Source organism: Maribacter aquimarinus (assembly GCF_047345505.1).
Lineage (GTDB): Bacteria > Bacteroidota > Bacteroidia > Flavobacteriales > Flavobacteriaceae > Maribacter.
In genome coordinates, this window is record NZ_JBLFEO010000019.1 from 57,672 (window position 1) to 99,038 (window position 41,367).

The 41,367-nt window shown below is 52.7% G+C and carries 34 protein-coding genes (1 of these 34 cut by a window edge); 25 read left to right on the forward strand and 9 right to left on the reverse strand.

Annotated elements, in window-relative coordinates; genetic code table 11:
• From ACKWCC_RS13580 to ACKWCC_RS13590, 3 genes are all read left to right on the forward strand, one after another.
• A protein-coding gene (locus ACKWCC_RS13580) for an O-acetylhomoserine aminocarboxypropyltransferase/cysteine synthase family protein (protein WP_413996490.1) crosses the window boundary here: on the forward strand, positions 1-881 show its 3' portion. It extends 412 nt beyond the left edge of the window; the window shows 881 of its 1,293 coding nt (coding positions 413-1,293); its start codon lies off the left edge, out of view; the stop codon is at positions 879-881.
• A gap of 82 nt (positions 882-963) precedes the next feature.
• Complete coding sequence (gene thrA, locus ACKWCC_RS13585; protein WP_413996491.1) at positions 964-4,350, forward strand: bifunctional aspartate kinase/homoserine dehydrogenase I; 3,387 nt, start codon at positions 964-966, stop codon at positions 4,348-4,350.
• A gap of 94 nt (positions 4,351-4,444) precedes the next feature.
• Positions 4,445-5,608 (forward strand): trans-sulfuration enzyme family protein, encoded by a 1,164-nt coding sequence (locus ACKWCC_RS13590; RefSeq protein WP_413996492.1) that lies wholly within the window; start codon positions 4,445-4,447, stop codon positions 5,606-5,608.
• A 63-nt stretch (positions 5,609-5,671) separates the two neighbouring features.
• Here ACKWCC_RS13590 and ACKWCC_RS13595 read toward each other — a convergent pair whose 3' ends face one another.
• Positions 5,672-5,797, reverse strand: a complete 126-nt coding sequence (locus ACKWCC_RS13595; protein WP_413996493.1) for a hypothetical protein — start codon at positions 5,795-5,797, stop codon at positions 5,672-5,674.
• A gap of 288 nt (positions 5,798-6,085) precedes the next feature.
• Here ACKWCC_RS13595 and ACKWCC_RS13600 point away from each other — a divergent pair, with 288 nt between their 5' ends.
• The 10 genes from ACKWCC_RS13600 to ACKWCC_RS13645 all read left to right on the forward strand — a co-directional run bounded on the left by ACKWCC_RS13600 (position 6,086) and on the right by ACKWCC_RS13645 (position 17,778).
• Positions 6,086-7,726 (forward strand): TldD/PmbA family protein, encoded by a 1,641-nt coding sequence (locus ACKWCC_RS13600; RefSeq protein WP_413996494.1) that lies wholly within the window; start codon positions 6,086-6,088, stop codon positions 7,724-7,726.
• Between the two features lie 24 nt (positions 7,727-7,750).
• Positions 7,751-9,067 (forward strand): TldD/PmbA family protein, encoded by a 1,317-nt coding sequence (locus ACKWCC_RS13605; RefSeq protein WP_413996495.1) that lies wholly within the window; start codon positions 7,751-7,753, stop codon positions 9,065-9,067.
• A gap of 89 nt (positions 9,068-9,156) precedes the next feature.
• Complete coding sequence (locus tag ACKWCC_RS13610; RefSeq protein WP_413996496.1) at positions 9,157-9,783, forward strand: DUF4159 domain-containing protein; 627 nt, start codon at positions 9,157-9,159, stop codon at positions 9,781-9,783.
• 10 nt (positions 9,784-9,793) lie between these two features.
• The gene (locus ACKWCC_RS13615; protein WP_413996497.1) at positions 9,794-10,795 is read left to right on the forward strand and encodes an AAA family ATPase; all 1,002 of its coding nucleotides are present in this window, start codon (positions 9,794-9,796) and stop codon (positions 10,793-10,795) included.
• 41 nt (positions 10,796-10,836) lie between these two features.
• Positions 10,837-11,697: a DUF58 domain-containing protein gene (locus ACKWCC_RS13620; protein WP_413996498.1), complete on the forward strand. Its 861-nt coding sequence runs from the start codon at positions 10,837-10,839 to the stop codon at positions 11,695-11,697.
• Between the two features lies 1 nt (position 11,698).
• A complete protein-coding gene (locus ACKWCC_RS13625; protein WP_413996499.1) occupies positions 11,699-13,000 on the forward strand; it encodes a BatA domain-containing protein in 1,302 nt (433 codons plus the stop codon).
• A complete protein-coding gene (locus ACKWCC_RS13630; protein ID WP_413996500.1) occupies positions 13,000-15,261 on the forward strand; it encodes an NfeD family protein in 2,262 nt (753 codons plus the stop codon). Before ACKWCC_RS13625 ends, ACKWCC_RS13630 begins: the two co-directional genes overlap by 1 nt.
• Positions 15,254-16,987: a hypothetical protein gene (locus ACKWCC_RS13635; protein ID WP_413996501.1), complete on the forward strand. Its 1,734-nt coding sequence runs from the start codon at positions 15,254-15,256 to the stop codon at positions 16,985-16,987. Before ACKWCC_RS13630 ends, ACKWCC_RS13635 begins: the two co-directional genes overlap by 8 nt.
• A 258-nt stretch (positions 16,988-17,245) precedes the next feature.
• Positions 17,246-17,542 (forward strand): Bor family protein, encoded by a 297-nt coding sequence (locus ACKWCC_RS13640; RefSeq protein ID WP_413996502.1) that lies wholly within the window; start codon positions 17,246-17,248, stop codon positions 17,540-17,542.
• 47 nt (positions 17,543-17,589) lie between these two features.
• The gene (locus tag ACKWCC_RS13645) at positions 17,590-17,778 is read left to right on the forward strand and encodes a hypothetical protein (RefSeq protein WP_413996503.1); all 189 of its coding nucleotides are present in this window, start codon (positions 17,590-17,592) and stop codon (positions 17,776-17,778) included.
• Between the two features lie 158 nt (positions 17,779-17,936).
• On the opposite strand, the gene ACKWCC_RS13650 is transcribed toward ACKWCC_RS13645, so the two are convergent.
• From ACKWCC_RS13650 to ACKWCC_RS13670, 5 genes are all read right to left on the reverse strand, one after another.
• Positions 17,937-18,392 (reverse strand): ferritin-like domain-containing protein, encoded by a 456-nt coding sequence (locus ACKWCC_RS13650; protein ID WP_413996504.1) that lies wholly within the window; start codon positions 18,390-18,392, stop codon positions 17,937-17,939.
• Between the two features lie 255 nt (positions 18,393-18,647).
• Positions 18,648-20,849, reverse strand: coding sequence for a xanthine dehydrogenase family protein molybdopterin-binding subunit (locus ACKWCC_RS13655; RefSeq protein WP_413996505.1), 2,202 nt, complete (start codon positions 20,847-20,849; stop codon positions 18,648-18,650).
• Between the two features lie 50 nt (positions 20,850-20,899).
• Positions 20,900-21,364 carry a (2Fe-2S)-binding protein gene (locus tag ACKWCC_RS13660; protein WP_413996506.1) on the reverse strand — a complete coding sequence of 155 codons (465 nt, stop codon included), beginning with the start codon at positions 21,362-21,364 and terminating at the stop codon, positions 20,900-20,902.
• A 71-nt stretch (positions 21,365-21,435) separates the two neighbouring features.
• Positions 21,436-22,743: a prolyl oligopeptidase family serine peptidase gene (locus ACKWCC_RS13665; protein ID WP_413996522.1), complete on the reverse strand. Its 1,308-nt coding sequence runs from the start codon at positions 22,741-22,743 to the stop codon at positions 21,436-21,438.
• 1 nt (position 22,744) lies between these two features.
• Positions 22,745-23,620 carry a sugar phosphate isomerase/epimerase family protein gene (locus tag ACKWCC_RS13670; RefSeq protein WP_413996507.1) on the reverse strand — a complete coding sequence of 292 codons (876 nt, stop codon included), beginning with the start codon at positions 23,618-23,620 and terminating at the stop codon, positions 22,745-22,747.
• A 588-nt stretch (positions 23,621-24,208) separates the two neighbouring features.
• On the opposite strand from ACKWCC_RS13670, the gene ACKWCC_RS13675 reads away from it, so the two are divergent.
• From ACKWCC_RS13675 to ACKWCC_RS13685, 3 genes are all read left to right on the forward strand, one after another.
• Positions 24,209-25,093, forward strand: a complete 885-nt coding sequence (locus ACKWCC_RS13675) for a dienelactone hydrolase family protein (RefSeq protein WP_413996508.1) — start codon at positions 24,209-24,211, stop codon at positions 25,091-25,093.
• A 112-nt stretch (positions 25,094-25,205) separates the two neighbouring features.
• The gene (locus ACKWCC_RS13680) at positions 25,206-26,801 is read left to right on the forward strand and encodes a sulfatase family protein (protein ID WP_413996509.1); all 1,596 of its coding nucleotides are present in this window, start codon (positions 25,206-25,208) and stop codon (positions 26,799-26,801) included.
• A gap of 41 nt (positions 26,802-26,842) precedes the next feature.
• Positions 26,843-28,936, forward strand: coding sequence for an alpha-L-fucosidase (locus ACKWCC_RS13685; RefSeq protein WP_413996510.1), 2,094 nt, complete (start codon positions 26,843-26,845; stop codon positions 28,934-28,936).
• Positions 28,937-29,054: 118 nt separating this feature from the next.
• Here ACKWCC_RS13685 and ACKWCC_RS13690 read toward each other — a convergent pair whose 3' ends face one another.
• A complete protein-coding gene (locus tag ACKWCC_RS13690) occupies positions 29,055-29,582 on the reverse strand; it encodes a hypothetical protein (protein ID WP_413996511.1) in 528 nt (175 codons plus the stop codon).
• 88 nt (positions 29,583-29,670) lie between these two features.
• Between ACKWCC_RS13690 and ACKWCC_RS13695 the strand changes: the two genes are divergently transcribed.
• The 9 genes from ACKWCC_RS13695 (at position 29,671) to ACKWCC_RS13735 (ending at position 39,747) form a co-directional block, all read left to right on the forward strand.
• Positions 29,671-30,081: an RrF2 family transcriptional regulator gene (locus ACKWCC_RS13695; RefSeq protein WP_413996512.1), complete on the forward strand. Its 411-nt coding sequence runs from the start codon at positions 29,671-29,673 to the stop codon at positions 30,079-30,081.
• Between the two features lie 348 nt (positions 30,082-30,429).
• Positions 30,430-30,696 carry a DUF2061 domain-containing protein gene (locus ACKWCC_RS13700; protein WP_413996513.1) on the forward strand — a complete coding sequence of 89 codons (267 nt, stop codon included), beginning with the start codon at positions 30,430-30,432 and terminating at the stop codon, positions 30,694-30,696.
• A 5-nt stretch (positions 30,697-30,701) separates the two neighbouring features.
• Positions 30,702-31,325 (forward strand): phosphoadenosine phosphosulfate reductase domain-containing protein, encoded by a 624-nt coding sequence (locus tag ACKWCC_RS13705; RefSeq protein WP_413996514.1) that lies wholly within the window; start codon positions 30,702-30,704, stop codon positions 31,323-31,325.
• A 71-nt stretch (positions 31,326-31,396) separates the two neighbouring features.
• Positions 31,397-32,341, forward strand: a complete 945-nt coding sequence (gene cysD, locus ACKWCC_RS13710; protein WP_413996515.1) for a sulfate adenylyltransferase subunit CysD — start codon at positions 31,397-31,399, stop codon at positions 32,339-32,341.
• Positions 32,342-32,469: 128 nt separating this feature from the next.
• The gene (locus tag ACKWCC_RS13715; RefSeq protein ID WP_413996523.1) at positions 32,470-33,717 is read left to right on the forward strand and encodes a sulfate adenylyltransferase subunit 1; all 1,248 of its coding nucleotides are present in this window, start codon (positions 32,470-32,472) and stop codon (positions 33,715-33,717) included.
• Positions 33,718-34,051: 334 nt separating this feature from the next.
• Positions 34,052-36,157 (forward strand): nitrite reductase, encoded by a 2,106-nt coding sequence (locus tag ACKWCC_RS13720; protein ID WP_413996516.1) that lies wholly within the window; start codon positions 34,052-34,054, stop codon positions 36,155-36,157.
• A 116-nt stretch (positions 36,158-36,273) separates the two neighbouring features.
• Complete coding sequence (gene cobA, locus ACKWCC_RS13725) at positions 36,274-37,110, forward strand: uroporphyrinogen-III C-methyltransferase (protein ID WP_413996524.1); 837 nt, start codon at positions 36,274-36,276, stop codon at positions 37,108-37,110.
• 177 nt (positions 37,111-37,287) lie between these two features.
• Positions 37,288-37,905: a precorrin-2 dehydrogenase/sirohydrochlorin ferrochelatase family protein gene (locus ACKWCC_RS13730; protein WP_413996517.1), complete on the forward strand. Its 618-nt coding sequence runs from the start codon at positions 37,288-37,290 to the stop codon at positions 37,903-37,905.
• A gap of 780 nt (positions 37,906-38,685) precedes the next feature.
• Entirely contained in the window at positions 38,686-39,747 is a 1,062-nt protein-coding gene (locus tag ACKWCC_RS13735) for an NAD(P)/FAD-dependent oxidoreductase (RefSeq protein WP_413996518.1), read from the forward strand.
• A gap of 389 nt (positions 39,748-40,136) precedes the next feature.
• Here the strand turns inward: ACKWCC_RS13735 and ACKWCC_RS13740 are convergent, their stop codons facing one another.
• Both ACKWCC_RS13740 and ACKWCC_RS13745 read right to left on the reverse strand, forming a co-directional pair.
• Positions 40,137-40,700 carry a PIN domain-containing protein gene (locus tag ACKWCC_RS13740; RefSeq protein ID WP_413996519.1) on the reverse strand — a complete coding sequence of 188 codons (564 nt, stop codon included), beginning with the start codon at positions 40,698-40,700 and terminating at the stop codon, positions 40,137-40,139.
• Entirely contained in the window at positions 40,690-41,145 is a 456-nt protein-coding gene (locus ACKWCC_RS13745) for a helix-turn-helix domain-containing protein (RefSeq protein WP_413996520.1), read from the reverse strand. The genes ACKWCC_RS13740 and ACKWCC_RS13745 overlap by 11 nt, the downstream gene beginning before the upstream one ends.
• Positions 41,146-41,367 lie beyond the last annotated feature (222 nt).

Here is a 41,367-nt window from a genome sequence, read left to right on the forward strand (position 1 = left end):
ATTTTGGCAAGGCGGTACAAGAAAACACCCGTGCCATTTTTGTGGAGTCCTTGGGCAACCCCAAATTGGACGTTTTGGACCTCAAGGCCATTTCCGAGCAGGCCAAGGCGGCCAAGGTACCCTTTATCGTGGACAATACAGTGGCCACCCCAGCGCTGCTGAACCCCATAGAGCACGGGGCCAATTTGGTGATCCATTCCTTGACCAAGTACATTGGCGGACAGGGCAATTCCTTGGGAGGGGCCATCATAGACGCCGGTACCTTTGACTGGGCCAACGGGAAGTTCCCGGAGTTCACGGAACCCTCCGCCGGCTACCATGGCCTGGTGTACAGCGAGGCCCTCGGGGCCGCTGCCTTTACCTTTAAACTGATTTTGGAAGGGCTGCGCGACTTTGGCGGTGCCCTGAGCCCCTACAACGCCTTCCAGATCATCCAGGGGCTGGAAACCTTGAACGTGCGCATCAAACAGCACAGCGAGAACGCCCTTGCCCTGGCCACTTGGCTGTCCGAACGCGAGGAGGTGGCCTGGGTAAACTATCCCGGCCTAAAGGGCAATACCTATTATGAACTGGCCCAAGCGTACTTGCCAAAAGGACAGAGCGGTTTGGTCACCTTTGGGGTAAAAGGTGGTTTTGAGGCCGCCAAGAATTTGACGGACGCCACCAAGGTTTTTTCCTTATTGGCCAATATTGGCGATACCAAGTCCCTCATTATCCATCCTGCAAGCACCACCCACCAACAGTTGAGTGTGGAGCAGCAGGAAAGTGCCGGGGTGGGGCAGGACCTCATTAGGCTATCCGTGGGGCTGGAAGACCTGGAAGACCTCAAGGCGGATCTGGAGCAGGCCTTTGCTGCCATTGATGCACCGGCGCACGTATAATTGATCTCCATTCACAAAAGGTCTTTTGGCGCAGGGTACAAGCTGTGGCCAAGAGGCCTTTACCTTATTTTTCAAGCGGCTTATGTTACATCGGTTAACCATTGAGAACTACACCACCTTTAGTGGGGTGTCCCAAAACATTGAACTGTCCTATCAACTTTTCGGCAGGGAACTGCACAGCGCCCCCATAGTATTGGTGAATCATGCCCTTACGGGCAATAGCAACGTAACCGGGGAAGACGGTTGGTGGTCTGCCCTGATCGGTGATGGCAAATGTATTGACACCGAACGCTACACCATCCTGTCCTTTAACATTCCGGGCAACGGACATGACCAATTTGTCATTGAAAACTACAAGGATTTTGTGGCTGCGGACATGGCCAGGATCTTTCTCTTGGGATTGGAACGCTTGGCCGTAAAGCGCCTTTTTGCCATTATAGGTGGATCGTTGGGCGGGGGCATCGCCTGGGAAATGGCGGCCCTTGACACCGATATCACCGAGCATTTGATCCCGGTGGCCTCGGACTGGAAATCTACCGACTGGCTCATTGCCAATTGCCAGATCCAGGAGCAATTTTTGGTAAATTCCAAACAGCCGGTACACGATGCCCGAATGCACGCGATGCTCTGCTACCGCACGCCGGAGTCCTTCAAACAACGCTTCAAGCGCAGTACCAATGAAGCCCTGAACGTCTTTAACGTAGAGAGTTGGTTAATGCACCACGGCACCAAGTTGCAGGAGCGTTTTCAACTATCGGCCTATAAGCTCATGAACCAATTGCTAAAGACCATTGATGTGACCCGTGATGGGGAGGAGCGTTTTGTGGCCCTGCAGAACAGCGATACCAAGATCCACATCATTGGGGTGGATTCTGACCTGTTCTTTACCGCCAAGGAGAACAAGGACACTTTTAAGCGCTTGGCCCAGGCACAGGGGAACGTTACCTACGGGGAGGTTACCTCAGTGCACGGGCACGATGCCTTTCTCATAGAGTTTGGGCAGATGGAGACCTTGCTCGGGGAAATCTTTGGCCGGGACGGCAAAAACGGCAAGTACACCATTCTAAAATTTGGGGGCAAGTCCCTGAGCAATGGAGAGGGCCTGGAGCGGGTACTTTCCGTGATCCAGGACAAAGCGCACCAAAAACATCCCATAGCCGTGGTGCTGTCTGCCAGGGAGAAGGGAACGGACCAGTTGGAGGAGCTATTGGCACTGGCCGCTTCCGGAAAAGGGTATGCGAAGCCGTTTGAACAATTTAAGGCGTACCAAAAAAGCCCCCTGCCCCAACTGGACCTGCAGGCAGAGTTCCAGGCGCTGGAGCAATTGTTGGAAGGGGTGGCCCTATTGTCAGATTACAGCCCTAAGGTCAAGGATGAGGTTCTGGCCCACGGAGAGCTCATTTCGGGGAAAATGGTGGCGGCCCTTTTGCGGGAGCGCGGTGTCTCCGCACAGTTCATGGACGCCAGGGAACTGATCAAGACAGACAACGCCTTTGGTGATGCCCATGTGCTGGAAACGGTGTCGCGGGAAAATGTACTGCGCGCCTTCTCCAAACTTTCCAAGGACATTGTGCCCATCATTACCGGGTTCATCTCCTCTACCGAAAAAGGGGAGACCACCACTTTGGGCCGCAACGGCAGCAACTATACCGCGGCGTTAATGGCCAATTTCCTGGATGCCGCAGAGCTGCAGAACTACACCCATGTGGATGGCATCTACACCGCCAATCCCGATCATGTCTCAGGGGCCAGGCGCATTGCCCAACTCTCTTACGAGGAGGCCAATGAGCTGGCAAACTTTGGGGCCACCATCTTGCACGCAAAGACCATAATCCCCCTGATCGAGCGCAACATTCCCCTGCGTATCCTCAATACCTACAATGCGGGTAACGAGGGCACCCTGATCAGCGCCAAGAGCAGTGCCGAGGGTATAAAGTCCCTGTCCGTTATAGAGGATGTGGCCTTGATCAACCTGGAGGGCAGGGGACTGTTGGGCAAAGTGGGCATTGATGCCCGTATCTTCAAGACCTTGGAGGCGCACAACATCAGCGTGAGCATTGTTTCCCAGGGCTCTTCGGAACGGGGCATTGGCCTGGTGGTGAAACGCAACAAGGCCCAAAAGGCCAAGCGCGCCCTGGAAGACGAGTTCACCGGCGATCTTCGTTCAAGGGACATCAACACCATATCGGTGGCCGCCGAGGTGGCCGTCATATCCATTGTGGGCCAGGACCTGAGTACCTTTCACAAACCCTACAATGCCTTGATCAAGAACCAGATCACCCCGCTGTTGTTCAACAACACGGTTTCAGGGAAAAATGTGAGCCTTGTGGTGCGAAAGGCAGACATGATCAAGGCCCTGAACGTCATGCACGGGCAAATTTTCAATGTGGACAAAAAGGTGCACTTGGCCATTTTTGGGCACGGCACCGTGGGGGGCACCCTGGTACAGCAGCTCTTGCGCTCTGCCAAGAAAATCCAAAAGCGCAAGAACATAGACCTGCGCATCTTTGCCCTGGCCAATTCCAAGAAGGTGTTGCTCAATGCAGCCGGCATCGGAAAAAATTGGAAGGAACAGTTGGACCGGGAAGGGGTGCCATCTTCCCTGGACACGGTTTTGGAGTATGCCAGGACACATCATCTGGAAAACCTCATTGCAGTGGACAATACCGCAAGCAAGGACTTTGTGCGGCATTATGTGCCCTTGGTGCAGAACGGCTTCGATCTGGTATCATCCAACAAGATAGCCAATACCTTGGGGTATGGGGATTACCAATTGCTCCGTGAAGAACTGCGCCGCCATCAGAAACAGTATTTGTACGAGACCAATGTGGGGGCCGGCCTGCCGCTCTTGGACACCATTAAGTTGTTGCACCTTTCCGGGGAGAACATAACGCGCATAAGAGGGGTGTTTTCTGGATCCCTGAGCTACATTTTCAATAGATTTTCTGAGGTCGATGTTCCCTTTTCGGTTGTTCTGTCCGAGGCCATGGCCCAGGGATTCACCGAGCCGGACCCCCGCGAGGACCTCTCCGGAAACGATGTGGGCCGCAAGCTCCTCATCTTGGCCAGGGAGCTGGACCTTGAAAATGAGTTCCATGACATCCAGATTCAAAACCTCATTCCGGAATCCTTGCGCGATGGGGATGCGGAAGCCTTTTTGTCCCGATCTGAAGTTTTGGACACTATCTTTGCCAGCATCAAGGCAGAACAGCAACCGGGACATGTGCTGCGGTATGTGGGCGACCTTCACGGAAACCTGCAAAAGGAAAAGGGCCAACTCGATGTAAAATTGGTCTCCGTGCCCAAGGAAACCGCCCTGGGACAGGTAAAGGGATCGGACAGCATCATTGAGATCTACACGGATTCCTACGGAGAACACCCCTTGGTGATCCAAGGGGCCGGCGCAGGTGCCGCGGTAACGGCCCGTGGTGTCTTCGGGGACATCCTGAGGATCGCGGAAAAGGGATAGGGAACGGCACAAATACCAACACCCTTTTCCAGTACCTACTCCGGTTTTTAAAGGACCATGTGCTGCGCACGGCCGGACCTTATAAAAAGAAGCAATGAAAAAGAAGTTTGAGACCAATGCCATAAGAAACCAAATGGGGCGTACGGAACATTTGGAGCATTCCGCACCGTTGTTCCTCACCTCCAGTTTTGTTTTTGAGAATGCGGAAGACATGCGGGCCTCCTTTGCCGAGGAGAAAGAGCGCAACATCTATTCCCGCTACTCCAACCCCAACTGCACGGAATTGATCGACAAGGTCTGCCAGATGGAGGGAGCGGAAAGCGGTTTTGCCTTTGCCAGTGGCATGGCGGCGGTTTTTTCCACCATGGCCGCTCTTTTGAACAGTGGGGACCACATGGTGGCGGCCCAGAGCATCTTTGGGTCCACCCATTCCTTGATCACCAATTTTTTCCCGAAATGGAGCATTGGCCACACCTTCTTTCCCATTCACGATCTGGCGGCCGCGGAACGCGCCATTGGTCCCAACACCAAATTGATGTATGTGGAATCTCCCACCAATCCCGGGGTGGACGTGCTGGACCTGGAGGCCCTTGGGAAACTGGCCAAAAAGCACAATCTGATCTTTGTGGTGGACAATTGTTTTGCGTCGCCCTATTTGCAACGGCCCATTGAGTTTGGGGCCGATCTGGTGATCCATTCCGGCACCAAGCTCATGGACGGTCAAGGTAGGGTGTTGGCCGGCATCACCGTGGGCCGCGCGGACCTTATGGACAAGGTCTATCGGTTCTCGCGCATCACCGGGCCGGCCCTTTCGCCTTTTAATGCCTGGGTGCTCTCCAAGAGCTTGGAGACCTTGGCCATTCGGGTCGATCGCCATTGTGACAATGCCCTTGCCTTGGCCAAACATTTGGAAACGCACCCGCGGGTGGCTTGGGTAAAGTATCCCTTTCTAAAGTCCCATCCGCAGTACGCCCTGGCCAAAAAGCAGATGAAGGCCGGAGGCTGTGTGGTGGCCTTCGAGGTCAAGGGCGGTCTGGAGGCCGGGAAGCGCTTTTTTGATGCCATTGCCCTGCTGTCCCTTTCCGCAAACTTGGGAGATTCCCGCAGTATCGTGACCCATCCGGCATCCACCACCCATAGCAAGTTGCTGCCGGAAGAGCGCGCGGCCGCCGGCATCACGGACGGTATGGTACGCATTTCAGTGGGCCTGGAGCACCTATCGGACATCATCGCGGATATTGATCAGGCCTTGGGATAAGCCGTACCCAAAAGGGCCCTTTGTCCTTTGGGGGCATGGAAAGGACCGATCTACCTTAACCCCTTACTTGTCCATCGCCCTGCCCTTGCCCAACAACGCCCCTTGCAACCTGCCTTTGGGAAGCCGGACTTCCCGATCGGGGCCACTGCGCAACATACCCTGCTTGCCAAAATGGAGCATTTGGGCCATGGACCGTTTTCGGGTTTCATATGGGTTCAAGATGAAGATGGAACCCAAGTTTAAGAGGGCCGCGGGGCCTTAACGGGCTTTTTAAGTTTAACTTAACAGTATGGCTCGCAGAGTCTCTCTATTTTTATTGGCCATCCAAGGAAAAGTGGGAGTAGTTTCTTAAGCGGGCACCTATGTTCCTTTAGGTCATTTCCGCTGCCCTTGGAACCCCGCTTTCGGTAATATCCCGTACAAGGCGATGGATGGGCCCAACGAACAGAGACCAATAACAAACATAAACGAGAACAGATGAAAAGAAGAGACTTTGTACAATACGCAGGTCTGGGTGCCGGTGCCATGCTGATGCCCTCCATGCTATTGGGCAACAACATTCCCACCGAGGCGCTCTTGCAGCCCGGGATGGATGTCACGCTCAAAAAGAGAATGGCCAATGTGGCCCTGAACACCGCCAAGTCCATGGGGGCCACCTACGCGGACGCACGCATAGGCCGCTACCTGAACCAATATGTCTTTACCCGGGAAGACAAGGTGCAGAACGTTGTCAATACAGAGTCCTTTGGCATTGGCATCCGCGTCATCGCCAATGGTACCTGGGGTTTTTCCTCTACCAATACGGTCACGGAAGATGGGATCAAGAAAGCCACGGAGCAGGCCGTGGCCATTGCCAAGGCCAATTCCAAGATACAAAAGGAGCCCGTGAGGCTGGCGCCCGTGAGCGCTTACGGGGACATCAGTTGGAAAACGCCCATTAAAAAAGATTTTAAAGAGGTACCTGTTTCAGAAAAGGTGGATCTGCTTCTCAGTGCCAATGCCGCCGCCCTGGAAAATGGGGCCAATTTTGTCAATTCTGCCCTGTTTATGGTAAACGAGCAGAAATACTTTGCCTCAACCGATGGGTCTTACATTGACCAGGATGTTCACCGTATCTGGCCCACTTTTACCGTGACCGCCGTGGACCGTGCGGCCGGGAAATTCAAGACACGGGCCGCGATGAGCGCCCCCATGGGTCTGGGTTACGAATATATGGACGGCCTGGATTCCGAAAAATTGAACGGACCCGCGGGCATTAAACTGTACCGCAACAGCTACGATATGGTGGAAGATGCCACCATGGCCGCACAGCAGGCCAAGGAAAAGCTAACGGCCAAGTCCGTGGATGCGGGCAAGTACGATCTTGTTCTGGAACCCAACCACTTGGGATTGACCATCCATGAGTCCGTTGGGCATCCGTTGGAACTGGACCGTGTCTTGGGCTACGAGGCCAATTATGCCGGCACCAGTTTTGCCACCTTGGACAAGTGGAAGGCGGGTGATTTTAAATACGGGAGCGATATTGTGAACCTGGTGGCAGACAAGACCCAGGTGGGTTCCCTGGGGGCCGTGGGCTACGATGATGAAGGCGTTAAGACCAAAAAATGGGACCTGGTGCGCAATGGCATCCTCAAGAACTATCAAGCCATTAGGGACCAGGTGCATACGATAGATCAAACCGAATCGCACGGCTGCTGTTACGCCCAGAGCTGGAACGACGTGCAATTTCAGCGCATGCCCAATGTCTCCCTGGAACCGGGCACCGAAAAATACAGTGTGCAGGACATGATCAAGGACGTGGAAAAAGGCATTTACATTGCCGGGCGGGGCTCTTATTCCATAGACCAGCAGCGGTATAATTTCCAGTTTGGCGGTACGCTGTTCTATGAGATCAGGGATGGCAAAATCGTGGGCATGCTGGATGATGTGGCCTACCAGAGCAACACCCAGGAGTTCTGGAACTCCTGTGTGAAGATTTGCGACCAGGACGATTACAGGATGTTCGGCTCCTTTTTTGACGGGAAGGGCCAACCGTCCCAGGTGAGCGCGGTCTCCCACGGAAGCTCCACCACCCGTTTCAAGGATGTGAACGTCATCAATACGGGCAGAAACATTTAATCAACCCAATCTAAAAAGACAACAATGGCTATTTATACAAAAGAAGAAGCAAGGACCATTTTGGAAAAGGCCTTGGGGTTCTCCAAGGCAGATACCTGCGAAATTAACCTAAGCGGCAGTGAGAGCGGTAACATTCGCTATGCCCGCAACACCGTCTCCACCTCTGGCCACAGCAGCAACCAGACCCTTGCCGTGCAGTCCAGTTACGGAAAACGGTCTGGCAGTGCCACCATAGACGAGTTTGATGATGCCTCCCTGGAAAAAGTGGTGCGCCGCAGCGAGGAACTTGCCCGCCTATCTCCCGAAAATCCCGAGTTCATGGAGCCCTTGGGGCCACAGGAGTACGACGAATCCATCAGCTATGACGAAAAAACGGCCAATGTGTCGCCCGAATATCGGGCTGAGGTGGCCAGTGGCAGCATTGCCCCGGCCGCGGCCCAAGACGTAACCGCTGCCGGCTATTTTGTGGACAGCGCCGGCTTCAGTGCCATGATCAATTCCAAGGGGCTGTTTGCCTATAATAAGTCCACCAACGTGGACTTTACCGTGACCATGCGCACCAATGACGGCACCGGGTCCGGATGGGTTACCAGGGACTTCAACGATATTTCCAAGTTCAATGGTGCCGAGGCCTCCAAGGTGGCCATAGACAAGGCGGTGATGTCCAGGGAGGCCAAGGCGATCGAGCCGGGCAAGTACACGGTTATCCTGGAACCTGCGGCAGCTTCGGACCTGCTGCGCAACATGATACGCTCTTTCAACGCCCGTAGCGCGGATGAGGGGCGCAGCTTTATGTCGGCCCCCGATGGCGGAAACAAAATAGGCCAAAAAATTGTGGACGAGCGCGTAAACCTGTGGAGCGATCCTTTGCACCCAGACGTGCCCACGGCCACTTGGAACAGCTCGGGACAGCCCATTAAAAAGACGCAATGGATCAAGGACGGTGTGGTGCAGAACCTGGCCTATGACCGTTTTTGGGCCGCTGAGAAGGGCGTGGAGCCCGTGCCCTTTCCCGCCAACGGCATTATGGCCGGGGGCGATGCCAGTCTGGAAGACCTCATTAAAAGCACCCGTCGCGGAATTTTGGTCACCCGTCTGTGGTACATACGCAGTGTGGACCCGCAGACGCTCCTCTACACGGGACTCACCCGGGACGGAACGTTCTATATTGAAAACGGAAAAATTAAGCACCCGGTAAAGAATTTCAGGTTCAACGAGAGCCCGATCATCATGCTCAATAACCTGGAGACCCTGGGCCAGCAGGTACGGGTGGACGGGAACTTGATTCCCTACATGAAGATCAGGGACTTTACCTTCACCAGCCTGTCCGATGCGGTATAGGCGGGGAGACGCAACTAAAAACTGGTTGCCACCAAAGAGTGGGCGGCCAGTTTTCTTGGTTAAGGGCACGGGTTGAAAAAAAAGACAAGATGGCGTTTAACAATGCATTTTTCTTTACAAGGCTGCAGTACGAGTCGGGCAACTGGGACGTGGACCAACGCATGCCCAGCAACCTGCTCCACTCCCTGGTGGAATACACCACTTTGGAGATAGATCCACAGGAAAATATTGTCCCGCTTTCCAGTGAGGCCATTTTCAACTGTCCGTTCTGTTACATCTCCGGACACAAACTGGTGCAGTTTACCCAGGCGGAACGTGCCAATTTTGAAAAGTATGTGCGCAATGGCGGTTTTGTCTTTGCCGATGACTGCAACCACGACATAGACGGCCTCTTCGCCAAATCCTTTGAACAACAGATGGAGGATATTTTTGGGATGGGCGCCCTAAAGAAAATCCCGAACGACCACGACATCTACAGGGCCTTCTTTTCCTTTGATGACGGTCCGCCCACCACGGCACAGGAGCTTAACGGCTGGGGAGACGATCTGGTGCATGACTACCTCAAGGCCATTGAGGTCAACGGACGCATCGGGGTGCTGTACAGCAACAAGGACTATGGCTGTGAATGGGACTATGACTTTAGGAACAAAAGGTGGTACAAGGTGGACAATACCCGCTTTGGGGTGAACATTGTCATGTACGCACTAACATCGTAACACATTTGTCATGAATAAAGATTTGGAGGAACTGGCCCGGGAAGTGGAGCATTTGTCCGATAGGCTGGATGCCCTGAAGGCAGAAATTGCCAAGGTCATCATTGGTCAGGAGAAAACGGTCTCCCAACTGCTCATCACTTTTTTGGCCGGGGGCCATGCCTTGCTGGAGGGCGTTCCCGGTTTGGCAAAGACCTTGATGATACGGACCTTGGCCAGTGCGGTGGACCTGAAATTCAAGCGCATTCAGTTTACTCCGGACCTGATGCCCTCGGACATCATAGGCACCGAAATATTGGAGGAGGATAAGGCAACGGGCAAAAAATTCTTCAAGTTCAACAAAGGACCCATCTTTTCAAACATCATCCTGGCCGATGAAATAAACCGTACCCCACCAAAGACACAGGCCGCGCTTTTGGAGGCCATGCAAGAATTTGAGGTCACCTATGGGGAAACCACCTATGCCCTGGACCGCCCTTTTTTCATTCTGGCCACCCAAAACCCCATAGAGCAGTCGGGTACTTTTGTCCTTCCCGAAGCCCAACAAGACCGTTTTCTGCTTTACATCAAGGTGGGGTATCCCAGTGCCACGGAAGAAAATAGTATTCTCAAGGCAACCACCGGTGTTAAAAAAGTGAGCCTGAAAAAGGTGATCAGCGGTTCGGAAATCTTGCGATTGCAACAGTTGGTGCGGGAAGTGGCCATCAGCGATGCGTTGGTGGGCTATGTGGGTCGCCTTGTCCGCGCCAGTCGCCCCGCGGAAAGCGCGGTGGACTATGTTAAGAGTTGGGTGGAGTGGGGTGCCGGCCCCCGTGCGGGACAGGCCATGATATTGACCGCCAAAGCCCTTGCCCTGATGGAAGGAAGGCTCTCCGTGACCTTGGAAGACCTCAAGGAAGTGGCCCTGCCCGTGCTGCGCCACCGGATTTTAGTGAACTTTAGGGCCGAGGCCGAGGGCATCTCCCCAGACCATGTGGCCGGCCATTTGTTGAACGCCATTGGGCTGGACCAATGACCATGGCCAAAACGGACCATCGAGATTTGCTAACGCCCGGCATGGTCAACACCGTTGCTGGGCTGTCCCTGATCGCCAAGGTGGTGGTAACCGGGTATCTGTCCGGGGCCACCAAGAGCATCAGGGTGGGGCCGGGAATGGAATTCAGTCAATACAGGGGCTACGAGCCCGGTGACGATCTGCGCTTGTTGGATTGGAAAATGGTGGCCCGCTCCGGTAGGCACTACATCAAACAATCCGATCGTGAGAGCCAGCTCAATGTCACCTTTGTCCTGGACACCAGCAACTCCATGGCACACACCGAGAATGGGCTTTCCAAAATAGATCATGCCCGCACGCTCATAGCGGTCTTGGCCTATTTGGCACAAAAACAGGGAGATACCGTACAGCTGTATGCCCTGAATGAAGAAGAGTTTAAAAGCCTGCGCACCAAGCCCGGGAAAACAGCGTTCCAGCGCCTGCTGCTGCAATTGCTTCAACTGGACGTAAATGCCAAATGGCCCGATAGTGCCACGGCCGCCAAGAAAATGCAGGCCAAGGGCGGGGCAGAACTGGTCTTCTTTATCACGGACCTTTACGAAAGGGAACAAGAGCTCACCACTTTTGCAAAGGGACTGAAATCCCCGCGCAATGAGGTTATGATACTGCAGTTGATGGGCAAGTCCGAAATGGAGTTCGATCATAGCGCCAACATCACCTTCCAAGACCTGGAGACCGGAGACAAGGTAAAGGTAAACGCCAAAGAGGCACGAAAGGCCTATCTGGAACAAATGGAGCGGGCCACGGAAAGAAACAAAATGGAATTTTTGGGGCAGGGCATTGGGTACAAACGCTTCCGTATGGATGAAGACCTGGCAACGGTCTTGCCCCTCTTTTTAAAGGTACGAAATAAGTTGCGGTAAGATGATGTTTTCCAAGGTGTTCTATTTGTGGGGATTGCTGGGGCTCTTGGTGCCCCTGATCATCCATCTATGGAGCAAGCGGGAGGCACGTACCCTGAAGGTGGGCAGCATTGCTTGGCTCAAGGCTTCCCCTTCGCATCGGTCGCGAAGCATACAACTAAAGGAGTGGGGCTTGTTGCTCTTGAGGATGTTGCTCCTGGGCACCGTGGTGATGCTCATGGCCGGGCCATCCCTTAGGGAGAGAAGCTCCCCGGCCCCGCTCATTTATTTGGTGTCTCCCCTCTTGGCAGGCCAGGGGGAGTGGACCCCCGTTTTGGACAGTCTTAAGGAGCGCGCAGCCGTGCGTCTCCTGGCCAAGGGTTTTCCGGAATGGGAGGGGGGCGTGACCCAAAAAGAGGTGCGGCAGCCGCCCCACTATTTGCAATTGGTGCCCGAAATGGAGGCCCTGGCCGCGGACAGTATCGTGGTCTTTGTGCAGGGCTTGGCCAAAGGGGTCAAAGGTCGTTTGTTCAGCACCAAGAAAAAGATCCATTGGGTAACGATGGGAGCGTCGGAACCCCCAACAGAGCTTCCCTTGGAGGCCTGGAGGCAGGAAGATGACGTGGTGGTGCGCTTTATGCAGAGCGATGCCGAGCACACCCGTTTTTTTAAGCAAAGATATGGCTACCAGAGCTTGGCGGACCGTGGCGATATCTTGGGAGACACCCTGTCCCTGACGATTATGGATAGGCCGTACAAATTGTTCCTATCACAGCCGGAACCCCTTAAGGTGGGGATTTACACAGCGCTTGGATTTGAAGATGATGGCCGGTTCGCCAAGGCCGCCTTTGCAGCCCTGGGCACGTATCTGGAACGCAAGATACAGCTGCTGGAGGTGGCGTCCGCGGACACCGTGACCTCCCAAGAAATGGACGTCCTTGTCTGGCTCAGTGACGGGCCGGCTCCGAATTTTTCCGGTAGGCTGTTGGCGTATGGGGAGGATATCTTGGCCGATGGGCTGGTGGTGCCCGGCCCAGAGGAGGGTCATTTTTTGGTAACGGGCCGCTTGGACTTGGAACGTGCCACCAAGGGCAGATTGGCAGAACAACTGTTGCCGCTTTTGCCCTGGCCAGGCGTGGCTGCGGAAGCCATACAGGAACATGACATGAGGACAATGGAGTTGAACGCTTTGGTGCCCCAACAAAGCCAAGGGGAAGCATTGGCCACCCAATGGGCGCAAACAGACCTTACCCAGTGGTTCTGGCTGCTCTTGGTGGTCTTGTTTGTGGCAGAACGCATCTTGGCCTATATAAAAAAACACTGATGGAAACAGCTAAAAGTGCTTTACATAGCTTCACCCGGCAATGGCAGCTGCTCCTTTATGCCGAGTCGGGGCTTTATGCCCTTGGGGCCTTCCTTTTCCTTTGGGTGCTGGGCGTAGGTCTTTGGTGGGCACTGCTTTGCTTTGCCTTGGTCCAATGTGTGGCCCTTATGTTGTTAAAACCTTGGAAAAAGAACCTTCAAAAAACCAGTGCCTACATTGATTCGCATCTGCCCCAAGTGCATTTCAGCACACATCTTTTGTTACGGCCAGAAGGCCAATTGCCCCCGCTTTCCCAGTTGCAGCGCCACAGGGTGGGCCGTGTGCTCCAAGAGCATTTGGTAGGTATGCGCCCTCCGCATCGCCTAAAACGGGGACTTTTGTCCGCCATGGTGCTCTTGGGCCTGGGGTGGGCCATTTCCAAAGGGCTTTCTGCCACTTCCCGGGCCGGCGGGCCGCCTGCAAAAACGGAAATGTTGAGGTTTCAACCCGTAGCGGACTCCCTTTCCAAGAGCGCAGCAAGCCCACAATTGCTCTCCCAGAACATCATTTTAGGCTATCCAGACTATACGGGCCTGGGCACGGAACGGAAAGAAGATTTTAACATCAGGGCAGTGGAGGGCACCAGCGTGCTATGGCAACTTCAGTTCAATGCGCCCCTGGACACGGTGCTTTGGGAATCTGCCGATAGGGCCCTGCCGCTGCAATTCAGGGATGGGCGTTATGAAATAAAGCAAACCTTGGAGACGTCTGGCTTTTACGGATTTCGGTTTGTGGATGCGGATGGCCATGCCCAGGTCAGCGAGCTCTACCCAATGGAAGTGTTGGAAGATCAACCGCCCTTCGTAAAAATGGGCACGCTGCCCCAATACACCTATTTTGAGCATTCGGATGAAAAGGAAATACGGCTAAGCCCAGAAATTGGGGACGATTTTGGGGTGGCATCTGCCCACATCGTGGCCACGGTGACCAAGGGCAGCGGGGAAGCGGTAAAGTTCAGGGAAGAAAAATTGGCGTTTGACACCCCCTACCGCGGTGGGCAAAAGACGCTCAGGCCCACCGCGACAATCAATTTGGAAGACCTGAAGATGGAGGTGGGCGATGAGCTTTACTTTTATGTGCAAGCGCAGGACAACAAAGCACCGAGCCCCAACGTATCCAGGAGCGAGACCTATTTTGCCATCATCAAGGACACGGCCACAAATGCCTTTGCCGTGGCAGGGGGTATGGGGGCCGATCTGATGCCCGATTACTTCCGGAGCCAACGACAGCTCATTTTGGATACGGAACGTCTGATTTCTGAACGCAAGGCCAAGACCAAATCCGAATTCAATGGTCGGAGCAATGAATTGGCGTTCGACCAAAAATCCCTTCGCCTTAAATACGGGCGTTTTATGGGTGATGAGTCTGAAATGGAACGGGTGGATCAGGAATTTGAATCGGCCAACGAAGCCGTTGACGATCACGAGGGCCACGACCACGGGATCGAAACGAACCATCTCCCGGACGGATACGCCCACGATCACGATGGGGACAATGAGCATAATTTGGTGCCCGAGGACCACGGGCACGATCACGAACACGATACTGGAGGTGATGGTGAAGGCAAGGAGGACTTGTTGCACGGCTACCTGCACGATCATCGCGACCCAGAGGCGGCCACCCTTTTTGAAAAGTCGTTGAAGGTCAAATTGCGCGAGGCCATCACCTTCATGTGGGATGCAGAACTACATCTCAGGTTGTATGCCCCTGAGGAATCCTTGCCCTTCCAGTACGCCGCTTTGGAGCGCATTCAGGAAATAAAGAACAGTGCCCGCATTTATGTGCACCGTATTGGTTTTGACCCGCCGCCCATAAAGGAGGAGGTTCGCCTAAGTGGGGATATAAATGAAGTTGGGAACACCACCCAGCGCTCGGAACCAAAATATGAGCCCCCTTATGCAGGGCTTCGCCGGGCGGCCACGCGGTTGGGGCATTTTATGGAAGGGAACGGTACGTTCCAGGATACGGATGTGGCACTCTTCAAGGAGGCAGGCAATGAATTGGCCTCTCTGGCCATAGAGTCTCCGGGACGTCATTTGGAACTGTTACGTCTTTTAAAGGGGCTGGAACGTGAAGAAAACCGGAACAAACCCTATTATGGGAAACTGCAGAAGGGAATCATCCATATCTTGCCCCGCGCGGAAAGGGTTCCCGCGCAGGAAGTTTACGGGCAAGATGCCCTACAGGCCCATTTCCTTAAAGCCCTGAAGGAGCATGACTGAATCTTGGCAACTTCTCCGTCCGGAACTGTTTTGGCCCGTTTTGTTGGGTAGCGCCCTGGTCTTTGCGGCCTTTTTGGCCAAGATCCTATTGGAGCGGAACAAGCCCTTTCTTTGGGCGCGCATCTTGCTGGCCATGTTGGCGGTGGGGTCATTGGCCATGTTGTTGTTAACGCCGGCCCATGGCCGGGAGCGGGAAACGGGGAGCGCCATTTTGCTTACACAAGGATATGATGCCAAGACCTTGGACAGCTTAAAAGCCGCCCACAAGGGCATACGGACCATAACGTACGATTCCGTGACCGGTGCCATCCCCAATTTGGGGCAAAACACTTTGGTATGGCTCTTGGGACAGGGCATTGAGCCCTATGATTTTTGGCAGTTGGAGAACAGAAGGGTAACCTTTCTACCGGGAAAATTGCCATCGGGGATTTCCCGCGTTCGGTATGATGATGAAGTGGACCTGGGCAGTGCCACCACCCTTTTGGGGGAATATCTGCGCCCGGCCCCGGGCAGTTGGTTGTTGCTCAAGGATCCCAGCGGCACTGCAATGGACTCCCTGGCGCTCCATGATGCGCCGGAACAGGCATTTCGGTTCCAGTTGCGGCCCAAGGCGGTGGGGCAATGGCGCTATCAACTTGTGGTGCGGGACAGTACGGGCAGGGAGCAAGGGTCAGAGCCATTGCCCATACAGGTGCGGTCTCCCCGAAAGCCCAGGGTGTTGCTGTTGAACGGTTTCCCCACATTTGAGAGCAAGTACCTGAAAAATTTCTTGGCCGACAAAGGACACTCCTTAACCGTGCGCAACCAATTGACCACCGATCGCTATCGCTTTGAACATTACAATGCCCCACCGAAGAACATCTATGGCCTTACCCAAGAAGGGCTCAAGGCATTTGATCTGGTGGTGACGGACACGGATACCTATAATGACCTCTCCGGGAGCTCAAGGGGCGCACTGCTGGCCGCTGTGGGAGAACAGGGCCTTGGCCTGTTTTTACTGCCAACGGGTGCCCTTTTTTCCGGGCGCCCGTCTTTTTTTCATTTTTCAAGGGCGGCATCGGAGAAGGTGGTCTTGGGAGAGGGCGGGAACAGCGCGGTAGCCAAGCATCCCTACCGGTTTGCCGGTCCGTTTCCCTTACAGCGGCTCTTTCTCCGTAAGGGACAGCCCTTGGCCGGCTATGTTCCCCTGGGCAAGGGCAAGGTGGGCACCACCTTGTTGAAAAACACCTATCCCTTACTGCTCAAGGGCGAGGCCGAAACCTATGCCCAATTTTGGAGCGAAGTGCTGCCCAAGGTTGCCAAGGGCCGTGAGAGTTCAGTGCAGATGACCTTGGGAAATCCGTGGCCACGGCCCGGCCACCCCCTTCCGTTTGAAATGGCCTCCCAGGAGGAACTCCCAAGCATACGATCCAAAAGTGGCGCAAAGATACCATTGCTCCAAAATGTGGAACTTGGTGGCCGGTGGCAGGGGAGGTACTACCCCAAAGAAAAGGGATGGAACCAAATTCTGGCCCGTACGGACACCCTTTCTTTTTATGTCCATGGGCCGGAAGCCTGGAAAGCCGCAAAAGCATACCATTTGCTAGAGGCCAACCAAAAACGGTTCAACGGGAACGCCCCGGCCTTGTCCGTACCGGAACTGGAGTGGCATCCCTTACCGCCCTTTTTGTTTTTTGTGTTGCTGTTGCTCTCCTTGGGCACCCTTTGGTTTTTTGGAAAGACTTGAGAACATCCCAGGGGGTCTGTTCCCCGTGGCCTCTTGTGCTGATGGGCCTTGTTTTTAAATTTTGGTTGTAATGCTGCCTCCTGAGAAAATAACGACTATATTTGATTTGGTTGTTTTTTAAAGATGGAAGTGAGCCCAAGAAACTGGGCTGGTCCAAAAATGGGCAACCAAACAAAATGGAGTCCAGCCACCATAAAAAAAACGGGGCGTATTCTGAAAAGCCATACGAGTAGGAACCACCATTAAAACCAAAAGAACATGAAGAAACGTATCTTTAAAACAATGGCCGTTGCCATTGCGGGCAGCTTTTTAATGACCTCTTGTTATACCTATACCACCGTGGTGGGCTCAGGTGCACAAGGTAATTCTGAGACCAAGGCCTGGAACCACTACGTGGTGTACGGATTGGCCCCTGTTGGCGTCTCCGATGCCAAGGAACTAGCCGGCGGTGCAGCCAATTATGAGGTGACCACCACCCATACATTTGTAAATGGACTAATTGCGGGCCTTACTTTTGGGATTTATACTCCCACGACCACCATCGTTAAAAAGTAACATGGCCGTTGTGCCTTGTTCAAACCCAGTTAACCCCGTTGATTTCCATGCTAAAATTTACATTCGGTTTGTTGGTGGTGCTCTCCCTGATTTTAACGGTACGTATCGTGACCATTTTGGTCAGTGATTTTGAGCGACTCACCGAGTATGGTATGGGGTATTTGGTAGGCCTTTGCGCCCTGTTGCTGTTGCTGTTGTCACTGAGTTACATTACGGGCAGAAAGGTGTTTAAATAGCTGGCTTTGGGTAAATAAAGTCCGAAAGCTTTTCCGTTGGGAAGTAGCTTTCGGACTTTCTTGTTTTTAGGGCTCCCGGTGCCATAGTGCCCATTCCCTCAAGGAAATGGACTGAAATGATTTATCGGCCAATGCCCAATGGGGAAAGGGGAGCATCACTATTGGATGACATCTTCCAAAATTTTGGAGGTTTCCAAGTCATTTTTAATCTCGTCCCGTTGTTCCCGAATAATTTCCTTGAGCCGCTGGGGCACCATTGTTTCGGTGAGCACATCATTGTATTCTTCCACCGCGGCCTTGTCCCCACGCACGGCTTCTTCCAACATCGCCTCATCATCATCTGCTGTAAAAAAAGATTTTACATCCATCCAAGCACGGTGCATTTGGCCGGCGGCACTGCCCTCCAAGGCCGTACTTCCCAGATCCAAATCCGGAGCGGCGTTCCGAAATGTTTTTAGGAACAGTGCTCGCTGTTTGGCCCTTCGTTCAAAAAAGGCCTTTACGCCTTTGTCCTTGGCGTTGTCCGCAGCTTTCTTAAATCCCTTTACGGCATCCTCATTTTTGGACATCAAGTCTTTTAATCGGTTTTCAATGGTTTTCACGTCTGTGTTCATGTTTTTGTTTTTGTAGCGATAACTCAAAAAAAAGGTGCCTATCGCCATAACACAGCCATAAGATAGTCCAGAAAGGGGAGGTGGATCGCCACAATCAAAGGGTACTTTGCCCCAAACACTGGCGCGCCCCGTGGGATGCGGTGTACGGAGCCATTGTTCTCGTGTGGAGGGAATACTGGGGCCACCACAAGGGTTTGTGCCTATGCCATAAGCGTCCGGTATGGCCGCACACCTAGAGGGCAATTGTCCCTGCGGTTATCCTTTTAAGGGCATGTTCACCACAAAAGGTTGGTCATAGAAACGCTGTCCGGTGGCGCGGTACATGGCGTTGGCCAAGGCCCCCGAAACCGGGGGCAGGGAGGGTTCCCCAAGGCCGGTGGGATCTATGCCGTTGTCCACAAAAAAGGTAGCTATTTCTTTGGGCGCCTCGCTGTGCCGCACCAAATGGTACGTGTCAAAATTGGCTTGTTCCGGTTTGCCCTCCTTAAAGGTCATCTGGCTGTAGGTGGCATGGCCAAGGCCATCCACAATGCCGCCCTCGATCTGGTTCTTGGCACTCAGCGGATTAATGACAATGCCACAGTCCACGGCGCACCAGACCTTGTCCACCACGGGCTTGTTGTCTTCCATATGGAGGTCCAATACCTGGGCCACATAGGAGTTGTGGCAGTAATAGGCAGATACGCCCCTGGCGGCTTTGTTGCCCTGTTCCCAGCCAGACCTGTCCCTGGCCAGTTTCAGTACCTCAATGAACCGTTTGGCATCGTAGTCGTTTTTTTCTGGATCGCCCACGGGATCGGCAATGGCGCGCTCAAAAAGTTCCAGCCTAAAATCGAAGGGGTCTTTTCCGGCAAGCTCGGCCACCTCGTCCATAAAGGACTGTTCCGCACCGGCAATGAAATTGGAGCGCGGTGCCCTCCAGGCTCCGGTGGTGACATTGCTGTTTAAGCTGGCTTTTTCCGCCAGGTAATGGTCCACCGCCCCTGCCGGGAACCGATTTTCGAAAACAAGGTCATCGTTGGTGCCCACGCCTTTAACGGACCAGGCAATGAGACGTCCGTTGTCATCCAGTCCGGCTTTGTACCGCACTTTGTAGGCGGGGCGGTACGTGCCCTGGGTCATGTCGTCCTCGCGGGTATAGACCAATTTAATGGGGGCCTGCATCTTTTTGGAGATCACCGCGGCCTCCACGCCAAAATGACCGTACAACCTACGTCCAAAACCACCGCCCATACGGGTCATCTGAATGTCTATTTGTTCCGGGGGCATTCCCAAGACGGACACCAAGGTCTTCTCAAGGAATTCCGGGGTTTGTATGGGACCGTTGAGGATGGCTTTTTCTGGGGTCACATGGGCAAAGAAATTCATGGGCTCCATGGTATTGTGGGCCAAAAAGGGCGCGCTGTAGGTACGTTCCACCACCTTGGCCGCCCGGGCAAAGGCTTTGTTTACATCCCCATCTTTTCGGGCAGGGGCTTCGGTGGGTTTGTCCAAGAGTTCGGTCAGGGCCTTGTCATGGTAGGCACTGTCCTCCAGTTGCGAGGATTTTTCCCATTGTACCTCCACCTGTTTTTTGGCCTGCATGCACTGCCAGGTGGTTTCTCCCACAATGGCCACCAATTTGTCGATCCCACCGCCGTCAGACCACTGTTTTTCGCTGCCTTCCGGATACACCTCAATGGGAAACACATCCTTGATGCCCGGCATGGCCTTGGCCTTTTTGGCATCCATGGAGGCATAGGTCATTCCAAAGGCGGGCGGATGGATGATCATGGCAATGAGCATGCCCTCTTCTTTTAGATCTAGGCCAAACTGCGGTGCCCCGGTCACGATTTTTTTGCCGTCCACATTTCTTCTGTCGGTGCCAATGATCTTGAAGCCACTGGTTTTTTTCAGTTCCACGGTTTCCGGTACTTCGATGAGGGCGGCAGCCGCGGCGAAGTCGCCATATCCCGCTTTGTTGCCACTTTCCTTATGGGTGAGCACGCCGCCGTCCGTCTCAATTTCTTCCACCGGTACCTGCCAAGCCTCTGCAGCGGCGGTTTTGAGCATCTGTCTCGCGGTGGCCCCGGCCATGCGGAGCCCTTCCCATCCTTGGCGGATGGACTGGCTGCCCCCGGCAATCTGTCTTGTAAAGATGTCCGTGTTCAACGGCGCCTGCTCCACCAGTACATCCTTCCAATCTATGTCCAGTTCCTCTGCCACGATCATGGGCATGGCGGTTTTTACGTTCTGGCCAATTTCGGGATTGGGAGACATGATGGTCACGAGTCCGTTATCGCCTATTTTTAAAAAGCCGTTGATGTTAAACCACTCCTTGGGCATTTGCATCACCTCTGCCGCGGTCTTGTCCTTACAGGAGCCCAACCAGGTAAATCCAAGCATAAGGCCGCCGCCGGCCGCAGCGGATGTTCTTATGAAAGAGCGTCTTCCTATTTTTGTTCTGATACGTGTCATGATGCGTGGTTTAAAATAAGGTTAAGGAAAGGGGGTCTGTCCTCCGGACGTTAGGCTTCACTTGTTCCGGCAGCGCGTTTTATGGCTTTTTTGATGCGCACATAGGTACCGCACCTACAAATGTTCCCGTCCATGGCACTTTCAATGTCTTGATCGGAAGGATTGGGGTTTTGGGACAATAGGGCCGCGGCACTCATGATCTGTCCTGCCTGGCAGTACCCGCATTGGGGCACGTCCATTTCCAGCCAAGCTTTTTGCACGGGGTGGTCCCCCTGTTCCGAGAGGCCCTCTATGGTGGTGATTTCCTGTTCGCCCACGGCAGCCACGGGAAGTTGGCAAGAACGCACTGCATTGCCCTCCAGGTGAACCGTGCATGCCCCGCATTGCGCCACCCCGCAGCCAAATTTGGTGCCCGGCAGGTTAAGGTGCTCCCGCAGTACCCAAAGCAAGGGCGTGGTGGGATCCACCTCTAATTGTTTTTTGGTCCCGTTTACGTGTAGGGTGAATGTGGCCATAGTGTAGCAACTTTTTAAGATGTTATGGAAATTACAACTTTTTTGCGCTCTTGAAAATTCTTTAACATTCCTTAGGGTTTTTGTTGAAGCGCCATCCACTGCAAAAGGTTTACCGGTCTTCCTTCTGCCATCACGGGCCCACCGTTAAAATCCAGGTGGGCGTGGTTGCTGTGCGAATAGATCCAGGAGAGGTGGCCATTGTAGTGGAAATCCGCGCCGCCAAAGAGTCCGCTGAGGTCAACGACGTGGTCGTAATAGGAAAAATGGGTCTTCGTGGCCCCGGCGTCCCTGAGTCTCTTGTACAGGGGCACCACGGTGTCCTCCGGTGGCGTAACCGTATCGTCCTTGGCGTGTATGAACCAGATGGGCACATGGGCAATGGAGGCTATTTGGGCATCCGTGATATGCCGCGCCTCGTAGGCCAAGGCACTGATGTAGGCCGCCGCAAAATAGTGGGGATGCCGCAATACCAATTTTAAGCTCATGTAACCGCCATTGGAGCATCCGCCAATGTAGATTTTACGGGTATCAATGTTGGGGTGGTTCTCCACGTACATCTTAATGAGTTCCATCAGGGCTTCGTTGTAGATGTCGTTTTCCTTGCCCCGGGTATAGCGCCCTTGGGCATTTTGCATCCAAAAGGTAGGGGTTTGGGGCACCAAAACGTGCGCCCCATTGAAAATGGCCTGGATTTCTGGCGAGGCGTAATTGGTGGCCTTGTTGGCCGCCAGGGCAATACTGGGGTCGGTACCGCCTTCCCCGCCACCGTGCAGCCAAATGATAAGGGGTTTTTTTCCACTGCGTTCTTCCGGGACAAAATGGGCGTAGGTGAGCTTTGTTTTACCCAAAGAGAATGTTCCCGAAAGGTCAAAACGATCGATCTGGGGCCGTAAACGCCTTCCTTCGGTGTTCCATTCCCTTTTGCTGGGCAAGTGGCGTATCTTTAATTGATATTTGACCCATTTGTTAATGCCCCTGCCGTTTTCCGTAAGGTATTTCATGGGCGATGAGATGGCCTCCAGCGGACTGACAAACAGTACCAAGGTAAGGTGTTTGCCCTTTGGTATGGCCCTGCCCTCTTCATCGGATACATAGGCGTGCACCACTTTTCGGGGACCCTCCGCTTCGGCTTTGGGCAGGGTTGTTCCCGCTGCTGTTTTGTAAGCGGTAACGCTAAAGTCACTGGCTTTTGCTTGGGCCAAAGTGCCCTCCCAGGGCAAGATGACCTTGTTGGCCCCCGGGCCCCAGTCAAAACCTTCCACCACTAGGGTATAGGTGGTGCTTTCGCCGGTGTGCTGCGCAAGGCCCCAATGTAAGGAAAGGCCCCATGCCATGAACCAGACCAGTAGTTTCAAGGTGGTGGGCGCAATGTTCTTCATCTTATTCAAAACCAAATGTTTTTAGGCCCTGATGGCTAATTTTTATGGCTTCCAGCGGAGCCAGGTCAAAGGTATTGTCCTGCTCCACCATATAGTAGCGCATGCCGCTTTTTTCCTTGGCATCCAAGATGTTCCCAAAATCTATGGTGCCCTTGCCCACGGGCGCAAATTTGCCGTCCTTGTCCATGTCCTTTACGTGCCAGATGGGGAAACGTCCGGGGTACTTTTCAAAATAGGCCAGTGGGTCTGCCTTGGCCTTTGCCACCCAGTACAGGTCCATTTGATATTTTACCAGTTCGGGGTCGCAATGCTCCAAAAGGTAGTCTATGGGCACCACACCGTCACCATTCGCCACAAACTCAAAATCGTGGTTGTGGTAGAGCAGTTGCAGCCCGGCCATCTTGGCTTGTTTCCCGAGCTCGTTCAATACCTTGGCCAGTTCTTCCAAGCTGCCCTTCATCCCCATGGTTCTGGCGGCCCGGTCAAAGGTAAACATCCCCATGGGCGGCACGGGTATGACAAAATAACGGAAACCGACCGCCTTGGCGTGCGCCATTTGGGTGGCCGCATTGTCCAGGGTAACGCTGCCTTGGTGGGTGCTAATGGGAACGAGCTTACGCTCTGCCAATACCTCTTTGAATACTTCCGGGGCCATACCATAGTAGCTGCCATCTTTATATCCCGCCGCTTCAATATAGGCATATCCGGCATCGGCCACCGCCTGGAGCGTGGTTTTGGCATCTTCCCCCATATCCTTGCGCAGGGTGTAGAGGGCCAGTCCGCCCAACCGGTCTTGGGCAAGGCAAAGGGCGGGGGCCACCCCCAAAAAGAGCATCATTGCTCCAAGAATTGCGTAACGTGTGGTTTGTTTTTTCATTTTATATTGATTTTTAAAAGATGTTTTGCCCTTAATGTACATTGGAAATCCCAATATGGCTTCTAACCACCGCAAAAGTATCGCATTGCGACTTTTTTCAAGGTAATTGTAGTGGTGTGACGTTAAGAATGGAGAAAAAGTTAGGGCGTGTTCCATCTCAAAGGGTCAACCTCAAATTCCAATACCTCATTTGGGTGTAATCTTGTGGCAAGATAAGTTAAAAAAATAGTTTCATTTAGGTTGATGCGCGCTTGGGTTTATACCCGTTCTCGTTTGAAATGCAGCCATGGAAATGGAATTGTTTTTTTTGGCCTGCGAAAAAGAAAAATCAGGCATAGCCCAGCTACGGCTTATTTTTATTTTGAAGTAGGGCGTAAAAAGAAACCATTTATCGGCTTTTTTTCAATTGGGAAATGGTATTGTTTCCGGAGCTTAACGCGGATAGGGGAGGCCATCTTTCCCGTATCTTGTCCACATATTGCCCAGCCTTCCATTATCATCGTTGTAAGGGTGGCGAAACCAAGTGAATGTTGTACCTTGTAGGGGTTGGTGGTTATCCATTGACCTAAATAAAAAAACAAAGGGTAGATGAAAAACATTAAAAAAGAAGACCTGCCCCAAGGGGTGTTCGACCTTTATGACGACTATGCCCACAACAGGATAAACCGAAGGCTCTTTTTGGATAAACTGGGAACCTACGCAGTGGGTGGCCTTACCGTGGCCTCCTTGTTGAGCTATATGTCCCCGGACTATGTAAAGAAAGTACAGATCAAAAAGGACGATCCCCGGCTTCGATCGGGTTTTGTCCCCTATGCGTCTCCCAAGGGCGGTGGTACCATCAATGCCCTTTTGTCCCGGCCCAAGGATGCCACCGAAAAATTGCCCGGTATTGTGGTGGTGCACGAGAACAGGGGGTTAAATCCGTATATTGAGGATGTGGGCCGCAGGGCCGCATTGGCGGGCTTTATCTCATTGGCCCCGGATGCCTTGACCCCCTTGGGTGGTTATCCCGGTAACGATGACGATGGCAGGGAACTGCAACGAAAGCGCGATCGAGGCGAAATGCTGGAGGACTTCATCGCTGCTTTTGAACATCTAAAAAACCATCCGGAATGTTCGGGCTCGGTCGGGGTGGTGGGTTTCTGTTTTGGCGGATGGGTGGCCAACATGATGGCCGTGTCCCTTCCCGATCTAAAGGCGGCCGTGCCTTTTTACGGAGGGCAGCCCACCGAGGGCATCGCGGAGATCAAAGCGCCGTTGTTGCTCCATTTTGCCGAACTCGATAAACGGGTGAATGCCGGTTGGCCCGCGTATGAGGCCGCCCTGAAGGAACACGGTAAGACCTACACCGCACATATGTACGAGGGCGCCAACCATGGCTTTCACAATGATACCACGCCCCGGTACGATCGGGAAGATGCCGCCTTGGCTTGGCAGCGAACGGTAGCCTTTTTTAAACAGCACTTGGCCTAGGCCCAAGCTAGGCTTTGTTGGGATGGTCTCCGTATGCCTTGGCAACCAGTTCCGGGGCGGATACGGACAATTTATGTTATTTTAGCCGGTACAGATCGTAAATGCCGTTGTTGTGACCAGAGCTTCGTACCGATTCCCACTGTTGTTGGCCTGCCTTTTGGGCCTGTTGTCCTGTAAGGAAGAAGGGCGCAGCGATGAGGTCATCGAACCAAACCCTCCCAACATCATTTACATTTTGGCAGACGATCTGGGTTACGGGGATGTATCCTGTTACCATCCCTCGGGAAAAATAAAAACGCCGCATTTGGATGCGCTGGCGGCCCAGGGGATGCGCTTTACGGATGCCCATAGCCCCTCTGCCGTTTGCACGCCCACCCGATACGGCATTCTAACGGGAAGGTACAGTTGGCGCAGTCCACTGAAGAGCGGGGTGCTCACCGGGAAATCCAAGGCCTTGATAGCCAAAAATAGGACCACGGTGGCATCGCTCCTAAAAAAATCGGGCTACCATACCGCCTTTATTGGAAAGTGGCATTTGGGCTGGGACTGGGCCTTGAAAGACACTGCCGATCTTGGCGGCGATGGATGGAACCCTGGCGATTTTGATGCCATCGATTTCACAAAAAACATCGCTCATTCACCCAACGATCTGGGATTCGATCTTGCCTATGGCCACTCTGGTTCCTTGGACATGGCACCCTACGTGTATGTGGAAAATGGGAAGGTTACCGCCCAGGTCAAAGGTGTTACCGAGGACACCGGAAAATATACCTGGTGGCGAAAAGGACCCACTGCGGCCGATTTTCTGCACCGCGATGTGACCCCCAACTTTTTTAGAAGGTCCATGGCCTATGTCAAGGAAAGGTCCAAAGTGGATGCACCCTTCTTTTTGTACCTGGCCCTGCCATCTCCCCATACGCCCATTTTGCCCACGGCAGATTGGTTGGGGAAAAGCGGTATGAATCCCTATGCCGATTTTATGATGGAAATGGACCATTATGTGGGCCAGTTGGTGGCCACTGTCCAAGAAATGGGTATTGCAGACAATACCATGGTGGTGTTCACCAGCGACAATGGTTGTTCCCCAGAGGCAGATTTTGAGGTGTTGGAACAGTTTGGTCACGACCCCAACGGTGGGTTCAGGGGCCATAAGGCCGATATTTTTGAGGGAGGCCACCGGGTGCCCTTTATAGTGAAATGGCCCGCCCGAGTGGCCGCTGGCAGCCGTAGCGATGCCACGGTCTGCCTTACGGACCTTATGGCCACGGCCGCCCACTTGGTGCAAGTGCCCTTGGCCGATGATGAGGGGGAAGACAGCTTTTCCCTCTTGCCCCTTTTGGCGCCCCAAGAAGGAGGGGAATATGCCCGTACGGCCACCGTGCACCATTCCATAAACGGTAGCTTTGCCCTAAGAAAGGGCGATTATAAGCTCATTTTTGCCCCGGATTCCGGAGGGTGGAGCCCGCCCGTGCCCGGAAAGGATATGGCCGCCAAATTACCGCCCCTACAGCTGTACCACTTAAAAAATGACCCCGGCGAAACGGAAAACCTCGTGGCAGGGCACCCGGACATCTTGGAAGAGCTTACACAGCTCATGCAGGGTTACATAGCCAATGGGCGCAGCACACCGGGGCCAGTGCAACAAAATGCACCCCTTGGACTGAACGGGCAACCTTGGCATCAAATGGAACACCTCATGGGCCTGTAAATGTGAAACCTTAGATTATAAAATCATAATTCCACCTAAAAATGACATACAGAATTTTCAGTTTATTGCTTGTGATGATGATGGCAGTTTCCTGTGCCCAGGTATCCCCCCCCGCCCCCGTGGGGCCGCTTCCCACCGAGCGGCAGTTGGCTTGGCAGGAGCTGGAGTACTATGCCTTTATCCACTTTAACATGAACACCTTTACCAATATGGAATGGGGCACGGGCGGGGAACGCCCTGAGCAGTTCAATCCTACGGAAATGGATGTTCGCCAATGGGCAAAAGTGATCAAGGAGGCCGGCATGAAGGGCGTGATCCTTACCGCCAAGCACCATGACGGATTCTGCCTATGGCCCACCAAGACCACGGAGCACTCGGTAAAAAATTCCCCTTGGAAGGACGGCCAGGGCGATGTGGTAAAGGAACTGGCAGCCGCCTGTGCCGAATTTGGGATCAAGTTTGGGGTTTACCTTTCCCCCTGGGATCGCAATGCGGGCAATTACGGAGGCCCGGAATACGTGGCCGATTTTCACGAACAGCTTCGGGAACTGCTTACCGACTACGGTGAGGTCTTTGAAGTCTGGTTCGATGGGGCCAATGGCGGAAGCGGCTATTATGGTGGTGCCAATGAAACCCGAAAGATAGATAGCAAGACCTATTACGAATGGGACAAGGTTACCGCCATGGTCAGGGAATTGCAGCCCAATGCGGTCATTTTTGGCGATGGCGGGCCCGATGTGCGTTGGGTGGGCACGGAAGAGGGTTTTGCCAACGAGACCAATTGGAGCATCATGCGGCGAGATGAGATCTATCCCGGCTGGCCCAGGTATGTGGAGCTGCGTTCTGGCCATGCCGATGGTACGCATTGGTTGCCGGCAGAGGTGAACACCTCCATACGACCCGGTTGGTACTACCATCCGGGAGAGGACCACCAGGTAAAATCGCTGACCCGTTTGGTGGATACCTACTATGAATCCGTGGGGAGGAACGGTACGTTTTTGTTGAACCTGCCCGTGGATACCCGCGGCCTGGTCCACGAGACCGATGTACAACAGTTGATGCGCTTAAAAAAGCAGTTGGAAGCCGATTTTAAGGAAGAATTGGCCCAGGGCACCACCGCAGCGGCCACCAATGTGCGGGGCAATGGCAGTGCCTACCGGGCGCAAAACGCGGTAGATGGCAAAAAGGATACGTATTGGGCCACCGATGATGGGGTTACCAATGCCACGCTGACGCTTGAATTTCCCGAGCCCACCACGATCAACAGGGTGGTGTTGCAGGAGCATATTGCCCTGGGGCAGCGGGTGGCGCAATTTTCCATTGCTGCGCAGGTAGGGGAGGCGTGGCAGCCCTTGGATACCCAGACCACCATAGGTTATAAACGCATTTTAAGGTTTCCATCGGTGAAGGCCAATGCTTTTCGCTTGGAGATAAAGGAGGCCAAAGGACCGCCGTTGATCAGTAATTTGGAGCTTTACAAGGCCCCGAACCTGTTGGTGCCGCCCACGGTGCAGAGAGATCGGGAGGGCAGGGTAAGGCTTTCCGTGCCAGATACCGCGGTGCACATCCGCTATACCTTGGATGGCAGCGAGCCCAAGGCCACCTCACCGCGCTATGAAGCGCCCTTTTTGGTGGAAACGCCCAGCGTATTGAAGGCCATTGCCCTTGACCCTGAGAGCGGGGAGGTCACGGAAACGGTGGTGAAGCGCTTGGATATCCCAAAAAAGGACTGGAAAGTGGTCTCGGTGTCCTCCGGAAATCCAGAGGATTCCCAGAAGATGCTGGATGAGGATGCCAACACTTTTTGGGCCACGGACAACAAAAGGGCAGGGGCGCAAGAAGTGGTTATTGACCTTGGGCAACGCCATAGCTTAAACGGATTTACCTATGTGCCCAACCAAGAGCGCTATCCCTTTGGCATTGTAACCGATTATGTCTTTGAGGTAAGTGCCAATGGGGCCAGTTGGCGCAGGGTGGCAGAAGGGGAGTTTTCCAATGTGGTGAACAGCAGGTTGCAGCAGGAGGTGCGCTTTGCAGCCACCCAAGCAAGATATATAAAGTTGAAGACCATTAAAACGGCCGGGGACGATCCACGGGCCACCTTTGCGGAGATCGGGGTGTTGACAGGTGGTTAAGCGCGGTGAGCACCATCTTATTCCAAAGAGAACTGGCGCAGGCCTTGGGGATGTGGTTTTTACAAATTAAAAATGCCCGTTGGAAACAGGGCATTGGGCTAATAGGTAGTCTGTTGTGTTACCTCGTAAGGCGCATGTTGTACCGTGCCGAAACGTTCACTGAAAAACCCAAGGCTTCTTCACTTTCGTTCAAATCAAATTGCAGGTCCATTTGGCCATCGGTCAGGTTCACCACGGTAAAGCCCACTTCTTCATTGCCCGTGCCAAAATAAAGGATGTTGCCATCCAGCCTCCATTCCGTTGATCCAAAAAAATCTTCACCCTCTTCTTCTTGGGTCGTGGTTTCCCCCAGAATGGTGGTCGTTAACACGGTGGTATATCCACCTTGGCTTTCCACGGTGTTTGGGTCGGTGTTGAAATCCACCGTCAGGTCAAAGTCTTTTCCAATGGCTTCAAATTCTCCCACGACAGATTCACCATCGGCCATTACCTCAGACCGGCCGTTCGTGGCTTCCAGTGCCGTCAGGTTCCAGACACCGTTTATATCGGCTTCGTTATGGTTCGCCGAACCGGCATCTTCATTTTCACAAGATAACAGGGCCAATGAGATGACGGATACGAGGAGGAGTACAAGGTACTTTTTCATTTTTTTTGGATTTGGTGGAATTACCACAACGTTTTCCAGGCCTAAAAAGTATTCAAGGGTTGGTCTTTAATTTACTTATCTTAGCCGCATGCTCTCTAAAAAGACCAAATACGGACTTAAGGCCCTGGCCCATCTAGGTGCCCAAAAAGATCGGCATCCGGTACAGATCGCGGACATAGCCGAGCAGGAGAACATTTCCCAAAAGTTTTTGGAAAGTATTCTGTTGTCCCTTAGAAAGGCCGGGTTTCTGGGCTCCAAAAAGGGGAAGGGCGGCGGTTATTATCTGTTGAAAACGCCGGAGGACATTTTAATGACGGATGTGATGCGGGTTTTGGAGGGGCCCATTTCCATGGTGCCCTGTGTGAGCCTCAATTTTTATGAACCCTGCGATGACTGTCCCGATGAGGCCAGTTGCGCCGTGAACAAGCTCATGCTCAAGGTGCGTGACGCCAACCTACAGGTGTACCGCAACACCTCCTTGTCCGATATCATTGGATAGGAATACCCTTGTTCATCGTATCCGCGTTTTTCATTGGCACCGCCAAAGGGTTTGATACTCCGAAGCTTGCCTCGAAATTAAAGTTCAATTTCTTATGAATGCCTTGCGGGCTTGCCCCGGGGCAGTGACTTCCATTAGGGATATCTTGGCATTTGTTCCCTTGCAACTCTTATCCTTGCAACGCCAAATTGTTGGGAACCTGTATCAACCCATGACCCTTAAGCCCCAATTACCCCAGTAAATCCATAGGAATATTAATTTTTTTCTTTTTTTCTTGCGGGACGATGTAAAAACACCTTATTTTGCTACCCTACTAAATTGGTAGGATTTAAAAACAGGATCGGGCACATGATAATTGATCAATTGTTGTTGGACAGGAAATCCACCAAAAGCAAATACCGGGCAGATAAAAGATCGGAGCGTCCGCTTCGCAGTGTGGTCAAGGCCATTAGCTGGCGGGTCATAGGCACCTTGGATACCTTGCTCATCTCTTATTTGCTCACCGGGGAGGTCACCATTGCGGCCTCCATTGCTACCATAGATTTTATTACCAAAATGTTCCTGTATTTCTTTCACGAACGTTTATGGAACAAGATAACCTGGGGAAAACACTAGAAATTATGCGCTTTACGGAAAACGGGTTGACACAGTTGAACAGGCAGTTCAAGGGCATTCCTCCGGTGGAGATCATCTCCTGGGCCCTGGATTTGGGCAAAAAGGCGGTGGTGACCACCAATTTTAGGCCCTATGAAGTGGCACTGCTCCACGCCGTGTCCCAAGTGCGCCAAGACATTCCCGTAATTTGGTGCGATACGGGCTACAACACCCCACAGACCTACCGGCATGCCACCGAGCTCATCGATCGGTTGCAGCTTAACATAGACCTTTATGTGCCCAAGCAAACCGTGGCCCATAGAAATGTGGTGATGGGCATTCCCCAGATAGACGATCCACGGCACGCCACCTTTACCGATCAGGTGAAATTGGAACCTTTTAGGCGGGCCATGAAGGCGCACCGACCGGAAGTGTGGTTCACCAATTTACGAAAGGGACAGACCGCCTTGCGGGATCGTTTGGATATTTTGAGCGTAGATCGCCAGGGCGTTTTAAAGGTAAGTCCTTTCCACCATTATACGGATACCCAATTGGACGCCTATTTAAAGGAGCATGGGCTGCCCAACGAACACACGTATTTTGATCCCACCAAGGTGTTGGAAAACAGGGAGTGCGGACTGCACACCTAAGTTGGGGCAGGGCAAAAAGGTTGCCTTTGCACACGATTTTAGTTTGATTTTGTATTTGAGTTTGGAGAACAATGGATAACACAGCACATTTGGAGGCAACCGGGAACGTTGCCCTGGCCGGGGATACCGCGCACATAAACGCCTTGGAGAACGAGGCCATTTACATTATCCGGGAGGTTGCCGCGCAGTTTGAAAAGCCCGTGCTCCTCTTCTCGGGAGGGAAAGATTCCATTACCCTGGTACGGCTGGCGCAAAAGGCCTTTTGGCCCGCCAAGATCCCCTTTCCCTTGATGCACATAGACACCGGGCACAATTTTCCGGAGACCATTGCCTTTAGGGACAAGCTGGTGGCCGATCTTGGTCTGGAGCTCATTGTGCGCAAGGTCCAGGATTCCATTGACCAGGGCAAGGTAAAGGAGGAGTCCGGGAAGTATTCCAGTAGAAATGCCCTGCAGACCACTACCCTGTTGGACGCCATAGAGGAGTTTAAATTCGATGCCTGCATTGGGGGTGCCCGCAGGGACGAGGAAAAGGCCCGTGCCAAGGAGCGCATCTTCTCCGTCCGGGACGATTTTGGGCAATGGGACGAAAAAAACCAACGTCCGGAGCTTTTTGACATGCTCAACGGACAGATCGATCACGGACAGAACGTGCGGGTCTTTCCCATATCCAACTGGACGGAACTGGACGTTTGGTCTTACATAAAGGAGGAAAACATGGAAATCCCCTCCATTTATTTTGCCCATAAGCGCAAGGTGTTCCTCAGGGACGGCCTCATCTGGTCCCACTCGGACCACGTGTACCAAGAGGAAGATGAAGAAGTACTGGAGCGCATGGTGCGCTTTAGGACCGTGGGAGACATGAGCTGTACCGCCGCGGTCTATTCGGAGGCCACGGACATAGATGCCGTGGTGAGTGAGATCCGCGATTCCACCATCAGCGAACGAGGTGCCAGAATAGACGATAAGAGGTCTGAGGCGGCCATGGAAAAAAGAAAACAACAGGGCTATTTTTAAAGAACCCACCTGATCCCAAACAGCGGGACAACAAATCTATACAGAAAATCCAGTTTGGAATGACGAATACCGATACCAGTGAAACCATTATGATCAAGGAAGCACCCTCCCTTGGAGGGAAGCCAGGCATGGGGCTGCTAAAGCTGGCCACCGCAGGTAGTGTGGATGACGGAAAAAGCACCCTGATCGGCCGTTTGCTCTACGATACCAAATCCTTGACCACCGACAAGCTGGAGGCCATTGAAAGGACCAGTAGGCAAAAGGGCTATGATTATCTCGATTTTTCCCTGGCCACGGACGGCCTGGTGGCAGAACGGGAGCAGGGCATCACCATAGACGTGGCCCACATTTATTTTTCCACCCCAAAAAAGAGCTACATCATTGCGGATACCCCCGGCCATGTGGAATATACCCGTAACATGGTCACCGGCGCCAGCACCTCCCAGGCGGCCATTATCTTGATCGATGCCCGAAAGGGCGTCATAGAGCAGACGCACCGCCATTTTTTCATCAACAACCTGCTACGGATCAAGGAGGTGGTGGTGGCCATCAACAAAATGGACCTGGTGGATTTTTCCGAGGAACGTTACAATGAGATCAAGACAGATTTTCAGGCCCTGATGCAGAAACGGGACTATGCGGAACAGCGCATTACCTTTATTCCCGTGAGCGCGCTCAAGGGAGACAATGTGGTGCACGCATCCAAAAACACACCTTGGTACCAAGGGGAAACCCTGTTGGAGCATTTGGAGGCCCTGGATATGGCCGCCGTGTCCAATGTGGGCACGCCCAGATTTCCCGTACAGTATGTCATCCGCCCGAAAACGGCCGAATTTCACGATTTTAGGGGCTTTGCCGGCAAGGTGTACGGAGGTGAGCTCAGCGTGGGCGATGCCGTGGTGGCGCTGCCATCGCAAACAAGATCTACCATCAAGGCCATATATGTACACAACAAGCAGTACAAGACCGCTTCCAGAAGAACCTCGGTCACCATTACCTTGGAAGACGAGATCAATGTGAGCCGGGGAGACATGCTGGTCAAGGCCAACGACCTGCCCATTGTGGACAAGCAGTTCAAGGCCATTGTGGCCTGGATGGATGCCCAACAACTGCGGGCGGGAAACAAGTATGTGGTGCAGCACGGCGTGAACAAGGTCTTGGCCAAAGTGGGCGCCATTCATCACAAGATCAACCCCGATTATTCCGGGATTGAGGAAGATGTGGACGGATTGGGCATGAACGATATCGCAGCGGTAAGCTTTAAACTGAACAAGCCCATTTTCTATGATCGGTTCAAGGACCACCGGACCAACGGATCCTTTATCATCATAGACACCCAGACCAATAGCACGGTGGGAGCGGGGTTCATTGTCTAGGCCCTGGGTTCGCCGGTCCACGAATGGGGGCACAGCGTGGACCTCGGGTAGGGAAACATCATGACAAGGATGGCCTTTTAGCAAATGCGGGAGACCCCGGTGGGCCGTGGGAAGGCATCGAAGGAACGGTTTTTGCAGACCCGGCCCAAGCGGGAAGGGCATTGCCCCAAAGGGGATGGTCTTTTTTGTGACATTCGGAGCAACAAATTAAGGTGGATTGATGGAGCTTTAAAATCTATTAAATCCATAGGATAAATATATTTATTAACAACAATGCTTGCCTTGCCCGGGCAAGTGTTCCTTTCCTGTTGGGGAGGTTAGTCAGCGGCTGTGTATGCAAAGTTTTAGAACAGAAATTGAGAATCCGGTAGTGGAAAAGGATATCTTGGAATTGGAGCGCAAGATCAGGGAATTCAAGGAGGGCAAGGTAGATGAGGAAAAGTTCCGAAGCCTCCGCTTGGCCCGTGGCGTTTACGGACAGCGGCAGCAGGGCGTGCAGATGATCCGCATAAAGTTGCCCTACGGCAAGGTTACCTCCCAACAATTGAGGCGTATCTGCGATGTTTCGGACGAATACTCCACCGGGCGCCTGCACATTACCACCCGCCAGGACATACAGATCCATTATGTGGATCTGGACCGCACCCCGGAGCTTTGGGCGCAGCTGGAGAAGGACCAGGTAACCCTTAGGGAAGCCTGTGGCAATACGGTGCGCAACGTAACGGCCAGCGAGACCGCCGGAATCGACCCAAACGAACCTTTTGATGTCTCGCCCTATGCCGATGCCCTTTTTCGGTATTTTTTGAGAAACCCCATTGGGCAGGAAATGGGACGCAAATTCAAGGTTTCCTTTTCGGCCAGTGATGCCGATACCGGGCTCTCCTACATGCACGATCTGGGCTTTATTGCCAAGCTGCAGAACGGGCAGCGCGGGTTTAAGGTGATGTTGGGCGGCGGATTGGGTTCCCAGCCCCGCCACGCCGATGTGCTCCATGAATTTTTGCCGGCAGATAAGATCATTCCCATGATGGAGGGGGTGATCAGGGTCTTTGATCGGTACGGCGAGCGCAAGAGCCGTGCCAAGGCCAGGATGAAGTTCCTTATAAAAGACCTGGGCCTGGAGGGCTTCAAGGCGCTCTTGGAACAGGAAGGGAAAGCCGTGCCCATGGCTTCTTTTAAGGTGGATGTGGATGCCTACCCCAAGGCCCATATTGCCGAGGTGGCCGTACCGGAGGTGTCCGTCACGGATCGGGAAGCCTTTGAAACCTGGAAGGCCACCAACATGGTCCCCCAAAAACAAGATGGTTTTGTGGCCATTGGCATCAAGGTGCTGTTGGGCGATTTCCACACCGACAAGGCGCGCTTGTTGGCCGATCTGGTGCAGCAATACGCGGCCGGGGAACTGCGGTTGTCCCTGCGCCAGAACATCTTGATCCCCCACGTGAAGGAAGAACTGCTTCCCTTTTTCCATTCGGAACTACAGAAACTGGGCTTCGCGGAGGCGGGCTACAACAGGGCACTGGACATTACCGCCTGTCCGGGAACGGACACCTGCAACCTGGGCATTGCCAGCAGCACGGGCATAGCCGCGGAGCTGGAGCGGGTCATTAAGACGGAATACCCCAATTACACCCAAAACCCCGATGTGGTCATTAAGATCAGCGGTTGTATGAACGCTTGCGGGCAGCACAACATGGCGCACATTGGCTTTCAGGGCATGTCCGTGCGCACCAAGGACAAACTGGTGGCCCCGGCACTGCAAGTGCTCCTGGGCGGGGGCAACTTGGGCAATGGCCAGGGGGTCTTTGCCGATAAGGTGGTGAAGATTCCCAGCAAACGGGGCCCAGAGGCGCTGCGCCTCATTTTGGACGATTTTGATGCGCACGGCAATGGCCTGTCCTACACGGACTACTATCGGGAAAAAGGCCAGATGTATTTCTATGAGTTCTTGAAGCCCCTGACCAATGTGGACAATCTGGTCCCGGAAGATTTTATCGATTGGGGGAATGAGGAAAAATACGAAAAGGCCATAGGCATTGGCGAATGTGCCGGTGTGGTCATAGACCTCATTGCCACCCTCTTGTTGGAGAGCGATGAGAAGGTACAGACCGCCACCGAGACCTTTGAGCAGGGCAAATGGGCGGCCAGTATCTACTATTCCTATGCCGCCATGGTCAATGCCGCCAAGGCCCTGTTAACGGCAGAAAAGACCAAGACCAACACCCATAACAGCATCATTGCGGATTTTGATGAAAAATTTGTTCAGACCAATAGGATTTCGGTCGATGGCGGATTTGAACATCTCGTGCTGCAACTCAACAAGAACGAACCCACGGCATCCTTTGCCAAAAGCTATTTACAGGACGCCAAGGATTTCTTGGCCACCGTGGAAAACTACAGGAGCCAAGAACTGGCCACCACAAGCACCCAGAACGTATGAAGCATCAAAACACGTACAACAGGTACAGGAAAGGAAAAGGCGACGCTTTTGAATTGGCCGTTCCAAGGCCCAACAACCAAAGGGAACGTTGTGCTCCTGGGCAAGGGTCGGTAAAAATGGCTGTTGGCGAAGGGGCTCCTCCTTTGGGGGCTAGGGTGCCCCATCTTACCGTAATTGGCGCCGGTCCGGGAGATGTGGAGCTCATTACGCTAAAGGCGGTCAAGGCCTTGCAGGCGGCCCAGGTGGTGCTGTACGATGCCCTGGTGAACCCCGAACTTTTGGGATATGCGCCCGGGGCGGAAAAGATCTTTGTGGGCAAGCGCAAGGGGTGTTACGCTTATACCCAGGAGCAGATCAATGACCTGATCGTGGGCCGGGCCGGGACCCACGGCCGTGTGGTACGCCTCAAAGGGGGCGATCCCTTTGTGTTTGGCCGCGGGGCGGAAGAGATGGAACATGCCGCCCGGCACGGCATCCCCACCGCCATGGTGCCCGGGATCTCATCCAGTCTTAGTGTGGCCGCCACCCAGAACATACCGGTGACCAAACGCGGTGCCGCAGAGAGTTTTTGGGTCATTACAGGCACCACCAAAGAACACGAACTGTCCAACGATGTGCGGTTGGCGGCAAAATCCAGCGCCACGGTGCTCATTTTGATGGGGATGTCCAAATTGGCCCAGATCATGGCCCTGTTCACGGCGGAGGGAAAGGAACATACGCCCGTGGCCATTATACAGGAGGGCACCACGGAACGGGAGAAAATAGGCGTGGGCACGGTGAAGACGATCGTTTCCATTGCTGCGGAAAAGGGGCTTGCCAACCCGGCCATCATTGTCATTGGCGAGGTGGTGCGGCACCGGGAGCGCATGGCGCAACTGATGCGGAACGGCCAAAGGACGCCAGTCAGAGAACCGGTGGCCCAAGACCATTTCTTGGCCGCCGTGGGGTATTGATTTCAAAACAAACATATAGGTAGTGGCCCGGTTGGTTTTATGGTGGTGTTAAAAACTCTGAACCCCAAAAGGGCTTCGCCCGCCGCGCCAATAATTCAGATGGGCGCTCGGCCTAACATTTGTCCTGATGGCTGGCCCCCAATTGGGCCAATGAAGTAATGATGTACCAAAATAAAAATGGAAAGAAACAACTTGTACCCTATTTTTTTGAAAACGGCCAACCTGCACGTATTGATCATTGGAGGCGGAAACGTGGCCGAGGAAAAACTCAGCTTTTTAACCAAGTCCAGCCCCGATGCCACGGTGACCATGGTATCGCCCATGTTCCGGGAGGCCACCCTGCAATTGGCCGCGGGATTTAAGGTGGAGTTGATCACCGATGTGTACCGCCCAAGCTACCTCAAGGGGAAGCACATGGTCATTGCCACTACCGATGTTCCGGAGGTGAACGTACAGGTATATGAAGATTGCAGGGCCATGGACAAGCTGGTGAACGTGGCCGATAATCCGCCGTATTGCGATTTCTATATGGGCGGCATCGTTACCAAGGGGCACGTAAAGGTGGCCATTTCCACCAACGGAAAATCGCCCACCACCGCCAAGCGCCTACGGCAGTTTTTTGAGCAAGTGATTCCGGAGGACATCAGTCAAATGGTTCAGAACCTCAATGACTATAGAAAAACCATTAAGGGCGATTTTGAGGAAAAAGTAGATCAAATGAACCGGATCACAAGTCCACTGGCCCCAAGCCCCGGAGAAGGGAAGAAGGCCGGGGTTGAAATGGAGGCGAAGTAATGGGTCTCAACAAGGTCACCCCGGGCGCAGTCGTAGGGCCAGGGCTCCAAAGGTTGAAGATCGACAGCAACAAACAAATTGTCACCCTGAGCGCAGTCGAAGGGCCAATGCTCCAAAGCTTGAAGATGGACAACAACAAACAAAATGTCACCCCGGGCACAGTCGAAGGGCTACGGGTTCTTAGGTTAAATGTTGACGGAAAAAAAATGTAAAAAGCAAACAAAATGTCACCCTGAGCGCAGTCGAAGGGCCAGTGCTCCAAAAGTTGAAATTCGACAACAACAAACAAAATGTCACCCTGGGCGCCCTCGTAGGGCTACGGGTTCTTAGGTTAAATGTTGACGGCAAAAAATATAAAAAGCAAACAAAAAGTCACCCTGAGCGCAGTCGAAGGGCCAGTGCTCCAAAAGGTTGAAGATCGACAGCAACAAACAAAATGTCACCCTGAGCGCCCTCGTAGGGCTACGGGTTCTTAGGTTAAATCTTGACGGAAAAAAATGTAAAAAGCAAACAGAATGTCACCCTGAGCGCAGTCGAAGGGCCAGGGCTCCAAAAGGTTGAAGGTTGGCAGCAACAAACAGAATGTCACCCTGAGCGCAGTCGAAGGGCCAGGGCTCCAAAAGGTTGAAGGTTGGCAGCAACAAACAGAATGTCACCCTGAGCGCAGTCGAAGGGATCGAGCTCCAAAAGCTTGAAGGATATCATCAAAATAAAAATACAACCAGAAAATCGACTAAAAACGAAGTAGTAATTAACACGTACCGAATACCAATTAAAAAAATGATACAAACAGACATACTCATCATAGGCGCCGGTCCCACCGGCCTCTTCACCGTTTTTGAAGCCGGATTGTTAAAGCTGAAATGCCATTTGATCGATGCCCTGCCCCAACCGGGCGGACAGTGCTCCGAGATCTACCCCAAGAAGCCCATTTACGATATCCCCGCCTTTCCGGAAATACTTGCGGGCGACCTGGTGGAGAACCTAATGCAGCAGATACAACCGTTTGAACCCGGATTTACCCTGGGCGAACGTGCCGAACATCTGGATCGGCAGGAAGACGGCTCCTATATCGTGACCACTAACAAGGGCACCCGCCACCAGGCGCCGGTGGTGGTCATTGCCGGAGGTCTGGGCTCTTTTGAGCCCCGCAAGCCCGCCATAGACCAGCTGGCGCAATATGAAGATCGCGGCGTGGCCTACATGATCAAGGATCCGGAAGTGTACCGCGGCAGGAAAGTGGTCATTGCCGGAGGTGGCGACTCGGCCCTGGACTGGGCCATTTTCTTGGCCGATGTGGCGGCCGAAGTGTCCCTGGTGCACCGCAGGAACCAGTTCAGGGGCGCCTTGGATTCGGTGGAAAAGGCGTCCCAGCTGGCACGATCGGGAAAGATTAAGCTCTTTACCGAAGCCCAGGTAAAGACCCTCTATGGGGACGGAAAGCTGCAGGCCGTGGCCATTGGGCACAATGCCCCCGAAAAGGAGGACACCCATTTGGAGGTGGACGATTTTATTCCGCTCTTTGGGCTGTCGCCCAAACTGGGCCCCATTGGCGATTGGGGGCTGGAAATAGAGAAGAACGCCATTAAGGTGAACAACGCCAAGGACTACCAGACCAACCTGCCCGGCGTGTTCGCCATTGGGGACGTGAACACCTACGAGGGGAAACTGAAACTGATCCTCTCCGGTTTCCACGAAGCGGCCGTAATGTGCCAATATGCCTACCAGATCATCAACCCCGGTAAACGGTTTGTAATGAAATACACCACCGTGGGTGGGGTGGAAGGCTTTGATGGTTCCAAAAAAGAGGCCAAGAAAGAAGTGGTGCAGGCCATTGGGTAAGGGGTTTAGGTGTTGGATGCCCCAAAGGGATTCTGTCCCGATTTGGGTAGCATGCAAAGTGCCGCATCACGTTTTTTTCTTCATTGCTAACCCAGCGCTGTCTATAATCCCTTGCTGAGCTTTTGTCCCAAGGGCATCCGTTCCGAAACAGGCAAGGATCGGAACAGGTTTTTGTTTATTTTGGATTCCGTTGGAAAAAAACTCCAAAGAAGCCTGCCATTGCGGTTCTGGCATCCTGGATTTCCGGCCTGCCTATTTTTGGATGCGACCATTTTGGGTGACGGGCCGGGGCATCAATGCTCCAAAGGTCATTCTGGTTTGATTTCTTATCTTGTGGCTGTAAGCTATATATGATGAATCATCACATGCCTGCGTTAGCATTAATTTATTCAAAGTTGGGAATGTAAAAAATCTGCTGTATCCTTTATACCCCTTTTTCTAAGAATATCTAGTACTTCAAACTCATCCAAATCAGGATTTCGACGATTCAGAACCATTTCCTTAAATGCTTCCACGGCCTTTTCGGGATTTAAATCTATTATGTCGGTTAAGAAATCATCTGCGGTTTTTGCTGACAGACCAAATGAGGACAAATACTCTTTTGGAAAATCTTTAATGTTATTGGTTACAATTACGTTTGCGTTAATCTTTATGGCTGCTGCTAGGACATGACAATCCTTTTTGTCCGGTAACGTTAAACCAGAAATTAAACCTGAATAATTAGAGACTAAGGCATCCGGAAAAGCTAGATTTGCTTTCGATATGCGTTTCAAAATTTCTTCTTCTGAAACCCCTTTACGTCTCATTACGTCAGTCCACTCATCAAAAATATGTTCACTCCATTTTGGTGTGTACAAATCGTAATGGGCAAACCAAAAAAGTAAATCCCGGATTTCGATAGGATAGATAACATTTGTATCTAGAACACAAATAAATCGGACGCTATGAATCATATAATCCAGTTTCCTCGTCAGATTGCATAATATCTATAATATGCTTTTTCTGAGCCTCTTTCATCCTCTTCTTATATCCCATAACATCCTCAAATTTTACCCTTCTATGTTTACCGACTTTTGTGAATTCGATCTCACCATCCTCTAAAAGTTTTACGAAATGAGGTCTCGAACAGCCCAAAATCTCTGCTGCTTTTTGAGTAGTTACTTCAGTTGCTATCGGGACTAAAGAAAATGGTTTGCCTTTACTCATAGCCTCGAGAATATCACCGAGAAGTTTTAGTGCACTTAATGGAATTTTTATCCGTTCTTGAGTTTCTTCAATCTCTATTTCAGGATTGTCGGACTTTAATTCCTTAATTACAGAAGCAAGAGCATCATAAGATTCAATAGCAATCTTTTGCTCCTCTTTAGATGGCTTATTGATATTTTTAAAGGTTTCCATGGTGTCTTAAGTGTTAGGATACACAATATTAAACGAAATAAACGAAATAAACTTCTATTCGGACTGTTAAACTTTATAAAAACTAATGCTAATAACTAACTAACCATCCCCCGAAAAAAAGATGGATAGTTTATGAAAGCCTTGGTTTTATTGATGTTCCGGGAGGTTCTAAAATAGGAAAACTGTTTTAAAAGTGGTAAATTGTAATAGCAAAAACGAACA

Bases quoted from the DNA above. Each gene is read 5' to 3' on its own strand.
- ACKWCC_RS13720 (WP_413996516.1), top strand. From the start codon at position 34,052: ATGCAAAGTTTTAGAACAGAAATTGAGAATCCGGTAGTGGAAAAGGAT.
- ACKWCC_RS13730 (WP_413996517.1), top strand. From the start codon at position 37,288: ATGGAAAGAAACAACTTGTACCCTATTTTTTTGAAAACGGCCAACCTG.
- ACKWCC_RS13745 (WP_413996520.1), bottom strand. From the start codon at position 41,145: ATGGAAACCTTTAAAAATATCAATAAGCCATCTAAAGAGGAGCAAAAG.
- ACKWCC_RS13600 (WP_413996494.1), top strand. From the start codon at position 6,086: ATGAAAAGAAGAGACTTTGTACAATACGCAGGTCTGGGTGCCGGTGCC.
- cobA (WP_413996524.1), top strand. From the start codon at position 36,274: ATGGCTGTTGGCGAAGGGGCTCCTCCTTTGGGGGCTAGGGTGCCCCAT.
- ACKWCC_RS13655 (WP_413996505.1), bottom strand. From the start codon at position 20,849: ATGACACGTATCAGAACAAAAATAGGAAGACGCTCTTTCATAAGAACA.
- thrA (WP_413996491.1), top strand. From the start codon at position 964: ATGTTACATCGGTTAACCATTGAGAACTACACCACCTTTAGTGGGGTG.
- ACKWCC_RS13605 (WP_413996495.1), top strand. From the start codon at position 7,751: ATGGCTATTTATACAAAAGAAGAAGCAAGGACCATTTTGGAAAAGGCC.
- ACKWCC_RS13610 (WP_413996496.1), top strand. From the start codon at position 9,157: ATGGCGTTTAACAATGCATTTTTCTTTACAAGGCTGCAGTACGAGTCG.
- ACKWCC_RS13665 (WP_413996522.1), bottom strand. From the start codon at position 22,743: ATGAAGAACATTGCGCCCACCACCTTGAAACTACTGGTCTGGTTCATG.
- ACKWCC_RS13695 (WP_413996512.1), top strand. From the start codon at position 29,671: ATGCTCTCTAAAAAGACCAAATACGGACTTAAGGCCCTGGCCCATCTA.
- ACKWCC_RS13640 (WP_413996502.1), top strand. From the start codon at position 17,246: ATGAAGAAACGTATCTTTAAAACAATGGCCGTTGCCATTGCGGGCAGC.
- cysD (WP_413996515.1), top strand. From the start codon at position 31,397: ATGGATAACACAGCACATTTGGAGGCAACCGGGAACGTTGCCCTGGCC.
- ACKWCC_RS13705 (WP_413996514.1), top strand. From the start codon at position 30,702: ATGCGCTTTACGGAAAACGGGTTGACACAGTTGAACAGGCAGTTCAAG.
- ACKWCC_RS13635 (WP_413996501.1), top strand. From the start codon at position 15,254: ATGACTGAATCTTGGCAACTTCTCCGTCCGGAACTGTTTTGGCCCGTT.
- ACKWCC_RS13625 (WP_413996499.1), top strand. From the start codon at position 11,699: ATGATGTTTTCCAAGGTGTTCTATTTGTGGGGATTGCTGGGGCTCTTG.
- ACKWCC_RS13650 (WP_413996504.1), bottom strand. From the start codon at position 18,392: ATGAACACAGACGTGAAAACCATTGAAAACCGATTAAAAGACTTGATG.
- ACKWCC_RS13645 (WP_413996503.1), top strand. From the start codon at position 17,590: ATGCTAAAATTTACATTCGGTTTGTTGGTGGTGCTCTCCCTGATTTTA.
- ACKWCC_RS13620 (WP_413996498.1), top strand. From the start codon at position 10,837: ATGGTCAACACCGTTGCTGGGCTGTCCCTGATCGCCAAGGTGGTGGTA.
- ACKWCC_RS13700 (WP_413996513.1), top strand. From the start codon at position 30,430: ATGATAATTGATCAATTGTTGTTGGACAGGAAATCCACCAAAAGCAAA.
- ACKWCC_RS13670 (WP_413996507.1), bottom strand. From the start codon at position 23,620: ATGAAAAAACAAACCACACGTTACGCAATTCTTGGAGCAATGATGCTC.
- ACKWCC_RS13690 (WP_413996511.1), bottom strand. From the start codon at position 29,582: ATGAAAAAGTACCTTGTACTCCTCCTCGTATCCGTCATCTCATTGGCC.
- ACKWCC_RS13715 (WP_413996523.1), top strand. From the start codon at position 32,470: ATGGGGCTGCTAAAGCTGGCCACCGCAGGTAGTGTGGATGACGGAAAA.
- ACKWCC_RS13630 (WP_413996500.1), top strand. From the start codon at position 13,000: ATGGAAACAGCTAAAAGTGCTTTACATAGCTTCACCCGGCAATGGCAG.
- ACKWCC_RS13595 (WP_413996493.1), bottom strand. From the start codon at position 5,797: ATGGCCCAAATGCTCCATTTTGGCAAGCAGGGTATGTTGCGCAGTGGC.
- ACKWCC_RS13685 (WP_413996510.1), top strand. From the start codon at position 26,843: ATGACATACAGAATTTTCAGTTTATTGCTTGTGATGATGATGGCAGTT.
- ACKWCC_RS13660 (WP_413996506.1), bottom strand. From the start codon at position 21,364: ATGGCCACATTCACCCTACACGTAAACGGGACCAAAAAACAATTAGAG.
- ACKWCC_RS13675 (WP_413996508.1), top strand. From the start codon at position 24,209: ATGAAAAACATTAAAAAAGAAGACCTGCCCCAAGGGGTGTTCGACCTT.
- ACKWCC_RS13590 (WP_413996492.1), top strand. From the start codon at position 4,445: ATGAAAAAGAAGTTTGAGACCAATGCCATAAGAAACCAAATGGGGCGT.
- ACKWCC_RS13615 (WP_413996497.1), top strand. From the start codon at position 9,794: ATGAATAAAGATTTGGAGGAACTGGCCCGGGAAGTGGAGCATTTGTCC.
- ACKWCC_RS13735 (WP_413996518.1), top strand. From the start codon at position 38,686: ATGATACAAACAGACATACTCATCATAGGCGCCGGTCCCACCGGCCTC.
- ACKWCC_RS13740 (WP_413996519.1), bottom strand. From the start codon at position 40,700: ATGATTCATAGCGTCCGATTTATTTGTGTTCTAGATACAAATGTTATC.